The organism is Mesorhizobium sp. M1D.F.Ca.ET.231.01.1.1, assembly GCF_003999155.2.
Lineage (GTDB): Bacteria > Pseudomonadota > Alphaproteobacteria > Rhizobiales > Rhizobiaceae > Mesorhizobium.
Map to the genome: position 1 here is coordinate 419700 of NZ_RZOZ02000005.1, position 56424 is coordinate 476123.

The 56424-nt window shown below is 63.2% G+C and carries 48 protein-coding genes, 1 tRNA gene, 1 pseudogene and 1 riboswitch (1 of these 51 cut by a window edge); of the genes and pseudogenes, 28 read left to right on the forward strand and 22 right to left on the reverse strand.

The genetic code is table 11. The annotated features are described in order from the left end of the window. The 7 genes in view from cobT to cbiE are tightly spaced (at most 24 nt apart) and all read right to left on the reverse strand, a layout consistent with a single transcriptional unit that may run on beyond the window. A protein-coding gene (gene cobT / locus EN874_RS16975; protein ID WP_127425758.1) for a nicotinate-nucleotide--dimethylbenzimidazole phosphoribosyltransferase crosses the window boundary here: on the reverse strand, positions 1–13 show its 5' end (the start). It extends 1013 nt beyond the left edge of the window; the window shows 13 of its 1026 coding nt (coding positions 1–13); it begins with the start codon at positions 11–13; the stop codon falls past the left edge of the window. 24 nt (positions 14–37) lie between these two features. Beyond that, entirely contained in the window at positions 38–805 is a 768-nt protein-coding gene (locus EN874_RS16980) for an adenosylcobinamide-GDP ribazoletransferase (protein ID WP_127425759.1), read from the reverse strand. After that, on the reverse strand, positions 802–2118 hold the full coding sequence (locus tag EN874_RS16985; RefSeq protein ID WP_127425760.1) for a cobyrinate a,c-diamide synthase: 1317 nt from the start codon (positions 2116–2118) through the stop codon (positions 802–804). The genes EN874_RS16980 and EN874_RS16985 overlap by 4 nt, the downstream gene beginning before the upstream one ends. Beyond that, positions 2115–2930: a uroporphyrinogen-III C-methyltransferase gene (gene cobA / locus EN874_RS16990; protein WP_127425761.1), complete on the reverse strand. Its 816-nt coding sequence runs from the start codon at positions 2928–2930 to the stop codon at positions 2115–2117. Before cobA ends, EN874_RS16985 begins: the two co-directional genes overlap by 4 nt. Then, positions 2927–3691 (reverse strand): precorrin-4 C(11)-methyltransferase, encoded by a 765-nt coding sequence (gene cobM, locus EN874_RS16995; RefSeq protein ID WP_127425762.1) that lies wholly within the window; start codon positions 3689–3691, stop codon positions 2927–2929. Before cobM ends, cobA begins: the two co-directional genes overlap by 4 nt. After that, complete coding sequence (locus EN874_RS17000) at positions 3688–4074, reverse strand: cobalamin biosynthesis protein (protein ID WP_127425763.1); 387 nt, start codon at positions 4072–4074, stop codon at positions 3688–3690. Before EN874_RS17000 ends, cobM begins: the two co-directional genes overlap by 4 nt. Then, positions 4071–5312 carry a precorrin-6y C5,15-methyltransferase (decarboxylating) subunit CbiE gene (cbiE, locus tag EN874_RS17005; protein WP_127425764.1) on the reverse strand — a complete coding sequence of 414 codons (1242 nt, stop codon included), beginning with the start codon at positions 5310–5312 and terminating at the stop codon, positions 4071–4073. Before cbiE ends, EN874_RS17000 begins: the two co-directional genes overlap by 4 nt. A gap of 1 nt (position 5313) precedes the next feature. Here cbiE and EN874_RS17010 point away from each other — a divergent pair, with 1 nt between their 5' ends. Beyond that, a complete protein-coding gene (locus tag EN874_RS17010; protein ID WP_127425765.1) occupies positions 5314–6081 on the forward strand; it encodes a cobalt-precorrin-6A reductase in 768 nt (255 codons plus the stop codon). Here the strand turns inward: EN874_RS17010 and EN874_RS17015 are convergent. The 8 genes from EN874_RS17015 to EN874_RS17050 form a co-directional block, all read right to left on the reverse strand. Next, positions 6045–6809 carry a precorrin-3B C(17)-methyltransferase gene (locus tag EN874_RS17015; RefSeq protein WP_127425766.1) on the reverse strand — a complete coding sequence of 255 codons (765 nt, stop codon included), beginning with the start codon at positions 6807–6809 and terminating at the stop codon, positions 6045–6047. The genes EN874_RS17010 and EN874_RS17015 overlap by 37 nt on opposite strands. Next, positions 6806–7564: a precorrin-2 C(20)-methyltransferase gene (locus EN874_RS17020; RefSeq protein ID WP_127425767.1), complete on the reverse strand. Its 759-nt coding sequence runs from the start codon at positions 7562–7564 to the stop codon at positions 6806–6808. Before EN874_RS17020 ends, EN874_RS17015 begins: the two co-directional genes overlap by 4 nt. Next, positions 7561–8193: a precorrin-8X methylmutase gene (locus tag EN874_RS17025; protein ID WP_127425768.1), complete on the reverse strand. Its 633-nt coding sequence runs from the start codon at positions 8191–8193 to the stop codon at positions 7561–7563. Before EN874_RS17025 ends, EN874_RS17020 begins: the two co-directional genes overlap by 4 nt. After that, a complete protein-coding gene (cobG, locus tag EN874_RS17030) occupies positions 8194–9687 on the reverse strand; it encodes a precorrin-3B synthase (RefSeq protein ID WP_127425769.1) in 1494 nt (497 codons plus the stop codon). Beyond that, a complete protein-coding gene (gene cobN / locus EN874_RS17035; RefSeq protein ID WP_127425770.1) occupies positions 9684–13082 on the reverse strand; it encodes a cobaltochelatase subunit CobN in 3399 nt (1132 codons plus the stop codon). Before cobN ends, cobG begins: the two co-directional genes overlap by 4 nt. A 29-nt stretch (positions 13083–13111) precedes the next feature. Then, positions 13112–14149, reverse strand: a complete 1038-nt coding sequence (gene cobW, locus EN874_RS17040; RefSeq protein WP_127425771.1) for a cobalamin biosynthesis protein CobW — start codon at positions 14147–14149, stop codon at positions 13112–13114. 2 nt (positions 14150–14151) lie between these two features. Next, on the reverse strand, positions 14152–14547 hold the full coding sequence (locus EN874_RS17045) for a DUF1636 family protein (RefSeq protein WP_245513595.1): 396 nt from the start codon (positions 14545–14547) through the stop codon (positions 14152–14154). Between the two features lie 72 nt (positions 14548–14619). Then, positions 14620–14826: riboswitch (cobalamin riboswitch) on the reverse strand. A gap of 29 nt (positions 14827–14855) precedes the next feature. Beyond that, positions 14856–16055 carry a winged helix-turn-helix domain-containing protein gene (locus EN874_RS17050; RefSeq protein WP_127425773.1) on the reverse strand — a complete coding sequence of 400 codons (1200 nt, stop codon included), beginning with the start codon at positions 16053–16055 and terminating at the stop codon, positions 14856–14858. A gap of 336 nt (positions 16056–16391) precedes the next feature. Here EN874_RS17050 and EN874_RS17055 point away from each other — a divergent pair, with 336 nt between their 5' ends. The 25 genes from EN874_RS17055 to EN874_RS17180 all read left to right on the forward strand — a co-directional run bounded on the left by EN874_RS17055 (position 16392) and on the right by EN874_RS17180 (position 42125). Next, positions 16392–16757 carry an NADH-quinone oxidoreductase subunit A gene (locus EN874_RS17055; RefSeq protein WP_126088598.1) on the forward strand — a complete coding sequence of 122 codons (366 nt, stop codon included), beginning with the start codon at positions 16392–16394 and terminating at the stop codon, positions 16755–16757. Further along, positions 16748–17329 (forward strand): NADH-quinone oxidoreductase subunit B, encoded by a 582-nt coding sequence (locus tag EN874_RS17060; RefSeq protein WP_013531090.1) that lies wholly within the window; start codon positions 16748–16750, stop codon positions 17327–17329. Before EN874_RS17055 ends, EN874_RS17060 begins: the two co-directional genes overlap by 10 nt. Before the next feature lie 4 nt (positions 17330–17333). Next, positions 17334–17936, forward strand: a complete 603-nt coding sequence (locus tag EN874_RS17065; RefSeq protein WP_127425774.1) for an NADH-quinone oxidoreductase subunit C — start codon at positions 17334–17336, stop codon at positions 17934–17936. Positions 17937–17957: 21 nt separating this feature from the next. Further along, positions 17958–18341: a four helix bundle protein gene (locus EN874_RS17070; RefSeq protein ID WP_127425775.1), complete on the forward strand. Its 384-nt coding sequence runs from the start codon at positions 17958–17960 to the stop codon at positions 18339–18341. Positions 18342–18389: 48 nt separating this feature from the next. Further along, on the forward strand, positions 18390–19580 hold the full coding sequence (locus EN874_RS17075) for an NADH-quinone oxidoreductase subunit D (protein ID WP_127425776.1): 1191 nt from the start codon (positions 18390–18392) through the stop codon (positions 19578–19580). Then, complete coding sequence (locus EN874_RS17080; RefSeq protein ID WP_127425777.1) at positions 19581–20882, forward strand: NADH-quinone oxidoreductase subunit E; 1302 nt, start codon at positions 19581–19583, stop codon at positions 20880–20882. A gap of 10 nt (positions 20883–20892) precedes the next feature. After that, positions 20893–22197 (forward strand): NADH-quinone oxidoreductase subunit NuoF, encoded by a 1305-nt coding sequence (nuoF, locus tag EN874_RS17085; protein WP_126088602.1) that lies wholly within the window; start codon positions 20893–20895, stop codon positions 22195–22197. 75 nt (positions 22198–22272) lie between these two features. After that, entirely contained in the window at positions 22273–22953 is a 681-nt protein-coding gene (locus tag EN874_RS17090) for an NADH-ubiquinone dehydrogenase (protein ID WP_127425778.1), read from the forward strand. A 77-nt stretch (positions 22954–23030) separates the two neighbouring features. Further along, positions 23031–25112, forward strand: a complete 2082-nt coding sequence (gene nuoG / locus EN874_RS17095) for an NADH-quinone oxidoreductase subunit NuoG (RefSeq protein WP_127425779.1) — start codon at positions 23031–23033, stop codon at positions 25110–25112. Positions 25113–25114: 2 nt separating this feature from the next. Further along, positions 25115–26158, forward strand: a complete 1044-nt coding sequence (gene nuoH / locus EN874_RS17100; protein ID WP_127425780.1) for an NADH-quinone oxidoreductase subunit NuoH — start codon at positions 25115–25117, stop codon at positions 26156–26158. Continuing rightward, positions 26158–26415, forward strand: coding sequence for a hypothetical protein (locus EN874_RS17105; protein ID WP_127425781.1), 258 nt, complete (start codon positions 26158–26160; stop codon positions 26413–26415). Before nuoH ends, EN874_RS17105 begins: the two co-directional genes overlap by 1 nt. After that, positions 26403–26894 (forward strand): NADH-quinone oxidoreductase subunit NuoI, encoded by a 492-nt coding sequence (nuoI, locus tag EN874_RS17110; RefSeq protein ID WP_127425782.1) that lies wholly within the window; start codon positions 26403–26405, stop codon positions 26892–26894. Before EN874_RS17105 ends, nuoI begins: the two co-directional genes overlap by 13 nt. A gap of 236 nt (positions 26895–27130) precedes the next feature. Beyond that, positions 27131–27751: an NADH-quinone oxidoreductase subunit J gene (locus tag EN874_RS17115; protein ID WP_127425783.1), complete on the forward strand. Its 621-nt coding sequence runs from the start codon at positions 27131–27133 to the stop codon at positions 27749–27751. A gap of 1 nt (position 27752) precedes the next feature. After that, positions 27753–28061, forward strand: coding sequence for an NADH-quinone oxidoreductase subunit NuoK (nuoK, locus tag EN874_RS17120; protein WP_066998791.1), 309 nt, complete (start codon positions 27753–27755; stop codon positions 28059–28061). A gap of 11 nt (positions 28062–28072) precedes the next feature. After that, complete coding sequence (gene nuoL / locus EN874_RS17125; protein ID WP_127425784.1) at positions 28073–30046, forward strand: NADH-quinone oxidoreductase subunit L; 1974 nt, start codon at positions 28073–28075, stop codon at positions 30044–30046. Then, the gene (locus EN874_RS17130; RefSeq protein ID WP_127425785.1) at positions 30046–31551 is read left to right on the forward strand and encodes an NADH-quinone oxidoreductase subunit M; all 1506 of its coding nucleotides are present in this window, start codon (positions 30046–30048) and stop codon (positions 31549–31551) included. The genes nuoL and EN874_RS17130 overlap by 1 nt, the downstream gene beginning before the upstream one ends. 13 nt (positions 31552–31564) lie before the next feature. Further along, the gene (gene nuoN / locus EN874_RS17135; protein WP_127425786.1) at positions 31565–33001 is read left to right on the forward strand and encodes an NADH-quinone oxidoreductase subunit NuoN; all 1437 of its coding nucleotides are present in this window, start codon (positions 31565–31567) and stop codon (positions 32999–33001) included. Between the two features lie 4 nt (positions 33002–33005). After that, positions 33006–33827 (forward strand): biotin--[acetyl-CoA-carboxylase] ligase, encoded by an 822-nt coding sequence (locus EN874_RS17140; protein WP_127425787.1) that lies wholly within the window; start codon positions 33006–33008, stop codon positions 33825–33827. Between the two features lie 96 nt (positions 33828–33923). Next, positions 33924–35594, forward strand: a complete 1671-nt coding sequence (locus EN874_RS17145; RefSeq protein WP_127425788.1) for a ribonuclease J — start codon at positions 33924–33926, stop codon at positions 35592–35594. 118 nt (positions 35595–35712) lie between these two features. After that, on the forward strand, positions 35713–36117 hold the full coding sequence (gene mce, locus EN874_RS17150; RefSeq protein WP_127425789.1) for a methylmalonyl-CoA epimerase: 405 nt from the start codon (positions 35713–35715) through the stop codon (positions 36115–36117). Beyond that, entirely contained in the window at positions 36114–36398 is a 285-nt protein-coding gene (locus EN874_RS17155) for a DUF1467 family protein (protein ID WP_127425790.1), read from the forward strand. The genes mce and EN874_RS17155 overlap by 4 nt, the downstream gene beginning before the upstream one ends. A 576-nt stretch (positions 36399–36974) precedes the next feature. Beyond that, positions 36975–38300, forward strand: coding sequence for a proline--tRNA ligase (gene proS / locus EN874_RS17160; protein WP_127425791.1), 1326 nt, complete (start codon positions 36975–36977; stop codon positions 38298–38300). Then, positions 38300–39583, forward strand: a complete 1284-nt coding sequence (locus EN874_RS17165; protein ID WP_127425792.1) for a lipoprotein-releasing ABC transporter permease subunit — start codon at positions 38300–38302, stop codon at positions 39581–39583. The genes proS and EN874_RS17165 overlap by 1 nt, the downstream gene beginning before the upstream one ends. Continuing rightward, complete coding sequence (locus tag EN874_RS17170) at positions 39580–40263, forward strand: ABC transporter ATP-binding protein (RefSeq protein ID WP_189394123.1); 684 nt, start codon at positions 39580–39582, stop codon at positions 40261–40263. The genes EN874_RS17165 and EN874_RS17170 overlap by 4 nt, the downstream gene beginning before the upstream one ends. A 611-nt stretch (positions 40264–40874) precedes the next feature. Then, the gene (locus tag EN874_RS17180; RefSeq protein ID WP_127425795.1) at positions 40875–42125 is read left to right on the forward strand and encodes a site-2 protease family protein; all 1251 of its coding nucleotides are present in this window, start codon (positions 40875–40877) and stop codon (positions 42123–42125) included. Between the two features lie 210 nt (positions 42126–42335). Here the strand turns inward: EN874_RS17180 and lipB are convergent, their stop codons facing one another. Beyond that, on the reverse strand, positions 42336–43079 hold the full coding sequence (gene lipB, locus EN874_RS17185) for a lipoyl(octanoyl) transferase LipB (RefSeq protein ID WP_127425796.1): 744 nt from the start codon (positions 43077–43079) through the stop codon (positions 42336–42338). Between the two features lie 234 nt (positions 43080–43313). Here lipB and EN874_RS17190 point away from each other — a divergent pair. Then, a tRNA-Leu gene (locus EN874_RS17190) sits at positions 43314–43398 on the forward strand. A gap of 25 nt (positions 43399–43423) precedes the next feature. Here EN874_RS17190 and EN874_RS17195 read toward each other — a convergent pair. The 5 genes from EN874_RS17195 to EN874_RS17215 form a co-directional block, all read right to left on the reverse strand. Then, positions 43424–44485, reverse strand: a complete 1062-nt coding sequence (locus EN874_RS17195) for a tyrosine-type recombinase/integrase (protein WP_127425797.1) — start codon at positions 44483–44485, stop codon at positions 43424–43426. Between the two features lie 961 nt (positions 44486–45446). Further along, positions 45447–45686 carry a hypothetical protein gene (locus tag EN874_RS17200; protein ID WP_127425798.1) on the reverse strand — a complete coding sequence of 80 codons (240 nt, stop codon included), beginning with the start codon at positions 45684–45686 and terminating at the stop codon, positions 45447–45449. Between the two features lie 639 nt (positions 45687–46325). Next, entirely contained in the window at positions 46326–46520 is a 195-nt protein-coding gene (locus EN874_RS17205; RefSeq protein ID WP_127425799.1) for a hypothetical protein, read from the reverse strand. A gap of 6434 nt (positions 46521–52954) precedes the next feature. After that, complete coding sequence (gene xth / locus EN874_RS17210; protein ID WP_127425828.1) at positions 52955–53743, reverse strand: exodeoxyribonuclease III; 789 nt, start codon at positions 53741–53743, stop codon at positions 52955–52957. A gap of 60 nt (positions 53744–53803) precedes the next feature. Then, complete coding sequence (locus EN874_RS17215) at positions 53804–54010, reverse strand: hypothetical protein (protein WP_127425800.1); 207 nt, start codon at positions 54008–54010, stop codon at positions 53804–53806. A 1413-nt stretch (positions 54011–55423) separates the two neighbouring features. On the opposite strand from EN874_RS17215, the gene EN874_RS17225 reads away from it, so the two are divergent. Continuing rightward, a complete protein-coding gene (locus EN874_RS17225; protein WP_127425801.1) occupies positions 55424–55606 on the forward strand; it encodes a hypothetical protein in 183 nt (60 codons plus the stop codon). Positions 55607–56286: 680 nt separating this feature from the next. On the opposite strand, the pseudogene EN874_RS17230 reads toward EN874_RS17225, so the two are convergent. Next, positions 56287–56424, reverse strand: a pseudogene (locus EN874_RS17230) (IS481 family transposase); the annotation flags it as partial.

The window sequence follows — 56424 nt, forward strand, 5'->3', positions numbered from 1 at the left end:
ATTGGGGGGACATGGGGGCAAGGTCTCCGAAAGAGAATCAGGAAAGGCAAACGGAAGCGGCAAGCAGCACCGCGATCTCGCCGAGCTGCTGCAGCGCGCCGATCGTGTCGCCGGTCTGACCGCCGATCTGGCTGAGGCAAAGCGAGCGGAACGCGGCGAATAAGAGGCCGAGCAGGATGAGCGCGGCAATGGCGCCGCCAAGGCCGAGCGCCAGCAGCGCCACCGCGCCGAGCGCTGCCCCGAAGACGGCTGTCTCGAAGGCTACGGTGCCGGCATTCGCCGACAGGCCGTCGGCGCGAGCCGGCGGCAGCAGATGCATGAAGGCGCCGATCAGGCCGCGCGAGGCGGCATGTGCCGCCAAAAGCGCCAGGAAGACATGACCTGGGCCGGCCAGTTCCGACAACGCGCTCCAGCGGATGAGCAGCGAGACGCCGAGCGCCGCCGCGCCATAGGCGCCGATGCGGCTGTCGCGCATGATCTCCAGTTTCCTTTCGCGGGTCCGGCCGCCGCCGAAGCCATCGGCGATGTCGGAGAGGCCGTCCTCGTGCAGGCAGCCGGTGGCGAGCATCGTCGCGGCAAGTGCGAGCGCCGAGGCCGGACTGCCGGCAAGCCCCAGGGCGACGGCAATGGCATAGACAAGCGCGCCGATGACGGCGACGGCGAGACCGGCGAAGGGCGCGGCCCAGATGGCGTCGGCAAGGCCGCGGCCGCCGAAATCGCTCGACGGCAGCCTCAGCCTCGTGAAGAAGACAAGGCTCAGGCCGATATCGTCCAGCAACTGGCGAGGCTCGGAAAGGCCGCTCATCCGCCCCTCGCAATGGCGTGGAAGAAGGTGCCGCTGACATGGCCGCGCCGGTAGCCCGAGGCGCCCAATGGATTGCCCTGGCCGTCGGCGAGGTCGGCCAGCGGCTCGTCATTGCCGGTGGCGGTCATTTGCGCATAGTGGAACTCGTGGCCGCGGATCAGCGTGCCTTCGACGCCGAGCGGGCAGGCGGAGCGCAGCCGCGCCTCGCGGTAACCGAGATTCATCTTGCGCCTGGCGAAGCTGGTGGAATGGCCGAGCAGGCCAAGCATTTCGTGGCTCTCGCCATCCGCGTCTTCCAGTGCCTCTCCCAGCACCATGAAGCCGCCGCACTCGCCATGCACCGGCTTGGTTGCGGCGAAGCGAGCCATTCCCTCGCGGAAGTTCATCGCTGCCGCGAGCCTGGCGGCATGCAATTCAGGATAGCCGCCGGACAACCAGCAGACGTCGCAGTCTTCGGCCGGCGCCTCATCGGCAAGCGGCGAGAACGGGGCGATCTCGGCGCCGGCCTTGCGCCAGTGCGTGACGACATGCGGGTAGAGGAAGGTGAAGGCTGCGTCCTCGGCCAGCGCGATGCGCTGTCCGGGCGGCTGCAACGCGTCGCCAAAGTCGCCAGTCACAGGTTCCAGCGGCGTCGTCAGCTTCAGGATTGCGTCGATGTCGAGCGACTTCTCGACCATGTCGGCCAGCCGGTCGAGATGCGCCATCAGGTTTTCATATTCGCCAGCCTGGACAAGGCCAAGATGCCGCTCCGGCAGGTTGAGCGTGGGATCGCGCATGATGGCGCCGACCACCGGCAGGCCGATCGCCTCGATGGCGTCGCCCGACAATCGCCGGTGGCGCTCGCTGCCGAGGCGATTGAGCACGACACCAGCCATGCGCACGTCCGGATCGTAGGTGGCAAAACCCTTGGCGACGGCGGCCGCCGTGGTCGACTGTCCCGAAACGTCGAGCACCAAGAGCGCCGGCAGGCCGTAGAGCCGGGCAAGATCGGCTGCGGAGCCCGATCGTCCCTCCGGCGCGGGAATGCCGTCGAACAGGCCCATCGCGCTTTCCAGGATGACGTATTCGGCGTCGTCCGCCGCCTGCGCGGCCAGTGCGTTGAGCAGGGAAGGCGACATCGCCCAACTGTCGAGGTTGACGCCGGACAGGCCCGTGGCGGCCGCGTGGAAGCCGGGGTCGATATAGTCCGGTCCGGATTTCGCTCCGCGCACCTTCAACCCGCGCCGGGCAAGCGCGCGCAGCAGACCGATGGTGACGCTGGTCTTGCCCGAGCCGGAGCGCGGCGCGCCGATGATGATCGCCCGCGCCGTCACGTGCCGCCCGCCAGTGCCGCCCGCATGGCGACGATGCCGCCGACAACGATCAGCGCCGGCGAGGCGAGCCCGGCGGCCGTGGCCTCGTCGGCGATTGTCGCGAGCGTGGCGACGACGATGCGCTCCTGCGGCGTGGTCGCGGCGACGATCACGGCCGCCGGCGTCGACGGCGCCAGGCCGCCGCTGAGCAGCTTTGCCGCTATCACCGGCAGGTTGGCCATGCCCATATAGACGACAACCGGCTGGCCGGTGCGGGCGACCGCAGCCCAGTCGAGATCATCATCGGTGCCCGCGGCATGGCCGGTGGCGAGGATGACCGCCTTGTTGATGCCGCGCATGGTGGCGGGGATGCCGGTGGCGGCCAAGGCGCTCAGACCGGAGGTGAGGCCGGAGAGAACGCGGAACGGAACGTTTTCGTGCGCAAGCGCCAAGGCTTCTTCGCCGCCCCGGCCGAAGATATACGGGTCGCCGCCTTTGAGCCGCACGACACGGCGGCCCTCGCGCGCCAGCCGCACAAGCAGAGCGTTGATGTCGTCCTGCTTCATCGACGGCTGTCCGCCACGCTTTCCGGCATAGAAAAGCTCGGCGCCGTCGGCGACCGCCACGACATCCGGCGAAACCAGCGCGTCATAGACCAGCGCATCGCACTGCCCGAGCGCCGCCAGCACCTCCAGTGTCAGGCAGCCGGGATCGCCCGGGCCGGCGCCGGCCAGCCAGACATGACCGGGCTCGAGCGTGCGCGGCTTGAAGTTCAGCCGCGCCAGCGCCTGATCCACCGTGGCCTGTCCGTTTCTGTTGGCGATGCCGTTCACAATCCGTCCCGTCCGCGAAAACGCCGCTGGTAATGGGCGTCATAGAGTGAGCTTTCGCCGAAATCCTGCGCGGCCAAGACGCTGCCGACGAAGATGATCGCCGTGCGCTCCATCGGGTTTTCCGCAAGCTGCGCTTCGATGGTGCCCAGGGTGCCGGTCAGGATGCGCTCGTCCGGCCAGGAGGCGCGGAAGACGACCGCTACAGGGCATTCGGCGCCGTAGAGGGGCGTCAACTCGGCAACGACGCGGTCGATGGCATGGATGGCAAGGTGAACGGCAAGCGTGGCGCCGGTGCGGCCGAAGCCGGCCAGCGTTTCGCCCGGCGGCATCTTCGAGGCGCGACCGGAGACGCGGGTCAGCACCAGGCTTTGAGCGAGCTCGGGGATGGTGAGCTCGCGGCGAAGCGCTGCCGCTGCCGCCGCGAAGGACGGCACGCCCGGCGTCAGCGTGTAGGGGATGTCGTGTTTCTCCAGGCGCCTGATCTGCTCTGCCACCGCGCTCCAGACCGAAAGGTCGCCGGAATGCAGCCGCGCGACGTCCTGGCCGGCCTTGTGGGCGGCGACATATTCCGCCTCGATCTCGTCGAGCGACATCGGCGCCGTGTCGATGAGCTTGGTTCCCGGCGCGCAATGTTCGAGCAGTTCCGGCGCGACGATCGAGCCGGCATAGAGACAGACTGGGCAAGATGCGAGCAGGCGGCTGCCGCGCAAGGTGATGAGGTCGGCCGCGCCCGGGCCGGCGCCGATGAAATGGACGGTCATTCGGCACCTCCGCCAAGCGCTATGGCGCAGGTCACCGGGCCGAGCACCGTGCGCGGCCCGAGCAGTTTTGCGTCCTTGCCTGCCGCGGCCAGGGCCGACGCTTCCGAAACCGACGGTATGCCGGCATGCGCTTGCGACAATTCGGACAGGCTGATCGTGCCGGAGGCGGCGACCTGCAGCGCGTCGTCGGTGACGACGATCACCGGCAGCGCAAGATCACGACCTGCGAGGAAGATCGCTTCCTCGTCGCGCTTGATTTCGCCGGTCGCCAGCGCCGAAAGCGCGGTCATCGCCAGCCCATGCGCTTCGAGCGCGGTTTCGATCGCGGCGCGCACATCGCGCGGTGTCACGCCTTTCCGGCTGCCGATGCCCGCGATCATCATGGCTTTACCCAGCTCCACTGAATGACGGGCATCGCCGGACGCCAGGCCTGCATGGACCCGACCGGGGCCGCGCGCGAAAGAGCGATGCGGGTAAGGTCGCCGCCGCGCCGGTTGCACTGGTCGAGCAGCAGCGCCTCCATCTCCAGCGTCACCGCGTTGGCGACCAGCCGGCCGCCGGGACGCAGCGCCGTGATCGCCTTGTCCAGCACGCCGGCGTCGCTGCCGCCGCCGCCGATGAAGATCGCGTCCGGCGTCTCCAGCTTGGCCAGAGCCTTCGGCGCCGAGCCTTCGATCACGGCAAGGCCAGGCACGCCGCAATGCGCAGCGTTGCGGTGGATGCGGGCGGCGCGCTCGCTGTCGGCTTCGATGGCAATCGCCCGCATCGACGGGTGGGCCAGCATCCACTCGATGCCGATCGAGCCGGAACCGGCGCCGACGTCCCACAGCAATTCGCCGCGTCTCGGCGCCAGCGCCGAGAGCGTGATGGCGCGGATCTCGCGCTTGGTGATCTGGCCGTCATGCTCGAACAGATGGTCGGCAAGGCCGACGGTCAAAGGCAGGACGCGCGCATCCGGTGTCTGCTCAATTTCCAGCGCCAGCACGTTGAGCGGGTTGATGTCTTTGAGATCGAAGCTGTCGGCGCGGGCGGCGCGGCGCGTTTCGTCGGGACCGCCGAGCGCCTCGAGGATGGTCAATCGCGAAGGGCCGAAGCAGAGTTCGTCGAGCAGTCCGGCGATGGCGGCCGGGGCGTCACCGTCGGATGTCAGCGCCAGGATGCGCGTGCCGGGATGCAGCAACGGCCGGATCAGGTCGACCGAATGGCCGTGCAGCGAAATGGTTTCGATCTCCTGCAAGGCCCAGCCCAGCCGGGATGCGGCCAGCGAGAGCGACGACGGCGCCGGCAGGACGATCATCTCATCGGCCTTGACCTTGCGCGCCAGCGTGACGCCGACACCGTGGAAGAACGGGTCGCCGGAGGCTAGCACGCAGACATTCTTGTCTTTCAGCGCCAGCACGTCATGCATCTCGGCGTCGAACGGCGTCGGCCATTGCTGGATTTCGCCTTTGACCAAGGACGCGACCAGCGCGAGGTGCCGCTTGCCGCCGAAGACGACTTCGGCGTCGCCGATCCGGCGCTTGGCCTCGTCGCCGAGACCCGCTACACCGTCCTCGCCGATGCCGACGATAGTCAGCCATTTTTGGCTGAGCGTGGCGCCGCGCGGACCCTTAGCAGGCATGATGACCCACCGTATTTTCATCCTCGGCGGCACAACGGAAGCCCGGCAACTGGCGGCAAAGCTGGCGCGTCGCGAGGATTTTTCCGTAACGCTGTCGCTGGCCGGCCGCACCGAAAGTCCGGTCGCGCAAGGCGTGCCCGTTCGCACCGGCGGCTTCGGCGGCGCGGAAGGATTGGAGACCTACCTCCGCCAAGAACGCATCCATCTGCTGATCGACGCCACGCATCCTTACGCGGCGCGCATCTCGGCCAACGCCGCCGAAGCGGCAAGGCAATCCGGCGTGCCGATCCTTGCGCTGCGGCGTCCCGGCTGGGAGCCTGTCGCGGGTGATCGCTGGACGATGGTCGACAATGTCCCGCAAGCGGCGAGGGCCCTCGGCACGCCACCGCGTCGCGTTTTCCTCGCGATCGGCCGGCAGGAGACAGGTGCTTTCGAAGTCGCCCCGCAGCACCGTTATCTGATCCGCAGTGTCGATCCGGTCGAGCCGAGGCTTGCGGTGCCCGATGCGCTCTACTTGTTGGCGCGCGGACCATTCCCCGAAGCTGACGAACGGGTGCTGCTCGAAAAATACGGCATCGATGCCGTCGTCTCGAAGGACAGCGGCGGCGAGGCGACCTATGGCAAGATAGCAGCGGCGCGGTCGCTCGGCATCGAGGTGATCATGGTTCGCCGGCCGCCGCTGCCGGACGTTCCCTCGGCTGAAACCGTCGATCAGCTGGCGGCTAGAGTCGATCATCTTTTCGAGCCCGTTGCCGATCGCGGCGTGTAGACCAGCGCGGGCCGCTCGCCGCGCTTGATGATCCGGGTCTCGGGCGAGCCGATGATGATGCAGGTCGCCATGTCGGCTTTTTCCGCATCGGCATCCGCTAGAAGGTAGACCTCGATCCGCTCGTCCGGCCGGCCGGCGGCACGGCCGAAGATCACCGGCGTGGTGCCGGGCAGGATCGCCTTGAGGCATTCGAAGGCGCGGGCGAGCTGCCACGGGCGGGCGTTGCTGATTGGGTTGTAGAGCGCGATGACGAAGCCGGCGCCGGCAGCCGCCAGCAACCGCAGCTCGATCAGCTCCCACGGCTTCAGATTGTCGGAGAGCGAGATGGCGCAAAAGTCATGACCGAGCGGCGCGCCGATGCGGGCGGCGACCGCGAGCATGGCCGTCACGCCTGGAACGACCGAAATATCGATGGCGCGCCATTCGGCCGGACCGGCTTCGATCGCCTCGCAGACGGCCGCCGCCATGGCGAAAACGCCGGGATCGCCCCCGGACACGACCGCGACGTTATGGCCCTCGGCTGCCTTGGCCAGCGCCTCGTTCGAGCGGGCAAGCTCCTCGCGGTTGTCGGAGGCGATGCGGGTCTGATCGTCCCTCAGCTCGAGCCGGTCGAGATAGGGCTTATAACCATAGAAGAAGAAAGCCTCGGCCACGGCGCGGCTCGCCTGCGGCGTGACCTGATCGGCATTGCCGGGGCCGAGACCAATGACGGTGAGGCGGCCGCTCATGGCTTTGCTCCGGAGGCTCCGGGACGGGCCGACCAGCCGGCGACCAGCACGATGGCGAAATAGGGCGCCTTGTCGTCCTGCTTTTCGGCGAGCCGCATCGAGACGCTGCCCGGCATGGTGCCGCGCTCGACATAGACCGCCTTGGCCAGCTTGCCGGTCGCTTCCAGCGCGCGGCGGATCTTCGGCAGGTTGCGGCCGACCTTCATGATGACCGCGGCATCGGTGTCGGCCAGCCGCCGCGTCAGTTCGAACTCGCTCATCGTGCCGGGCAGCACGGTGAGCACGTCGTCGCCCTGGACGATCGGCAGGCCGGTCGCCGACCAGCAGCCGGACATGGCGCTGATGCCGGGAATGACCTCGGTCGGGAAACGGTGCGCGAGGCGCACATGCAGGTGCATGTAGGAGCCGTAGAACAGCGGGTCGCCTTCCGACAGCACCGCCACCATCCTGCCGGCGCTGAGGTGCTCGGCAACCTGCTCGGCCGACCGTTCGTAGAAATCGGCGATCTGCGAGCGGTAGTCGTCGTGGTCCTTGTCGATCTCGGTCGTCACCGGATAGAGCAGCGGCAGCTCGATCATGTCCGGCCGGAAGCGGGCCTCGACGATGGCGCGCGCGTTGCTGTTGTTGCCGCGCTTGGCAAAATAGGCGATGACGTCGGCCTCGGCCAGCGCGCGCGCCGCCTTCAGCGTCAACAGTTCCGGATCGCCGGGACCGGTGCCGACTCCGACAAGACGGCCTTTTACAATCGCGTTCACAGCCCGGGCCTCGCCAATGAATTGAGCGCGGCCGCCGTCATGGCGCTGCCGCCCAGCCTGCCGCGCACGATGGCGTAGGGCACGCCGTAGGAATTCTCGGCCAGCGCATCCTTGGATTCGGCAGCACCCACGAAGCCGACCGGCATGCCGATAATCGCCGCCGGCTTCGGCGCGCCGTCGCGCAATTTTTCGAGCAGATAGAAGAGCGCGGTCGGCGCGTTGCCGATAGCGACGACCGAGCCGGCCATGCGTTCGCCCCAGAGGTCGATCGCAGCGGCGGAACGCGTGTTCCCGATTTCCTTGGCGATTTCGGCGGTGCGCGGATCGCGCAGCGTGCAGATCACTTCATTGCCGGCCGCCAGGCGCGCGCGGGTGACGCCATGAGCGACCATTTCGGCATCGCAGAAGATCGGCGCGCCGGCGGCAAGGGCCGAGCGCGCCGTTAAGACGAAATCGCTGGAGAAGACAAAATGGCTGGCGGCTTCGACCTGGCCGCAGGCATGGATCATGCGGATCGCGACATCGGCCTCGGCCTCGGAGAAGCGCGACAGGTCCGCCTCGGCGCGGATGATGGCGAAAGAGCGCTCGTAGATCGCCATCCCGTCATGGATATAGTCGTAGGCGGCCATTCACTGGTTCCGTCGATAGAGTTCGGCGATGCCGGCCGCGCCAAGCCTTGTGAGGCAAGCGGCCGCGGTTTCGCCCTGAAGTCTTTGCGCGCGCACCGCGGCAAGGATGCAGCCGATGCCGCGTGCGGCGTCATAGCCCGGCCTGTATCCGGCAGGAAGGGCCTTTGCCGTCCCGTCCACGACAAGTCCGGCTCCGTTTTCGTCGCCGACCAGGGTCAGCATGGAGGGACGTGGATGTGCGCAGCCCTTGGCGCAGCCGGAAATGTGCAGGGTGAGCGAGGGGTCGAGTAGACCAGCGCTTTCCTTTGCGATCGTCTCGGCGATGGCGCGGGTGGCGATGCGGCCGGAAGCGCAGGCAGGTGTGCCGGGGCAGGCGGCGATGCGGGTGCGTGGGTCGGCGGAGGAGGTGACGAAGCCGAGAGTAGTGGCGGAAGCTTGCAGAGAGGCGCAGGCGGCCGGACTGAGGCCGAGGAACAGCAGGGCGCGGCCGGGGGCGAGACGGATTTCGGTGGTGCCGAGCTGCAGGGCTTGCCCCACGAGTTCGATGAGAGGCTGCGCCGGCATGCTGCCGAAGGGTAGGCCGATGCCGAGGGCGTTGCTTTTGCTTAGGGCGACGAGGCTAATCGGCGAGCGAGGGTGCTCTACGGCGCCCCCCTCTGTCCTGCCGGACATCTCCCCCACTAGGGGGGAGATTGACCCGTCGCCGGCGGTTTCGCCAATCGCAGACGTCGAAACATGCAGGTTGGCTCGAGAAGGGGAGCCAGCGGCGAGGCTGCTAATCTCCCCCCTTGTGGGGGAGATGTCCGGCAGGACAGAGGGGGGCGCGAAGGAACGCCAGCTTGCGAGAGAGGCTAACTGTCTCGCTGTTAAATCCCTGGCATGGGCCCCGCGGCCCTTCTCTGCGACCATCCTGAGCGTTGCCACGGTAATGTCTCGCGCGGCATCCGCATCGACCGTTGCGAGAAGCTTTGCAGTTCGGCCATCGCCGGCAACCGATACGCTCCAACGAACATCCTCGCCGGCCCGCACCGCCTCCAACCGCACATCCGCCGTCAACGTATCCATCGTCAACTGTCCGCGGCCATCGACGACCACCGACACTTTCGGTCCGAGCCTCGCCGTCAGCCCGGCCTCCTCAATCGCCGCCCTGATCCGCTCAGCCAGCGGGCGCGGATCGGCAACCTCCCGCGGATCGATGCCGGCCAGCGGTCCGGTTTCGACCGGCACGCCGCTCCGCACCGCTATACCCAGCGCATCCACCTCGCGCGCCAGCAGCCGAGCGCTTTCTGCAGTCAGGCCGCGGATCTGCAGGCTGCCGCGCGCGGTTACTTCCATGATGCCGTTGCCATGGCGCAAGGCCGATTCACCGAGTCCGATCAGCGACTTCGGCGCAAGTCCTCCTGCGATCGGATTGAGCCGCACCAGCAGCCCGTCGCCGGTTTGCATCGGGGCGCTCAAGGCAGGGCAGGCACCGCGCCGCGAGAAGGCATTCATGCCGCCACTCCGCTTGCCTGGGCTTCGGCGATCAAGGCGGCGAGGTCGTCGTCGATCGAATTGCGAAGCGGATGCCAGAGGCCGCGACGCCGCGCGGAGAGAAAGCGCTCGGCGATGACCTTGGCGGCGGCCGGGTTCTCGCGCAGCAGGAAGGCGCGGACGTCTGCGTCGCCAACATAGGCGTCATGCACGGCTTCGATCAGCGCGCCCGAAATGGCATGCGTGGTCTCGGCGAAGCCGACGAGGCGGTCGACCGTTTCGGCGAATTCCGAGGCGCCGCGCGGGCCGTGGCGCATCTGGCCGGCGATGAAGCGCGGGTTGACCGCGCGGGCACGCACGACGCGGGCCACCGCTTCGCCGACAGAACGCGGCTTCGGCTTCTTCGGATCGGTCGTGTCGAGCACGATGAGGTCGGCATTCCGGCCGAGCGCGGCAAGAGCCGCCGAAAACCCGCCGATGAAGGCGACATCGGCCGAGCCTTCGAGGATGTCGCGGCCCGGGTCATCGCCGGTGTGGACGAGCAGGTCGGCCTCGGCGATGCGGCCCTCGAAGGCACCGGGCGCGGAGACCGCTTCGCCGTCGGCGCCGCCATAGGCGTGCGAGGTGGCATCGAGATAGGCGCGGCCGATCTCCTCGCGCACGCCCCATTCGCCGCGCGACAGCAGATCCTCGACGCCGGCGCCGTAGGTGCCGGGCGAGGTGCCGAAAATGCGGGGGCCGACCTTGCCCTGGATGCGGGTCGCGGCGGCGAGGGGATTTTCTGTTTCGTCCTCGTCGCGGCTGGCAACCGCATTGGCGGCTGCATCAATCAAAGCGATCTGGGTCGGGAACATGTCGCGGAACAGGCCGGAGATCCGCCAGGTGACGTCGACGCGCGGGCGGCCAAGCGCGGCCGGCGGCAGCACCTCGATGCCGGTGACGCGACCCGTCGCGGCATCCCATTGCGGCCGGCAGCCCATCAGTGCCAACCCTTGCGCAATCTCCTCTCCGCCGGTGCGCAAGGAGGCTGAACCCCAGAGGTCGATGACCAGCGAGCGCGGCCAGTCGCCATGGCTTTGCATATAGCTGCGCACGACTTCTTCCGCCGCCGCCTGGCCGAGATCACAGGCGGTCGGCGTCGGCATGGTGCGGGGGTCGGAGGTGAAGAGGTTGCGGCCGGTGGGCAGCACGTCGGAACGGCCGCGCGCCGGCGCGCCGGCTGGGCCTGCCTTGACGTGGCGACCGTCGAGTGCCGCCAGCAGTGCAGCCCTTTCCGCTTCGGCGCTTTGCCGGCGCGACGGATCGACCTCGCCATCGGGCGAGCGGCCATAGATATGCAGTCCGTCCTTGACGGCGAAATCCTTGAGGTCGCAAAGCCAGGCGTCGATGCGGCGCAGCGCCTCGTCCGGCGCATCGGTGCCGGCAACGCCGGCCTCGGCCGCCAAGCCGGACTTCTGCGCGGTCTCGACAATGAGTCTCGCCAGCCGGTCGCGGCGGCGGCGGTCCAGGCCGTCGGCCTGGGCGTATTCGTCGACAAGCCGTTCCAGCTTCTGTTGGTTCTCATCAAGGCCGGCGCCGGTCAATGGCGGCGGCAGATGGCCGAGCGTGACGGCCGAGATGCGGCGCTTGGCCTGCGCGGCTTCGCCGGGGTTGGAGACGATGAAAGGATAGATGACCGGCAGCGAGCCGGTGACGATCTCGGGGAAGCAGTTGTCCGAAAGGGCCACCGTCTTGCCCGGCAGCCATTCGAGCGTGCCGTGGGCACCGACATGGACGATGGCGTGGACGCCGAGCGATTTTTGCAGCCAAAGGCCGAAGGCGATCAGTTCGTGGCGCGGGGGAAGGATGGGGTCGTGGTAGTCGGCGCGGCGGTCGGCGGAGCGGCCGCGATCGGGGGCGAGCACCACGGTGACGTTGCCGAAGGTCGCGGCGCGGAAGGGGAAGCGCTTTTCGTGGGCTGCTGGCGAAAGTTGGCGTTCTGTCGCGCCCACCTCGCGCAAGTGTATCCCTTCTGTCTCTCCCCATGCCGCCTCCAGCGTATCGCGCGCTGTTGCAGGCAGTTCGGCCGAAAAGGCTAGGTAGTCCTCCAAAGAAAGGCTGTGTCCACACACCTCCAACGCATCCAGCAAGGCGCGCGGCGATTGCGGAATCGCCTCAACCGCATAGCCCTGTTCCTTCAGGTCATGCAGCATGGCGAGCACGCTCGACGGCACGTCGAGACCGACAGCGTAACCAGTCCGCCCTGGCGCGCTCGGATAGTCCGGGATCAGGATCGCCAGCCTGCGGTTGGCTCGCTCGGTCCGCTGCAGGCGGATGAAGCCCGCGATGCGCTTGGCGACCTGCGCCACGCGATCCGCCTCTGGGCGATTGGCGAAGGCGCGGAAGGCGAGCGCCGGATCGGTCTCGACCTCGCCCTTGAAGGAGATCGCGCCGGCGAGGATGCGGCCGTCGAGCTCGGGCAACACGACGTGCATGGCAAGGTCGGCCGGCGCCAGGCCGCGCTGGTTCTTCTCCCAGACGTCGCGCCGCGTCGTGGCGACGATGACCTGGAACACCGGTACGCCGGCGCGGTCGAACAGCGTTTGCGCGCCCGGCTCGGCGCCGGAGGCGAAGGCGGTGGCGGTGACGATGGCGGCGGGGTTTAAGGATGCGAGGGCGGTTTCGACGAAGGCCAGGGATGCCGGGTCCTTGAGGCTGGAGACGAAGATCGGCACTGGGGTGAGACCTTGCGCCCACAAGGCGTCGACGAGTGCGTCGATTGGCGCCACGTCGGCCGCCAGCAGCATTGAACGGTAGAAGAGGATGGGAATGATGGGGGAGCCGATATCGCCAGCGCTGAACGAAGCTGGCTTTGCGACAACTCCTCGTCCCGGTTGGTAATATCCCGCCTTCGGCACGCCCACCGGCTCGGCCAACTCGGCCTCAGATCCCGCCAGCCGCGCCAGTCTCCTCACCAGCGCCGCCATATTGGCCGGGCCGCCTTCGCGGAAATAGCCGAGCAGGGCGTCGAGCTCGGCGCGCGGCAATGTCGAGCCTTCGATCAGGCGCGGGTCCTCGTCATGGCTTTCGCCCGGCAGCAGCGCCAGCTTGATGCCGCGTTCGCGCGCGACCGCTGCCAGCTGGTCGCAGCCATAGCGCCACCAGTCGTAACCGCCGAGGATGCGGACCAGGACGACCTTGGCATGGTGGGCGACGCTGTCGATCCAGAGGTCGACCGACATCGGATGGCGCAGATCGCGAAGTGCCGCGAGCCGCATCGACGGCAAGCGGTCAGCGTCCGCCTTCCAGGCGGCTGCCAGTCCGGCAAGATCGCTGTCGGTGAAGGACAGCGCCACGACATCCGCAGGCGTCTGCCTGAGGTCGATAGGCTCGGCGAGATCGTCGAGCGAAGCGGATGTCGTGGTGAGGATATGCATTGCTTCGTGTTGGGCTTTTCGTGTTGGCCTCAGCCGGCGAGGATACGCTCGATCGCCGGGCGGTTCAGCCCCTTGAGGCCGATGACAACGAGGCGCGAGCGGCGGTCGTCCTCGGCCGTCCAGGCGCGGTCGTAATAGTGGTTGACGCGCGGGCCGACGGCCTGCAGCAGCAGCCGCATCGGCTTGCCGCCGACCTCGACGAAGCCTTTGACGCGCAGCACGTTTTCCTGCTCGGCGGCAAGGGCGACGCGCTTGGCCAACTCGTCCGGATGCGAGATCGACGGGATATCGATGACGAAGGAGTCAAAATCGTCGTGCTCGTGGTCGAGCTCGTCGTCGTGGTGGGTCTTGCGGTTCTCGATGTCCTCCTCGACGGCGAGGCCGAGGCCGAGCAGCACCGACGGGTCGACCTTGCCCTGCGCCGTCGGCACGACCTTGACGGCGCGCGCCACATGTTCACCGATGACGGCATTGGCACGCTCCGATCCCGCCGCGTCCATCAAATCGCTCTTCGACAGGATGATCAGGTCGGCGCAAGCGATCTGATCCTCGAACACTTCTTCCACCGGATCGTCATGGTCGAGGGAATCGTCTGCGGCGCGCTGCGCCTGAAGGGCATCCATGTCGGACGCGACGCGGCCATCGGCCAGCGCCGGACCGTCGACCACGGCAATGACGCCGTCGACCGTCACGCGGCTCTTCACGCTCGGCCATTGGAAGGCCTGGACGAGCGGCTTCGGCAGCGCGAGGCCCGAGGTTTCGATCAGGATGTGATCGACCTTCGGCGTGCGCGACAGGATCTGGTCGAGCGCCGGCACGAAATCGTCGGCGACGGTACAGCAGATGCAGCCATTGGCGAGCTCGACGATGTTCTCCTCAGGGCAGGTGTCGACGCCGCAGGCTTTCAGGATCTCACCGTCGATGCCGACATCGCCGAACTCGTTGACGATGATCGCCAGCCGCTTGCCCTTGGCGTTTTCAATGAGGTTGCGGATCAGCGTCGTCTTGCCGGCGCCGAGGAAGCCGGTGACGACGGTGCAGGGCACGCGGGAAACGGAGGCGTTCATGGTCAGTCCTTCAGGAGGTCGAGGGGAGGGATGCGGGCGACGAGGCCGCGCTTGAGGGAGTCTGGCCGGCCGCGCCAGGGGATGAGGCCGTCGGTCGATGTGGCGAAGAGTTTTGCGCCGGCGACCAGGTCGGCGCCGCTGGTCGTCTCGAGGTCGCCGAAGACGTAGCTCCAGCAGCCGTCGCGCAGAAGGGCCGCGCTCAGGCGGCGCTTGCAATTGCCGAGGCATTCGACCGTGCGAATACGGATGTTCTCGTCCGCTGCGGCGCGGCGCGTGTCCTCGGCCAGCAGCGCACCGGCGCGCGGATGCGCGTCCGAACAAGTCTCGTCGCGGCAGGAGGAGCAGACGATGACGGTCACGCCGGCGAGCGTGTCGCCGGGCTCGGACGGAACGTCCACGATATTAGCCGGAAAACTGCCGTTGCGATCCAAAACCAGGCTCCTTGCCCGGAAAACCCGCCGGGCGATCGGATTCTTAAAGTCTCAGACGGCAGGTCTCCTGGCTCGCGGGTCATCGCCTTGACGCCGCCTTCCCGGGAACTTCCCAGTGGCTTTCGGCTGAGGCTCGTCGCTCACAGTTGCGGGGACAGCCGCGGATTTGGAATTTTTCAACCCCGCACCGCATTCCCTCTTGGCTCCTCCCTTTGCCGGGAGAAGACCGTCTGCCGCGGATTTAGGCTTAGAGCTACGCGGCTGTCAACGCGCGGCTACGACACCTGGATGTCGGCCAGCGCCGGGCCGAGATCGCCAGCTGGCGTCACTTCGATGGCTTCCAGGCCGAGCCATGCCTGCATCTGCTTCAATTCATCGAAGAGCTGGGCGGCCGTCTCCGGCGGCGCGCCGGCCTCGGCATAGGCCGCATGGACGCGCAGCACGCTGGCCGGACGGTCGGCTCGGAGATCGACACGGGCGACGATGCGGTCGCCGAGCAGGAACGGCAGCACGTAGTAGCCGTACTGGCGCTTCTCGGGCGGCGTGTAGATCTCGATGCGGTAGCGGAAGTCGAAGAGCTTTTCCGTCCGCGTGCGCTCGAAAACGACGGGGTCGAACGGCGCCAGCAAGGCACGGGCCTCGATCCGGCGCGGAATGCGCGCGTCCTTGTGGAGGTAAACGGTCTTGTCCCAGCCCTCGACCCCTACCGGCAGCAGTTCGCCCGCCTCGACCAGTTCCGCGATGCGGTCTTTCGTATCGCCCGGCGCCAGGCGGAAATAGTCGCGCAGGTCGCCATAGGTGGCGATGCCGTGGGCGCGGGCAGAAATGCGCAGCAATTCGCGATGCGCGTCCTCGATCGACGGCACCGGCAGGTCGAGCACGCCCTGCGGCAGCACGCGTTCCGGCAGGTCGTAATAACGTTCGAAGCCGCGCCGGTAGGCGGTGGTGATGCGTCCTGCCCAGAACAGCCATTCGAAGGCGTGCTTGGCCTCGCTCCAGCCCCACCAGCCGCCATTGCCCTTATGGCCCTCGATATCGGATGCGGCGATCGGCCCGCGCTCGGCGACTTGCCCGTAAATCTCGTCGATCATCTCCTTGCGCTCGCGGCCCCATTTGGCGAGGCCGAGATACATTTCCTCGCCGCGTTCGGCGCGCTGCATGCGCCAGCGCATCAGCGGGTAGGTCTCGACCGGCAGGAAGGAGGCCTCATGCGCCCAATATTCAAAGACAGCGCGCCTGCGGGTGAGGGCGGCATTGTCGAGCAGCGAAAGCGGGTAGGGGCCGAGGCGCGAATAGAGCGGCATGTAGTGGGCGCGCACGACCGCGCTGACGGAATCGATCTGCAGCAGCCCGGTGCGGGAGAGCACGCGGGCGAGGTGCCTTCGGTTGGGCTCGCCGCCCGGGCGAGGGTCAAGGAAGCCCTGCGCGCCAAGCGCGATGCGCCTGGCCGTGCGAAGAGAGATTTTGTCCTTCATCAAGGTCACTTTGCCTCGATCCGTTTACCTGACGTCCAGCCGACGATTCCAGCCATGCTAGCAGGCAAATGGCGGGAGATATGTCAGGAGAGAAAAGTGGAGTAAAAAGCGAAGGAAATCAAACAGGAGCGGATCGGACCAGTTTCTTCCGATATGGCGTCCAGGGCCGGATTTTGAACAAGGTTTGACTTGCTTCGCCGAAACCGCTGCGCTAACCCTCGCCGCGTCGCAGCATAGGGCTCCTAAAACGGTTCAGCGGGTTAAACTGTCACGCTTCCGCATTAGAGTCCGTTGCTGTAATCAAAGTGAACTGGCCCGCCAAAGGAAAGTCGCCGCATGGCCGCACTCCTGAGTTCGTACCTGCCCATCGTCCTCTTCATCGCCGTGGCGATGGTCGTCGGCCTGGCGCTGATCATCGCGCCGTTCCTGGTGGCCTACCGCAATCCCGACCCGGAAAAGCTTTCCGCCTATGAATGCGGGTTCAACTCGTTCGACGACGCCCGCATGAAGTTCGACATCCGCTTCTACCTGGTGTCGATCCTGTTCATCATCTTCGATCTCGAGGTCGCCTTCCTGTTCCCGTGGGCGGTCTCCTTCTCCAAGCTCGGCATGCTCGGCTTCTGGTCGATGATGGTGTTCCTGGCGGTGCTGACCATCGGCTTTGCCTATGAATGGAAAAAAGGAGCGCTGGAATGGGATTGAACGACAGTTCAGGCACCCTCGTCGCGCCGAAGCCCAAGGGTATCATCGACCCCAACACCGGTAGGCCGGTGGGGGAGGACGATCCCTTCTTCCTCGAAATCAACAATGAGTTGGCCGACAAGGGTTTCCTTGTCACCTCGACCGAAGCGCTGATCACCTGGGCGCGCAGCGGCTCGCTGATGTTCATGACCTTCGGCCTCGCCTGCTGCGCGGTCGAGATGATACACACGTCGATGCCGCGCTACGACTCGGAGCGGTTCGGCGTCGCGCCGCGCGCGTCTCCGCGCCAGTCCGACATCATGATCGTCGCCGGCACGCTGACCAACAAGATGGCGCCGGCGCTGCGCAAGGTCTACGACCAGATGCCGGAGCCGCGCTACGTCATCTCGATGGGCTCCTGCGCCAATGGCGGCGGTTACTACCACTATTCCTATTCGGTGGTGCGCGGCTGCGACCGCATCGTGCCGGTCGACATCTATGTGCCCGGCTGCCCGCCGAGCGCGGAAGCGCTGCTCTACGGCATTCTCCTTCTGCAGAAGAAGATCCGCCGCACCGGCACGATCGAACGGTGAGCCGATGACCCAGGCGTTGAACGAACTCTCCACCTATCTCGGCGAGAAGCTGTCCGGCCGCATTGGCGAAGCCGTGCTTGCCTATGGCGAGCTGAGCGTTTCCGTCGAGCCGGGCAACCTGATCGAAGTAGCGACCTTCCTGCGCGACGACCCGCGCTGCCAGTTCATCTCGATCATCGACGTCTGCGGCGCCGACTATCCGTCGCGGGCCAGGCGCTTCGACGTGGTCTACCACTTGCTGTCGCCGAAGCAGAACGTCCGCATCCGGCTCAAGGTGCAGGCCGACGAGGAGACGCTGGTTCCCTCGCTGACCGCCGTCTATCCCGGCGCCGACTGGTTCGAGCGCGAGACCTACGACCTTTATGGCGTGCTGTTCTCCGATCATCCGGATCTGCGCCGCATCCTCACCGACTACGGCTTTGACGGCCATCCGCTGCGCAAGGATTTCCCGCTGACCGGCTTCGTCGAGGTGCGCTACGACGACGAAGCGAAGCGCGTGATCTACGAGCCGGTCGAGCTCAAGCAGGAATTCCGGAACTTCGACTTTTTGAGCCCATGGGAAGGGACGGAATACGTCCTGCCGGGGGATGAGAAGGCGAAACAGTGAATGGTGAATAGTGAATGGTGAATGGACGAGACGCCGGAAAAGATACGCGACTATCGCGATCTCATCGTCTGGCAGGAGGCGATGGATATCGCCGAGTCCATTTATGCTTTAACGCGCGGATTTCCGCGCGAGGAACTGTTTGGATTGGCGGCTCAGATGCGGCGATGTGCAGCTTCTATACCGGCGAACATTGCGGAAGGGTTCGGCCGCGCTCAGCGGCGACCGTTCATTCAATTCCTTCGTATCGCGCAAGGCTCTTTGAAGGAATTGGAAACACACACAATGCTCTGTGGGCGCGTAGGACTGTTGTCCAAGGAGCAGGCCGCAAGTTTGGAACCAAGTTATACCAGGCTGGGCAAAAGGCTAGTTTCGTTCGTTCGGTCGCTCGAGGGAGAGCGCGAATGACCATTCACCATTCACCACTCACCATTCACCACTCGCCAAGGGCGACCCATGGCTGAAACCTCCGTCCGCAATTTTAACATTAACTTTGGACCTCAACATCCTGCAGCGCACGGTGTTTTGAGGTTGGTTCTTGAACTCGACGGCGAGGTCGTGGACCGCGTCGATCCGCATATCGGGCTCTTGCATCGCGGCACCGAGAAGCTGATTGAGGCCAAGACCTATCTGCAGGCCGTGCCTTATCTCGACCGGCTCGACTATTGCGCGCCGATGAACCAGGAGCATGCCTTCGCTTTGGCCGCCGAGCGGCTGCTCGGCATCGAGGTGCCGAAGCGCGGCCAGCTGATCCGCGTGCTCTATTCCGAGATGGGCCGCATCATGTCGCACATCCTCAATGTGACGACGCAGGCGATGGACGTCGGCGCGCTGACGCCGCCGCTGTGGGGCTTCGTCGAGCGCGAAAAGCTGATGGTGTTCTACGAGCGCGCCTCCGGCTCGCGCATGCATGCGGCCTATTTCCGGCCCGGCGGCGTGCACCAGGATCTGCCGCAGAAGCTGATCGAGGACATCGGCAAGTGGATCGACCCGTTCCTGAAGTCGATCGACGATCTCGACGCGCTGCTCACGCCCAACCGCATCTTCAAGCAGCGCAATGTCGATATCGGCACGGTGTCGCTGGCCGACGCCTGGGCCTGGGGCTTTTCGGGCGTGATGGTGCGCGGCTCGGGCGCCGCCTGGGACCTGCGCAAGGCGCAGCCCTATGAATGCTATTCCGAGATGGATTTCGACATCCCGATCGGCAAGAACGGCGACTGCTACGACCGTTATCTCGTACGCATGGAAGAGATGCGCCAGTCGGCGAAGATCATGCGTCAGTGCGTCGACCTGCTGCTCGGCAAGGAAAGCGCCGGCCCGGTGTCGAACCTCGACGGCAAGGTGGTGCCGCCGAAGCGCCAGGCGATGAAGCGCTCGATGGAGGCGCTGATCCATCACTTCAAGCTCTACACCGAGGGCTATCGCGTGCCGGCCGGCGAGGTCTATGCGGCGGTCGAGGCGCCCAAGGGCGAATTCGGCGTCTACCTCGTCTCCGACGGCACCAACAAGCCTTATCGCTGCAAGCTGCGCGCGCCAGGCTTCGCGCATCTGCAGGCCATGGATTTCCTGTGTCGCGGCCACATGCTGGCCGACGTCACCGCCGTGCTTGGCTCCCTCGACATCGTGTTTGGTGAGGTCGATCGCTAAATGTCAGTCCGCCGTCTCGCAGATGCCAGCGTCCAGCCAGCCTCCTTCGCCTTCAACAAGGCGAATGCGGCGGCGGCCCAGCAGTGGATCGCCAAATATCCGAAGGGTCGCGAGCAGTCGGCCATCATCCCGCTGCTGATGATCGCACAGGAGCAGGAAGGCTGGGTCACCAAGGCGGCGATCGAGACGATCTCCGACATGCTCGGCATGCCGCGCATCCGCGGCCTCGAGGTCGCGACCTTCTACACGCAATACCAGCTCAATCCGGTCGGCACCCGCGCCCATATCCAAGTCTGCGGCACCACGCCCTGCATGCTGCGCGGCTCGGAAGCGCTGATGGATGTCTGCCGCTCGAAGATCCACCACGACCAGTTCCACACCAATGAAAAAGGCACGCTGTCATGGGAGGAGGTCGAATGCCTCGGCGCCTGCGTCAACGCGCCGATGGTGATGATCTTCAAGGACACTTTTGAGGACCTGACACCGGAGCGCCTGGCCGAGATCATCGATCTCTACGAGGCCGGCAAGGGCGCCACGGTGAAGCCCGGCCCGCAGAACGGCCGCACCGGCTCGGAGCCGGCGACGGGGCTGACGACGCTGAAGAGCGAGAAGGCGATCCTGAAATCCACCCGCGAGAAGGAAGCCAAGGCAGCCGCGAAGGCAGCCAAGCAAGCCGCTGCGGCAGCGCCGGCTGCTGCATCGGCCGCCGTCGTCTCGCAGGCGCCTGCCGCGCCCTCGGCTCCGGTCGGGCCATCGAAGTCCGGCAAGCCGAAAACCGACGCACCCGAAACCAGCCCGGCGCTGACGACGCCGTCGCCGGTCAAGGTTTCGCCGGCCACCGAGAAGGCGGCCAGCGTCAGGGCGCCGCGTCACTCCGCCGCCAACGCCAACCAGGCTTCTCCGGAAGTCGAAGGGGTTTCGAAGTCGCGCAGCGGGCCGATAACCAAGGCCGAGCCGGCCTCCGCCTTCAAGTCGCCCGAAACCAAGCAGCCAGCCACCAAGACGGCCAAGCCGTCGCTCGAGGACAAGAACCGTCCGGCCGGCATCGAGCGTCCGGCGACGGTCGACGATCTGAAGCTGATCTCCGGCGTCGGCCCGAAGATCGAAGGCACCTTGCATTCGCTCGGCATCTACACTTTCGCCCAGGTTGCCGCGTGGAAGAAGGCGGAGCGCGAATGGGTCGACGGCTATCTCAATTTCCGCGGCCGCATCGAACGCGACGACTGGGTGAAGCAGGCCAAGGCGCTCGCCAAGGGCGGCGTCGCCGAATACATCCGCGTCTTCGGCAAGAAGCCGGTCTGAGGGACGAGAAATGCTTCAGGACAAAGACCGCATCTTCACCAACATCTACGGCCTGTTCGACAAGTCGCTGGCCGGAGCGCAGGCGCGGGGCATCTGGGACGATACGCCGGGCCTGATTGCCAAGGGGCGCGACTGGATCGTCAACGAGATGAAGGCGAGCGGCCTGCGCGGCCGCGGCGGCGCCGGCTTCCCGACCGGGCTCAAATGGTCGTTCATGCCCAAGCAGAGCGACGGGCGCCCCAGCTACCTGGTCATCAATGCCGACGAATCCGAGCCCGGCACCTGCAAGGACCGCGACATCCTGCGCAACGACCCGCACACGCTGGTCGAGGGCGCGCTGGTCGCCGGCTTCGCCATGGGCGCGATCGCCGCCTACATCTATGTGCGCGGCGAGTTCATCCGCGAGCGCGAGGCGCTGCAGCGCGCGATCGACGAGGCCTATGCGGCGAAGCTGATCGGCAAGAACAACACGTCCGGCTACGACTTCGACGTCTACATGCACCATGGCGCCGGGGCCTATATATGCGGCGAGGAGACGGCGCTGCTCGAAAGCCTCGAAGGCAAGAAGGGCCAGCCGCGGCTGAAGCCGCCGTTCCCGGCCAATGTCGGCCTCTACGGCTGCCCGACGACGGTCAACAACGTCGAATCTATCGCCGTTGCGCCGACCATCCTGCGCCGGGGCGCTGCCTGGTTCTCGTCCTTCGGCCGGCCGAACAATGCCGGCACCAAGCTGTTCTGCGTCTCCGGCCACGTCAACAATCCGTGCACCTTCGAAGAGGCGATGTCGATCCCGTTCCGCGAGCTGATCGAGACCCATTGCGGCGGCATCCGCGGCGGCTGGGACAATCTGCTGGCGGTCATTCCGGGCGGCGCCTCGGTGCCGCTGGTGCCGGCCGAGCAGATCATCGACGCGCCGATGGATTTCGACGCGCTGCGCGACCTGAAGTCCGGCCTCGGCACGGCGGCTGTCATCGTCATGGACAAGTCGACCGATATCGTGAAGGCGATCGCCAGGCTCTCCTACTTCTACAAGCATGAGAGCTGCGGCCAGTGCACGCCGTGCCGCGAAGGCACCGGCTGGATGTGGCGGGTGATGGAGCGCCTGGTGCGCGGCGAGGCGCAGAAGCGCGAAATCGACATGCTGCTAGATGTGACCAAGCAGGTCGAGGGCCACACGATCTGCGCGCTGGGCGACGCGGCGGCCTGGCCGATCCAAGGCCTGATGCGGCACTTCCGCGGCGAGGTCGAACGCCGCATCGATGAGTTTTCGCGCAACGCGCATCGGGTCGAGCCGGTGATGGTGGCGGCGGAATAATATTTGAGAAGACGGGCAATTGCCCGGGATGGAACAGCAGGGGCGGGCGTACGAAGAAACGACCAGGAGATGTCTATGGCGACATATTCGATAGCCTACCCGCTGATGCCCTATTTGGACGAACTCGAGAAGATGAACCAGGACCTGACCAAGATGATGCCGAGGGAGATGGCCAGCGCCGTCAACCTCATGGCGCATCCCGTCGCGGGCGCGGCGGCGATGTCGGCGCTCGGCATGGGTCTTGCCAATCACGCGCTTGGTGTCTGGATGGGCGCGCTCTCGGGCGCCATCGAAGCCTCGCAGCGCATGTTCCAGCCGTTTCTTGACGATCTCGAGGCGCGGACCGAAGCCGCAAGCAATTCGTCCAAGGCGCGCAAGGCGGCCGAGACGATTATCGCAGAGGCGCAGACCTTCGCCAGGGATGTCACCGACATCGCGGCGAACGCCACCGAGAAGGCGCTCGACGCCACAGGCGCCGACACGGTTGCCGGGACGGCAACGACTGGGCTGATGCCGGAGGATTTCAGGCAGCCCAAGGCGATCGACAGGCCGGCGACGCCTTCGGACCTGAAGGCGATCTCGGGCATCGGGCCGAAGCTGGAGAAAGTGCTGAACGGACTCGGCATCTGGACCTATGGCCAGATCGCCGCCTGGACGTCGCAAGAGATCGCCTGGGTCGAGGATTACCTGTCGCTCGCCGGCCGCATCGGCCGCGACGACTGGGCCGCCCAAGCGGCGGCGCTGGCCGCGAAATAGTGAGATGAAATGCCGGGTGCGGCGCCAGTCGCGCCCGGAAAGAGAGATTGCGGGAAATCCGCGAGGGTTTGAGGCGAATGGCAAAGCTTAAGGTCGACGGGAAAGAGATCACGGTACCCGACCATTACACGCTGCTGCAGGCGGCCGAGGACGCCGGCGCGGAAGTGCCGCGCTTCTGCTTCCACGAGCGGCTGTCCATCGCCGGCAACTGCCGCATGTGCCTGATCGAGGTGAAGGGCGGCCCGCCCAAGCCGCAGGCTTCCTGCGCCATGGGCGTGCGCGACCTGCGACCGGGCCCGAACGGCGAGCCGCCGGAGATCTTCACCAACACGCCGATGGTCAAGAAGGCCCGTGAAGGCGTGATGGAGTTCCTGCTGATCAACCATCCGCTCGATTGCCCGATCTGCGACCAGGGCGGCGAGTGCGACCTGCAGGACCAGGCGATGGCCTTCGGCGTCGATTCCTCGCGCTATCACGAGAACAAGCGCGCGGTCGAAGACAAGTATATCGGCCCGCTGGTGAAGACGGTGATGAACCGCTGCATCCATTGCACGCGCTGCGTCCGCTTCACCACCGAGGTTGCCGGTATTTCCGAGCTCGGCCTGATCGGCCGCGGCGAAGACGCCGAGATCACAACCTATCTCGAACAGGCGATGACCTCGGAGCTGCAGGGCAATGTCATCGACCTTTGCCCGGTCGGCGCGCTGACCTCCAAGCCGTTCGCCTTCCAGGCAAGGCCGTGGGAGCTGACCAAGACGGAATCGATCGACGTCATGGATGCCGTCGGCTCGGCGATCCGCGTCGATTCGAGAGGCCGCGAAGTGATGCGCATCCTGCCGCGCGTCAATGAAGCGGTGAACGAGGAGTGGATCTCCGACAAGACCCGCTTCATCTGGGACGGCCTGCGCACGCAGCGCCTCGATCGCCCCTATGTGCGCAAGAACGGCAAGCTCGTTCCGGCCAGCTGGGCGGAAGCCTTCGCCGCGATCAAGGACGAGGTGGGCAAGACCGCGCCCGAGCGTATCGGCGCCATTGCCGGCGACCTCGCCGCGGTCGAGGAAATCTACGCGCTCAAGCTTCTGATGGCAGCGCTCGGCTCGAAGAACATCGACTGCCGCCAGGATGGCGCCGCGCTCGATCCGTCGCTCGGGCGCGCCAGCTACATCTTCAATCCGACCATCGAAGGCATCGAGCAGGCCGACGCGGTGCTGATCATCGGCGCCAATCCGCGCTTCGAGGCCTCGGTGCTCAACGCCCGCATCCGCAAGCGCTGGCGCGTCGGCAACCTGCCGGTCGGCGTCATCGGCGAGATCGGCGACACGCGTTATGACTATGAGCTCATCGGCGCCGGTCCGGAATCGCTGAAGGATCTGGCTGAGGGCAACGGCAAATTCTTCGAGGTGCTGAAGAAGGCGACGCATCCGCTGATCATCGTCGGCCAGGGCGCGCTGGCGCGCGCCGACGGGGCGGCGGTGCTCGGCCAGGCGGCCAGGCTCGCGGCAGCGGTCGATGCCGTGACGGCCGACTGGAACGGCTTTGCGGTGCTCCACAATGCCGCAGCGAGAGTCGGCGGCCTCGATGTCGGCTTCGTGCCGGGCGAGGGCGGCAAGAATGTCGCCGGCATGCTTGGCGAGACGGATCTCCTGTTCCTGCTCGGCGCCGACGAGATCGACATGGCCAGGACCGGCGGCGCCTTCGTCGTCTATATCGGCACGCATGGCGATGCCGGCGCGCACCGCGCCAACGTCATCCTGCCTGCCGCGGCCTACACCGAAAAGTCCGGTACCTATGTCAACACCGAGGGTCGCGTGCAGCAGACCAACCGCGCCGGGTTCGCGCCAGGCGAGGCGCGTGAGGACTGGGCGATCCTGCGGGCGCTTTCGGATGTGCTCGGCAAGAAGCTGCCGTTCGACAGCCTGGCGCAGCTGCGCGCCAAGCTCTATGGCGAATATCCGCATCTCGCCCGCATCGACCAGGTCCTGGCCGGCAGCGCGGACGATGTCGCCAGGGCGGCGAAGCTCGGCGGGCGGCTGAACAAGGGCGCCTTCACCTCGCCGGTGAAGGACTTCTATCTGACCAACCCGATCGCGCGGGCCTCGGCCGTGATGGCTGAATGCTCGGCGCTGGCCAAAAGCGGCTTCAAGCAGGCGGCGGAATAAGCATGGACACCTTCTTCTCCTTCTACGTGCTGCCGGCGCTGCTGATCCTTCTGAAGTCGGTCGTGCTGATCGTCGTGCTGCTGATCGGCGTTGCTTACCTGCTCTATGCCGACCGCAAGATCTGGGCAGCCGTGCAACTGCGCCGCGGCCCGAACGTCGTCGGCCCCTGGGGCACGCTGCAGGCTTTCGCCGACCTTTTGAAATTCGTCTTCAAGGAGCCGGTGATCCCGTCCGGCGCCAACAAGGGCGTCTTCCTGCTGGCGCCGCTGGTGTCGGCGGTGCTGGCGATTTCGGCCTGGGCCGTCATTCCGGTGAATGAGGGCTGGGCCATCGCCAACATCAATGTCGGCATCCTCTATGTCTTCGCCATCTCCTCGCTCGAGGTCTATGGCGTGATCATGGGCGGCTGGGCATCGAACTCGAAATATCCGTTCCTCGGCGCATTGCGCTCGGCCGCGCAGATGGTGTCCTACGAAGTCTCGATTGGCTTCGTCATCGTCACGGTGCTGCTTTGCGTCGGCTCGCTCAACCTCTCCGACATAGTCACGTCGCAGCAGGACGGCCTGGGCACCAAGCTCGGCCTGCCCAACACCTTCCTCGACTGGCATTGGCTGTCCCTGCTGCCAATGTTCGTGGTGTTCTTCATCTCGGCGCTGGCGGAGACGAACCGTCCGCCATTCGACCTGGTCGAAGCGGAGTCCGAACTCGTCGCCGGCCACATGGTCGAGTATTCCTCGACGCCATTCCTGCTGTTCTTCCTGGGCGAATATGTCGCCGTCGTGCTGATGTGCGCTTTAGCCACCATCCTGTTCCTCGGCGGCTGGCTGCCGCCGTTCGACTTCGCGCCCTTCACCTGGGTGCCCGGGGTGATCTGGTTCGTGCTCAAGATCTGCCTGATGTTCTTCATGTTCTCGATGGTGAAGGCCTTCGTGCCGCGCTACCGCTACGACCAGCTGATGCGGCTGGGCTGGAAGGTCTTCCTGCCGATCTCGCTGTTCATGGTCGTCGCCACCGCGGCCTTCCTCAAGATCACGGGGTTTGCGTGATGGGCGATTTGACAGTTTTGGCGCTAGGCGGCGCCTTTGGGGTTGTGGTGGGGTGGCTTGCGTCACGCACTTTTTCCCCATTGGCCCGATACCAGAATAGGCAAACTAATTTGTTTGGCGTTCCCCTTTCTGTTGGGGAAAAGCAAATGCACGAGCATTTCCACAAGGGCTATTTTGTAGCGTTACCGCTCATATTGGGCGTCATGTTCGCGGTCATTGCATTGGCAATGTTTGGGGGTGGCGAATGGGTGCGCTAACTCAAGCCGCAAAGGCGCTGCTGCTGAAGGATTTCGTCAGCGCCTTCTTCCTGTCGATGCGCCAGTTCGTGGCGCCGAAGGAGACGATCAACTATCCGCACGAGAAGGGGCCGATCAGCCCGCGCTTCCGTGGCGAGCATGCGCTGCGCCGCTACCCCAATGGCGAAGAGCGCTGCATCGCCTGCAAGCTCTGCGAAGCGATCTGCCCGGCGCAGGCGATCACCATCGAGGCCGGCCCGCGCCGCAACGACGGCACGCGCCGCACCGTGCGCTACGACATCGACATGGTGAAATGCATCTATTGCGGCTTCTGCCAGGAAGCCTGCCCGGTCGACGCCATTGTCGAGGGGCCGAATTTCGAATTCGCGACCGAGACGCGCGAGGAGCTTTACTACAACAAGGAAAAGCTGCTCGCGAATGGCGATCGCTGGGAGCGGGAACTGGCGCGCAACATCGCGCTGGACGCGCCCTATCGCTGACATTTGACGCATGGACGGGGCGAGGGACCTCGTCCAGAGGATGATCCCGAAAAGTTGCAGACTTTTCGGACAAGAGCATCCTCCGGAATGAAAGAGTGTCGCATGTTTCTTTCGATCGGGTCTTTCAACCCGATCGGAACATGCGATAGAAAACGCAACTTTTGCCAGCCGGAGGCGGCGGCGGACATCGAGCAAGGCGCCGAGTGCCGTGTTCGGACAGGAACCCGGGGGAACCCATGCTGAGTGGACTAGAGGCGGCCTTTTTCTACCTCTTCGCCTTTATCGCCGTGGCGTCGGCCTTCATGGTCATTTCGTCGCGCAACCCCGTGCATTCCGTGCTGTTTCTGATCCTCACCTTCTTCAACGCCGCCGGTCTCTTCATGCTGACCGGCGCCGAGTTCCTGGCGATGATCCTGCTCGTCGTCTATGTCGGCGCGGTGATGGTGCTGTTCCTGTTCGTCGTCATGATGCTCGACGTCGACTTCGCCGAAATGAAGCAGGGCGCGTTGCAATACGCGCCGATCGGCGCGCTGGTCGGGCTGATCCTGGCGGCGGAACTGGTCGTCGTGCTCGGCGGCTACAGCTTCGCGCCGCAGCTTGCCCCGACGGTGGCCAAGCAGACGCCGGACCTGGCCACGCGCTCCAACACGGCCGCGCTCGGCGACATCCTCTACACGGACTACCTCTATTACTTCCAGATCGCCGGCCTCGTGCTCCTGGTCGCCATGATCGGCGCCATCGTCTTGACGCTGCGCCACAAGGAAGGCGTCAAGCGGCAGTCTATCGCCGCCCAGGTCGGCCGCACGCCGGCGACGGGCATGGAAATCCGCAAGGTCAAGTCGGGCGAGGGTATCTGAGATGGTCGTCGGCATCGCGCATTACCTGACCGTATCGGCGATCCTGTTCACGCTCGGCGTGTTCGGCATCTTTTTGAACCGCCGCAACATCATCGTCATCCTGATGTCGATCGAATTGATCCTGCTCGCGGTCAACATCAACTTCGTCGCCTTCTCGGCGGCGCTGCATGACCTCGTCGGACAGGTGTTCGCCCTGTTCGTGCTGACGGTCGCCGCCGCCGAGGCCGCGATCGGACTTGCCATTCTTGTCGTCTTCTTCCGCAACCGCGGCTCGATCGCGGTCGAAGACGTGAACCAGATGAAGGGTTGACGGGAACAACCATGTACCAGGCCATCGTCTTCCTTCCGCTGCTCGGCTTCCTGATTGTCGGCCTGTTCGGCAATTCGCTCGGCGCAAAGGCATCCGAATACATCACCTCCGGCTTCCTGGTGATCTCGGGAGTGCTGTCGTGGATCGCCTTCTTCACCGTCGGCTTCGGCCACGGCGAGGTGTTTACCGTGCCGGTCCTGCGCTGGATCCAGGCCGGCGGGCTCGATGCCGCCTGGGCGCTGAGGATCGACACGCTCACGGTCGTGATGCTGGTCGTCGTCAACACCGTGTCGGCGCTGGTCCATATCTATTCGATCGGCTACATGCACCACGATCCGGACCGGCCGCGCTTCTTCGCCTATCTGTCGCTGTTCACCTTCGCGATGTTGATGCTGGTGACGGCGGACAATTTGGTGCAGATGTTCTTCGGCTGGGAAGGCGTCGGCCTCGCCTCCTACCTGCTGATCGGCTTCTGGTACAAGAAGCCGTCGGCGAACGCCGCCGCCATCAAGGCCTTCATAGTCAACCGCGTCGGCGACTTCGGCTTCGCGCTCGGCATCTTCGGCGTCTTCGTGCTCTTCGGCTCGGTCAATCTCGGCACCGTCTTTGCCAACGCCGCGTCCTTCCTTCCGGCCGAAGGCGCGCCGGAGGGCGCCGCCGTACTCACCTTCCTCGGCCATGCGCTCGACAAGCACACGGCGCTGACGGTGGTCTGCCTGCTGCTCTTCATGGGCGCCATGGGCAAGTCGGCGCAGGTGCCGCTGCACACCTGGCTGCCCGACGCCATGGAAGGCCCGACGCCCGTCTCGGCACTGATCCATGCCGCCACCATGGTGACGGCCGGCGTGTTCATGCTGGCGAGGCTTTCGCCGCTGTTCGAGCTGTCGCATTCGGCGCTCACCGTCGTAGTCTTCATCGGCGCCTTCACCGCCTTCTTCGCGGCGACCGTCGGTCTGGTCCAGAACGACATCAAACGCGTCATCGCCTATTCGACCTGCTCACAGCTCGGTTACATGTTCGTGGCGCTCGGCGTCGGCGCCTATGGCGCGGCGATCTTCCACCTGTTCACGCACGCCTTCTTCAAGGCGCTGCTCTTCCTCGGCTCGGGCTCGGTCATCCACGCCGTCTCCGACGAGCAGGACATGCGCAAGATGGGCGGCTTGAGGACGCTTATCCCCAAGACCTACTGGATGATGGTGATCGGCACGCTGGCGCTGACCGGCGTCGGCATCCCGGCGACGGTGATCGGCACCGCCGGCTTCTTCTCCAAGGACGCCATCATCGAAGCATCCTTCGCCAGCCACAATGCGGTCGCGGGCTTCGCCTTCATCCTGCTGGTGATCGCCGCCTGCTTCACCAGCTTCTATTCCTGGCGGCTGATCTTCATGACCTTCCACGGCGAGCCGCGCGCCAGCCACGAGGTCATGCATCACGTGCATGAATCGCCGCCGGTGATGCTGGTGCCGCTCTATGTGCTGGCCGCCGGCGCTTTGTTTGCCGGCATCGCCTTCCACGGCGCTTTCATCGGCGAAGGCTATGGCGAGTTCTGGAAGGCATCGCTGTTCACGCTGCCGGAGAACCACATCCTGCACGAGATCCACGAATTGCCGCTGTGGGTGGAACTGGCGCCGTTCATCGCCATGGTCATCGGCTTCGCGGTTGCCTGGAAGTTCTACATCCGCTCGCCGGAGCTGCCGCGCAGCGTCGCTGCCAACCATCGCCTGCTTTACGGCTTCCTGCTCAACAAGTGGTACTTCGACGAGCTCTACGACTTCCTGTTCGTGCGCCCGGCGAAGCGCCTTGGCCGGTTCCTGTGGAAGACCGGTGACGGCGCCATCATCGACGGGCTCGGCCCCGACGGCATCTCGGCGCGCGTCGTCGACGTCACCAACCGGGTCGTCAAGCTGCAGACCGGTTATCTCTACCACTATGCCTTCGCCATGCTGATCGGCGTGGCCGCTCTCGTCACCTGGATGATGCTCTGATGACCGACTGGCCAATCCTCACGCTGGTCACCTTCCTGCCGCTGGTTGGTGTTCTGCTCATTCTGCCGATCAGCGACGACAGCGAAAACGCGCGCCGCAACATCCGCTCGATCGCCTTCATCACGACGGCGTTCACCTTCGTGGTGTCGCTGTTCATCTGGAAGGGCTTCGACAATTCGCAGGCCGGCTTCCAGTTCGTCGAGAAGCACGCCTGGCTGGATTCAGGTATCTCCTACCATATGGGCGTCGACGGCATCTCGATGCTGTTCGTGATCTTGACCACCTTCCTGATGCCGCTCAGCATTCTCGCCTCATGGGAGGCGATCGAGAAGCGGGTCAAGGCCTATATGATCGCCTTCCTAATCCTCGAGACGCTGATGATCGGCGTGTTCTGCGCGCTCGACATCGTGCTCTTCTATGTGTTCTTCGAGGGCGGCCTGATCCCGATGTTCATCATCATCGGCGTCTGGGGCGGCAAGCGGCGCGTCTATGCATCGTTCAAGTTCTTCCTCTATACGCTCGCCGGCTCGGTGCTGATGCTGCTCGCCATCATGGCGATGTTCTTCCAGTCGGGCACGACCGACATCACGACGCTCCTCACGCACAACTTCCCGGCCAACATGCAGACCTGGCTGTGGCTCGCCTTCTTCGCCTCCTTCGCGGTGAAGATGCCGATGTGGCCGGTGCACACCTGGCTGCCGGACGCGCATGTCGAGGCGCCGACTGCCGGCTCGGTCATCCTGGCCGCCATCCTCCTGAAGATGGGTGGATACGGCTTCCTGCGCTTCTCGCTGCCGATGTTTCCGCTGGCGTCGGAGACGTTCGCGCCGCTGATCTTCACGCTCTCCGTCGTCGCCATCATCTACACCTCGCTGGTGGCGCTGATGCAGGAGGACATGAAGAAGCTGATCGCCTATTCGTCGGTCGCCCATATGGGTTTCGTCACCATGGGCATCTTCGCGATGAACCAGGAAGGCGTGCAGGGCGCGATGTTCCAGATGCTCAGCCACGGCCTTGTTTCCGGCGCGCTGTTCCTGTGCGTCGGCGTCATCTACGACCGCATGCACACGCGCGAGATCGACGCCTATGGCGGCCTGGTCAATAACATGCCGAAATACGCCACCGTGTTCATGATCTTCACCATGGCCAATGTCGGCCTGCCGGGCACCAGCGGCTTCGTCGGCGAGTTCCTGACCATGCTCGGCGTTTTCCGGGTCAACACCTGGGTGGCCTTCTTCGCCGCCACCGGCGTGATCCTGTCGGCCGCTTACGCGCTCTGGCTCTACCGCCGCGTGATCTTCGGCGCACTGACGAAGGAAAGTCTGAAGAACCTGCTCGACCTGTCGCCGCGCGAGAAGGCGATCATCTACCCGCTGGTCGTGCTGGTCATCTTCTTCGGCGTCTACCCGGCGCCGGTGTTCGACGCCACGATGCAGTCGGTCAAGGCGCTCGTCACCAACGTCACCGCATCCATCAATTCCGCGCAGACCGCGGCGGCGAACTGACTGGGGATAAACCATGACGCCGGACCTTCTCTCGAGCCTTTCGCTCTCGACGCCGGAGCTGATCCTCGCCATCGGCGCGCTGGCGCTTCTGATGGTGGGCGCCTATTCGCGCTCCAACAACACGATGACGGTGACCGGCCTAGCGGTCGCGGTGCTTGTGATCGCCGGCCTGTGGCTGGCTTCCTCGGGCGGCGAGGGGGCTGCCTACGGCAGCGCCTTCGTCCAGGATTCCTTCGGCCGCTTCATGAAGATGCTGGCGCTGATCGGCTCGGCCGTGACGCTCGTCATGTCGATGCGCTTCGCCAGGCAGGAGCATTTCGATAAGTTCGAATATCCGGTGCTGATCGTGCTCTGCACGCTCGGCATGATGCTGATGATCTCGGCCAACGGCATGATCGGGCTCTATCTCGGCCTCGAGCTGCAGTCTCTGGCGATCTATGTGCTGGCGGCGATCAACCGCGACAATCTCCGCTCGACCGAGGCCGGCCTCAAGTATTTCGTGCTCGGCGCGCTGTCGTCCGGCATGCTGCTCTACGGCATCAGCCTGGTCTACGGCTACACCGGCAATACCGGCTTCCACGAAATCGCGACGGCACTCGGCAGCGGCGAGCGCCAGCTCGGCCTCGTTTTCGGCCTGGTCTTCGTGCTTGCCGGCCTCGCCTTCAAGATCTCCGCCGTGCCGTTCCACATGTGGACGCCGGACGTCTATGAAGGCGCGCCGACGCCGATCACCGCCTTCCTGGCCGCGGCGCCGAAGATGGCGGCGATGGCGCTGATCGTGCGCGTCACCATGGGCGCCTTCAAGCCGATCGCCGCCGACTGGCAGCAGATCGTCGTCTTCATCTCGATCGCCTCGATGGCGCTCGGCGCCTTTGCCGCCATCGGCCAGACCAACATCAAGCGCCTGATGGCCTATTCCTCGATCGGCCACATGGGCTACGCACTGGTCGGCCTTGCCGCCAACAGCCAGGCCGGGGTGCGCGGCGTCGCCATCTACATGCTGATCTATCTGGTGATGACGCTCGGCACCTTCGCCTTCATCCTTGCCATGCGGCGCAAGGAGGGCAATGTCGAGCAAATCGGCGATCTCTCCGGCCTGGCTTCGACCAATCCGATGATGGCCACCATCCTCACCATCCTGATGTTCTCGCTGGCCGGCATCCCGCCGCTCGCGGGCTTCTGGGGGAAGTGGTACGTGTTCCTGGCCGCCATCAACGCGCATCTCTACGCGCTGGCGATTATCGGCGTGCTGGCTTCGGTGGTGGGCGCCTATTATTACCTGCGCATCATCAAGATCATGTGGTTCGACGAGCCTGTCGGCGGCTTCGTGCCGATGGCCAGCGAACTGCGGCTCGTTCTCGGCGTCAGCGGCGCCTTCGTGCTGTTCTACGTGCTGATCGGCGGACCGATCGGCAGCTACGCCGAAGCCGCCGCAAAGACCTTCTTCTGACGGGATGGCATTTCGGCTGGCTCCAACCGCGGCGTCGGAGGGGTTCCGGATCGAGGCCCATGACAGCGTCGGCTCGACCAATGCGCTGGCGCTCGAGCATGCGCGGACCGGCGATCCCGGCAAGCTCTGGGTGGTCTCGAAGAAGCAGGAAAGCGGGCGAGGGCGGCGCGGCCGCGCCTGGGCGACGCCCGAGGGCAACCTGGCGGCGACGCTGCTCCTGGTTCCCGGCGGCGAGCTCAGGCTTGCCGCAACGCTCGGCTTCGTCGCCGGGCTTGCGCTTGCGGATGCGCTCGACGCCGTCGTCCCGCAAGGCCGGATCGCCGTTGCCCTGGACGGCGTCAGCGAAGGACGCAATCGCTTCGAATTGAAATGGCCGAACGACGTGCTGGCCTCCGGCGCCAAGCTCGCCGGCATCCTGCTGGAGTCGGCCATGCTCGATGGCGGCCGCTTTGCCGTCGCCGTCGGCATCGGTGTCAATGTCGTGGCTTACCCGCAGGATCTGCCTTATCCGGCGACTTCGCTCAAGGCGCTGGGTGCCAATTGCGATGCCGAGACGCTGTTCCTGGCGCTCTCCGACGCATGGAGCGAAAATGCCCGATTGTGGGACGACGGGCGCGGGCTTGCCGCCATCAGGAAACGCTGGCTGGCCCGGGCGGCCGGGCTCGGCGGTGAGGTTGCTGTCAAAATTGACGGCAATGTGGTGCGCGGCGTCTTCGAGACCATTGACGAGGACTGCCGTTTCGTGATCCGCGACGATGATGGATCCGTTCTGACGATCGCGGCCGGCGACGTGCATTTCGGCGCGGTCGCGTCAGCGCGGGTATAGTTTTGTTTTTGCGCAATTCCGGACGGAAAACCGTGACACACTCTTCCTGGAATTGCGCTGGTGGCTTGGCCTGAGCGGCCAGGAAGGAAAGAATGCATGGCGAATAAAGATAACGCCGAGCTCGTCTTCGCGCCGCTTGGCGGCGTCGGCGAGATCGGCATGAACTTCGCCCTCTATGGCTACGGACCGGCCGACGCGCGCGATTGGATTATCGTCGATGTCGGCGTAACCTTTCCCGACACCGCGCATCCGGGCGTCGATCTCATCCTGCCCGATACGCGCTTCATCGAGGAGAACCTCGACGGCTTGCGCGGCATCGTCATCACCCATGCGCATGAGGACCACTATGGCGCGCTGCTCGACATCTGGCCGAAGCTCAAAGCGCCTGTCTGGATGACGCCGTTCACCGCCGGCCTGCTCGAGGCCAAGCGGCAGGGCGAGCAGAACGCGCCGAAGATTCCGGCATCGATCTACCGGGCCGGCGAGAAGTTCACCGTCGGGCCGTTCGAGATCGAGGCCATTCCGGTGGCGCACTCGATCCCCGAGCCGATGTCGCTGGCGATCACCTCGCCGGCCGGCACCGTCATCCATACCGGCGACTGGAAGATCGATCCGGCGCCGACGATCGGGCCCATGACAGACGAGGCGCGCTTCCGCGCCTATGGTGACAAGGGCGTGCTGGCGCTGATCTGCGATTCCACCAATGCATTAAGGGAAGGCGAGTCGCCGTCGGAAGTGGCGGTGGGCGAGGGCCTGAAGGGCGTCATCGAGAAGGCCAAGGGCCGCGTCGCGGTAACCACCTTCTCCTCCAATGTCGGGCGCATCGTGTCGATCGCCAGGGCGGCGCGCGACGCCGGCCGGCAATGCCTGGTGCTCGGCCGCTCGCTGAAGCGCGTCATCGATGTCGCGGGCGAGCTCGGCTATATGGACGGCCTGCCGGAATTCATCGCCGAGGAGGATTACGGCTTCATCCCGCGCGAGAACCTGGTGATCATCTGCACCGGCAGCCAGGGCGAGCCGCTGGCGGCACTGGCGAAGCTGTCGCGCGACGAGATGAAGTCGGTGGCGCTCACGGCCGGCGACACGGTGGTGTTTTCCTCACGCACCATTCCCGGCAACGAGAAGGCAATCCTCGAGATCAAGAACCGGCTGATCGATCTGGGCATGAAGATCATCGAGGACGGCGACGCGCTGGTCCATGTTTCCGGCCATCCGCGCCGCAGCGAATTGCGCAAGATGTATGAATGGGTGCGGCCGCAGATCGGCGTGCCGGTGCATGGCGAGGCGGCGCATCTGGTGGCGCAGGGCTCGCTGATGTCGATGTCGGGCATCGGCCAGGTGGCGCAGGTGCGCGACGGCGATATGCTCAGGCTCTGGCCAGGCCCGGCCACGATCATCGACCAGGTGCCGTTCGGCCGCCTCTACAAGGACGGATACTTGATCGGGACCGACCAAGCGATGGGCATACGCGACCGGCGCAAGCTGTCCTATGCCGGCCATGTCGCGGTCAATGTCGTGCTCGACGACAAATACGAGCTGGCCGGCGACCCTGATCTGGTCGCCATCGGCGTCGCCGAGGCGGACGCCAGCGGCGAGACGCTGGAAGACCTGATGCTCGATGCGGCAATCGGCGCGGTGGACTCGATCCCTCGCCAGCGCCGAAAAGACCTCGACCTGGTGCAGGAGGCCGTGCGTCGAGCCGTGCGCGGCGCCGCCAACGAAGCCTGGGGCAAGAAGCCGCTGGTGACTGTATTCGTCACGCGGTGACGAATAAGGGAATAGGGGGGTAGGGGAGTAGGGAAGAACGAGCAATTGGTTTCTTCAGTCTTGTTTTTCCCTACTCCCTTACGGCCTACTCCCTTACTCCCCTAAAGCGGAGCTTTGCATGCTCGGACGCCTGAACCATGTCGCGCTAGCCGTGCCGGACCTGGCCGCGGCGAGCGCGGCCTATCGCGAAATGCTGGGGGCCCGGCTGGGCGAGCCGCAGGCACTGCCGGAGCACGGAGTGACGGTGGTGTTCGTCGATGTCGGCAACACCAAGATCGAGCTGCTGGAGCCGCTGGGCGATGCTTCGCCGATCGCCGCATTCCTCGAGAGGAATCCCTCGGGCGGCATGCATCACGTCTGTTACGAGGTCGACGACATCCTGGCCGCGCGCGATCATCTCAAGGCGAGCGGTGCGCGCGTGCTCGGCGACGGCAACCCGAAGATCGGCGCGCATGGCAAGCCGGTGCTGTTCCTGCACCCCAAGGACTTCTTCGGCACGCTGGTGGAACTGGAGCAGGCATGAACTGGGTTTCGTTTGTAGCGCTGTTCTTCGTCACATGGTGGCTGGTGCTGTTCGCAGTGCTGCCGTTCAGCCTGCGCACCCAGGACGAGGATAAGGACGTGACGCTGGGCACCGTTTCGAGCGCGCCCAAGGGACCGCACATGCTGCGCGCGGCGATCCGCACGACGATCGTGACCGCGATCGTGATAGGCATTTTCTACGGCCTGACGAGGGGGCTCGGCCTTGGCTTCGATGACATTCCGCACATCGTGCCGGACTTTAGTCATACTACCGGCCACTAAAGTCCTACACAGTCTCCGCAAGTATTGAGCCGCCGGCGCGCGCTTTGGTTGAAATCGGAAGCCGGCTTCCGATTTTCGCGGCTAATGATAGGTAATGCTGTTTGGCAGTCTGTCGTGCTAAGCAGATGATTGCACAAAAAAAATGCAAGGCACGAGGCCTTGCAATTTAAACGCGTCCGATCCGTTTCCGGTGTCCGGCGGCAGCGAGTTACCGCGCCTAGATCGCATCCTCCCAAGACTTTGACCGCGTAGGAGAGCAGATTTTTCTCCGCCCTCTCGGTTATCGGCGCACACTAGACCAAGGCAGGCGACAATGTCACGAAGAATTTTGCCTCTAAATGGGCAATATCGTGCTGCACTGCACAATAGTGGGGCAAGGCTTGCTTGTGAATCGATCAAATAGCCGGAAGGGGCACTTTGGCGGCCAAACACGCCTTTTTGATCATGCGCAGAACACCCCAACACTTTGGCGCGCTCGGGTTTCCATTCTGTCATGAAATGGCTATGAAGCCCGGGCAAGCAGCCTCGTGCGCGCCGATTCCACGCGCCGCAATTTTTTCATTCACGGACCAGTCCATGCGTTTGTCGCGCTACTTCCTGCCCATTCTCAAAGAAAACCCCCGCGAGGCGGAAATCGTCTCGCATCGGCTGATGCTGCGCGCCGGCATGATCCGCCAGCAGGGGCAGGGCAGCTTCTCCTGGCTGCCGCTCGGCAAGCGGGTGCTGGACAAGGTCTGCCAGATCATCCGTGAGGAGCAGAACCGGGCAGGGGCGCTGGAAATCCTCATGCCGACCATCCAGTCGGCGGACCTGTGGCGCGAGAGCGGCCGTTACAACGACTACGGCAAGGAGATGCTGCGCATCAAGGACCGGCAGGACCGCGACATGCTCTACGGTCCGACCAACGAGGAAATGGTCACCGAGATCTTCCGCGCCTACGTCAAGTCCTACAAGGACCTGCCGCTCAATCTCTACCACATTCAGTGGAAGTTCCGCGACGAGGTGCGTCCCCGGTTCGGCGTCATGCGCAGCCGGGAATTCCTGATGAAGGACGCTTACTCCTTCGATCTCGATTTCGAAGGCGCCAGAGCCGCATACAACCGCATGTTCGTCTCCTATCTCAGGACGTTCACGCGCATGGGCCTGCAGGCCATTCCGATGCGCGCCGACACCGGCCCCATCGGCGGCGACCTCAGCCACGAGTTCATCATCCTGGCTGACACCGGCGAGAGCCAGGTGTTCTGCGACCGCGCCTATCTGTCGCTCGACGTGCCTGGCGCGGACACGAACTTTGCCGACGATACCGAGATCGGCGGCATCGTGAAGAAATGGACCACGCCTTACGCCGCCACCGACGAGATGCATGACGAAACGGCCTGGGAGAAGGTCTCCGAAGGCGACAGGCTTTCGGCGCGCGGCATCGAGGTCGGCCACATCTTCCACTTCGGCGAGAAGTATTCGAAGCCGATGAATGCCAAGGTCACCGGGCCCGATGGCAAGGACCATTACGCTTCGGGCGGCTCGTACGGCATCGGCCCGTCGCGGCTTGTCGCGGCGATCATCGAGGCGAGCCACGACGAGAACGGCATCATCTGGCCGGAAGCGGTGGCGCCGTTCGACATCGGCCTGATCAATATGAAGGCAGGCGATGGCGAATGCGACCGCGTCTGCGATGAGCTCTACGCGGCGCTGACCTCGGCCGGCAAGGACGTGCTTTATGACGACACCGACCAGCGGCCGGGCGGCAAGTTCGCGACCGCCGACCTGATCGGCCTGCCCTGGCAGGTGATCGTCGGCCCGCGCGGCGTAGCCGCCGGCGAGGTCGAGATCAAGAACCGCCGCAGCGGCGAGCGCGAGACGCTGCCGATCGCCGAAGCCAAGAAACGCCTGGGTATCGCCTGATGAACGAGGCGGCTGCAGCTCGATCGCCGGCAGGCGCCTTTTCAGGCTTCGAGCGCATGGTGGCGTGGCGCTATCTGCGTTCGCGCCGCAAGGAGACGGTGATCTCAGTCATCGCCTCGATCTCCTTCCTCGGCATCATGCTGGGCGTCGCGACGCTGATCGTCGTGATGGCGGTGATGAACGGTTTTCGTGCCGAGCTGCTCACCCGCATCCTCGGCGTCAACGGCCATCTGATCGTGCAGCCGCTGGATTCGCCGCTGGAGGACTATGCGCAGGTGGCGAGCCGCATCAACGGCGTTTCCGGCGTCAAATACGCCATCCCGCTGATCGACGGGCAGGTGCTGGCGCAAGGCAATGTCGGCGGCGGCACCGGAGCGCTGGTGCGCGGCATTCGCGCGGAAGACCTCAACAAGATCTCGATCGTGTCCGGCAACGTCAAGCAGGGCACGCTCGACGGCTTCGACACCGGCGAGGGCGTGGCGATCGGCAAGCGCATGGCCGAGAATCTCGGGCTTGTGCTCGGCGACACCATCACGCTGATTTCGCCCGAAGGCGACGTCACGCCGCTCGGCACCACGCCGCGCATGAAAGGCTACAAGGTGGCGGCGATCTTCGAGGTCGGCATGTCGGAGTATGACAGCTCGATCGTCTACATGCCCTTCTCCGAGGCGCAGCTCTATTTCAACATGGACGGGCGGGCGCAGACCATCGAGATCTATGTCGACAATCCCGACAATGTCGATGCGCTGAAGCCGCCGGTCGAGCAGGCGGCGCAGCGGCCGATCGACCTCGTCGACTGGCGCCAGCGCAACGAGACCTTCTTTTCGGCGCTGCAGGTCGAGCGCAACGTGATGTTCATGATCCTGACGCTGATCGTGCTGGTGGCGGCACTCAACATCATCTCCGGCCTTGTCATGCTGGTGAAGGACAAGGGCCACGACATCGCCATCCTGCGCACCATGGGCGCCTCGCGCGGGGCGATCCTGCGCATCTTCCTGATGACCGGGGCCGCGATCGGCGTGACGGGCACGATCGCCGGCGTGCTGCTCGGCGTCGTCATCTGCCTCAACATCGAATCGATCCGCCAGTTCTTCTCCTGGATGACGGGCAGGATATTGTTCAATCCCGAGCTCTATTTCCTCAGCCAGCTGCCGGCGAAAATGGACCCGCGCGAGACCACCTATGTCGTCATCATGGCGCTCAGCCTGTCCTTCCTCGCCACGGTGTTTCCGGCATGGCGGGCGGCACGGCTCGATCCGGTCGAAGCCTTGAGGTACGAGTGATGGCCGAAGCCATTATCGAGCTGAAGGGCGTCGAGCGGCACTATGTCCAGGGGCCGCGCAAGCTCACCATTCTGAACGGCGCCGACTTCTCGCTGCGGCGCGGCGAGATGGTGGCGCTGGTGGCGCCTTCGGGCACCGGCAAGTCGACCTTGCTGCATACGGCGGGATTGCTCGAGCGGCCTGACGCGGGGGACGTGATCCTCGGCGGCCGCGCCTGCGGCCGGCTCTCCGACGACGAACGCACCGCGATCCGCCGCAACGATGTCGGCTTCGTCTACCAGTTCCATCATCTGCTGCCTGAGTTCTCGGCGCTCGAGAACATCATGATGCCGCAGCTGATCAAGGGGCTCGGCCGCAAGGAGGCGTCCGAGCGGGCGGCGCAACTGCTCGATTACATGCAGATCGGCAAGCGCGCCCAGCACCGGCCGTCCGAGCTCTCGGGCGGCGAACAGCAGCGCGTGGCCATCGCGCGTGCCGTCGCCAATGCGCCGCTGGTGCTCCTGGCCGACGAGCCAACCGGCAATCTCGATCCGGCGACCGCCTCATATGTGTTCGACGCGCTCGAGGCGCTGGTGCGGCAGTCGGGACTGGCGGCGCTGATCGCCACCCACAATCACGAGCTGGCCTCGCGCATGGACCGGCGGGTGACGTTGGCCGAGGGCAAGGTGGTGCCGCTGTAGGGCAGGCCGATATTCGGATGAGGCCGGCCGGGGAATGGCAGCTTCCTGCGCTTCCGGTACTCACTTACTATAAGTACGCTCCGTTCCGGCCTTCGCCGGCCGAAGCCTTACAAATGTCTCCGCTCTATGAAGGCTACGGCCGGCATAGGCCGGTTCTCGGAATCCGCCAATCTCAACTCGGCCTGATCCGAATCTCGACCTGCCTTCGGCCCAGTTCTGCGACCCCAAAAAGAGCCCAACCTTCTCGTCAATCTTTCCTTAACCTTACCCAAACGGATCGCTCGAATTCGCTCGGCGTGCCGCTTAGCGATCGTTGACATTCGAACAAAATTAGAACAAATTACGAACATATGAAAAACAGGAGAGAGTTATGGCCGATCTGGTTCAGGATATCGTCTCGCTGGTTTGCATGAGCACCTTTCTCATTTCCATGGCGATCTGGATTGGCGCCATGTGATCAGGCGGTCCGCCGCGGACGGGCAAGAGCCCGCCCGTTGTTCGGGCGGGCAAAAAAAGGCCCGCCCGGGGATGGGCAAGAGCCCACCTCTTGTTAAGTCTTTCTTGGCAGCGCGGCCGCTAGGCTGCTCCTTAAAAACGGGGAGCCAAAGGCAGTGTCGGTCATCGCCACGGTCACTCTCGTGGCCGGAAATCTCGGACTGATCTTTTTGCTGATGACCGTGCCGCTCGGGCGGCGCACGGTGACCGTCAGTCGTGTGATAGAGGCCGATCGGAAACGCCTCTGGCAGGCGCTTTGGCCGTTCGGCGCAGATGCCGGCTGGTCGGGCGAGATCCTCTCCGCCGAACCCTTGGACGGCGAGGGGACGGCGCTGATCAAACTGTCCTGGGAAGGGCGGGATGGCCGGCCGATCGAACGCAAGGCGCGCTTCGACGATGTGGCGGAAGGCAGCCGCTTCTCGATGCGCGTCATCGAGGATACGGCGCTCGATCCCTCGTTCTGGGCCGACTACCGCGAAACCACCGAACTCGTGCTCGAAGGCGGTGCGACGCGGGTCACGCTGACGCAGACCGACCGTTGTCGCGGCGTCGCCTTCCTGATCTTCCGTTACTTCGCCATGCGCCGCGAACTCGCCAAGCTCAAGGTCTGGGCGAGAACCGGCAAGTATCGCAAGGGCGGCTGGTTCGAGCATCCGGTTAGCCAGATCGGCTTCGCCGTGCTTTCGGCCTTCATCCTGTGGCCGTTCTTCGGTCTCAATCCCGGCGGGCTGGCGCTGGCCGCGATCCTGACCTCTGTGGTAGCACTGCACGAGCTTGGCCATATGGCAGCGTTCCGCCTGATGGGGCATCGGCGGGCGCGCATGATCTTCATCCCGCTGCTCGGCGGCATCGCCATAGGCGGCAGGCCCTATGACAGCCGCTTCGAGGTCGCCTTCGTGGCGCTGATGGGGGCCGGCTTCTCCGCCTTCCTGGTGCCTCTGCTGATCGCCGCCAGCGGCGTTGCCGGCAGCGAAGGGCACCGCTTGGCGGCGTTGCTGCTGGCAACACTTGCCGGCTGTGCGTCGCTGTTCAACATCGCCAATTTGGTGCCGGTGTGGAAGTTCGACGGCGGCCAGGTGCTGCGCCAGATCTGCCCGGGCCCGGTCGTTCTCGCGCTGGCGTCCTTCCTGCTGCTGACCGCCCTCTTGGCGCTCGGTTGGCGTGCCGGCTTCCCGCCCAGCTTCCTGCTTGTCGCCGGCGCGGTGTTCTCGATCCTCAGCCTGATCACCGTCGGAAGCGGCGTGAAGCCGCGCCACGAGTTGAAGCCGATCCATGCCTTCGACCGCCTGGCCATGGCCGGCGCGCTGCTCGCGGTCTTTGCCATCCATGGCTATGGCGTGCTCTGGGCCTCCGCACAGCTGATGTAGGGTGTGCTGAGAGTCAAATGATGCCGGCCTGCAACCCCTGGGTTCCTGCGCTTCCGGCCTTCGCCGGCCGGAGCACTCATGAGGGCCTAGCAGCTAAACTAAGGCTACGGCCGGCGTAGGCCGGTTATCGGAACCCACCTTGTTTGGTCGCTTCGCGCCCGTCTTCGACTCCGACTCGGCCTGACCTGAATCTCACCACACCCTTGGGGGTCAACCTGCCTTACGCGCCGGTTGAGCGTTCGGAGCTGCCGCAGGCCCGAACACATCCTCGAAGGCGGATTTCAGCGCAAGGTCGAGGTCGGCCATGGTCACCGGCAGGCCGAGGTCGACAAGGCTGGTGACGCCATGGTCTTGTACGCCGCAGGGCACGATGCCGCTGAAATGGGAAAGCTCCGGCTCGACATTGATGGCGATGCCGTGAAAGCTCACCCAACGCCTGAGCCTGATGCCTATTGCCGCGATCTTGTCCTCGGCGGGTGAGCCGTCCGGCAGGGCAGGGCGGTCCGGCCGCACCACCCAGACGCCGACCCGGTCCTCGCGCCGCTCGCCGCGCACGTTGAAGGCGGCAAGGGTGCCGATGATCCATTCTTCCAGCGCGGCAACGAAGGCGCGGACATCCTCGCGCCGACGCTTGAGGTCCAGCATCACATAGGCCACGCGCTGTCCCGGACCGTGATAGGTGTATTCGCCGCCGCGGCCCGCGGCAAAGACGGGAAAACGATCGGGCTCGATCAGGTCCTCGATGCGCGCGCTGGTGCCGGCGGTGTAGAGCGGCGGATGCTCGACCAGCCAAACCATCTCGCTGACGGCGCCTGTGCGGATCGCCTCGGCGCGCGCTTCCATGAAGGCAAGGGCATCCGGATAGGAAGTGAGGCCGGGCTCGATCACCCATTCGACCGGCGCCGAACCGGGAAGGGGCAGGAACGACGTGGCGATCTGGCTGCGTTCTGTCATGGACTGTTCGTTTACCGACTGTGTACGCCGGTCCCAAACCCTGTTGCAGCTTGGGGCGGCATTGCGCCTGCGCTTATATGGCGGCAATCGGCCAAAACGTCCAGTTCCGGTGGCGTGCCGGCGGCCCGTGAAGGGTTGTGCAAGTCAGCGACGAATATTCCGCACGGCGCACTTGTTTCGTCGGAAACGATTTGCTACAGGCCCCGAGCCGGACGGTTCCGGCTCCTACCACGTGCGGTCGTGGCGGAATTGGTAGACGCGCAGCGTTGAGGTCGCTGTGGGGCAACCCGTGGAAGTTCGAGTCTTCTCGACCGCACCATATGATTTTCTGGCCATTGAAATCATTACGAATTTTCCTCATTTCCCCGCACCGGACCGGGTAGGTGCGGGCGTTGGGCGTTCTCAATCTTTTCCGAAGCGGCCATAGCCAGGCGTTTTCGATCGGCCGTTTTCGTATACAGCGAGGCCATAGTTCCACCGGTCCAACCGAACAAAGCTTCGAGCTCTCGCATCGTTGCGCCGGCCTCGGCCGCTCGGGTAGCGCCAATTTTACGCACGCCATGAGCTGATTTTTTCACGCCGGCTTCATTGCAGGCGACACGGAACATGTTGCCGAAGCTTTCCTTGGTGAGCGGCTTGCCGTTCTCCCCGACGATGAAAGCCAGGTCTCCGGTTGGGCCTTGAGCCAGGGTGGCGGCCAGTTCCGGCAGGATCCGGATATGGACCTCGGTCCCGGTCTTCTCGGTCCGCAAGGTGGCGACGCCATTGCGCACGTGCTGCTTGCCGATCGTGACGGCATCACCGCGGCGGAGACCCGTGTAGAGCAGGACGTGGAGCCATACTCGCTCCTTGGTTCCAGCCGGCCACTTCTCCTCGTAGGCGATCACGTCGTCCTCGGTCCAGGCAGCGAAACCTTCGCCCTTGGGTCGAAGAGGGTTCTTTACCCCGGCGGTCGGATCGACCGAGACGAGCTCGGCCTCCAGTGCCCAGCGGAACAGCCCTCGCATGGCGTCCAGGAAGTTTCTAGCCTGTGCAGGCGTCGACGCCCGGTCTTCCCGGCCGTCGACGATCTTCTTGCGGGTGACGGCCTTGTAGGGCACATCACCGGCTTTATCGATGATGCCCTTGAAGATGTTGTCGCGCTGCTTCTTGGTGGCCTCGGAGAGGCCCCTGTAGGCGCTGCCGTCACGGTAGCGATCGATGAGCCACTTGAGGCTCCCGACACCTACCACGGCCTTCTTGGGCGGCGGTGAGCCAGCCAAGGCGGCCTGATATTCGATCTCGAACTCAGGCGAGCCAAGCAGCGGCAGACGAGTCCGCGGGCCTTTGCCCTTCCTGAAATAAAACACGAGCGTGCCGTGGCGGCTTCGTTCGCGTGTCACGAAGGGAGGCAGCTTGCGGGGCATGTGCTCGCTCAAAGACGGAAATCTTTTGGTTCGTCAGGAGTCACGGCCGACTTAGGGGCGTGGCACTTGGGAATCAGGCGGTAGGTCGTATTTCCGACCTGGACCTCAACGATGGCTTTCTCTGCTTCGGCTGCCCGGATCAAAGTCTGGGCTTGCCGCTGGGAGATGGCGAGGGAACGTGTCATCTTCGTTCATCCAAATGGTCGGCCCGGCTGCGGAGGCTTTGACGACCTCCGCGCTAGGTCGATTGGTAAGTTGCAGCTCGGTGGCTGCCTGGAGGGTTTGGTCGCCGTTGCTGGTGCGCAGCTTGACGATGGCTTGGTATAGGAATCGTAGACAGGAATTATTTCGGGAGCAAGGAATTATTACTGTCGAAATCCACATTATACTGTGCGGAATGAGTTAAATCATGCAGAGGATTATCGAAGATAATGGGTTTGAAAATCGAGATAATAGGTGAAGCGGTTACTGTGTATGCCAGGCGGATCGTTCGGCCTGAGTGCATGGTCCGGACTCGATGCCGAGGCCGTGTCGTTACCCTTTAGGCTCTTCTGAGTTTGCATCGGCTGGCGCCGCCGACTCCAGACAGGCGCGGTATTGCTTCATGAACTCCACGGAGAACAGTTCTCCGTGGAGTCGTCGCAAAGGCTGATTGCCGCGTTCTCGCCATTGAAAACGACTTGCCAATCGGCAGGCCGAGATCCAGAACTGCTTTCACTATCCGGGTGACCTCGTCATGGGTGATGCGTGCAGCTCGGCGGCTCATGGCTTTGGCCGAAACTCGGAAGATGCGAGCTTGGTGGTTTGCGCATAGGTCGTAGCGACCATTAAGTGGGCTGTCGCTGAAGATGCCGGCCCTATGCCCGAGAGCCTAGCCGTTTCCGCCTATCGAGAGGGGGCACAGAGGTCCGGCTCCTTCGCATTTTCGATTCCAGCGCTACTGCGTCGCCGAAAGGTTCCTTCAAACCTCTTGGTGGTCGCAAGCGAAGTGGACGAGGCCGGACGGATCGTCGCCGAGCAGTGTGATGATCGCCTCGAGCTCCGCCACGCGTTCCCTGGCAGCATTCAGCTCCTGGAGGCAATGCAGGCGAGCATGATCGTGGAGGGCCTCGCGAGCCCGAGCGATGTCGGGGAACTCCCCGATCATGACCGGATCGGTCTCGTCGTAGGCAGGGGTCATACTGGTTTGGATGTCTCTCATGGAGTCCTCTGTAGATACCTTTTCATTTTGTCTCTGTTGGGCTTGGCGCATACTGCAGGCTTATGCGGACATCGCCCTTGAGTTTCTGAACCAAGGTGCTCTTTGCTCGTGTTTGAGTCTGATCCTGCGTGTCAGTCGGAGCTCTCTTGGCTTCTGAAGCTGTATTTATGACAGGTTTGGCAAGCAAGGTTTTATTGCGTTCGCGTTCCACATTTTATTGTTGGTGTATTATTCGGATTATCTGGAAGATTATCTGAGTTAATCGATTCGAAAATCGAGATAATACGTGGAGCAGTTGCTGTGTGTGTCAGGCGGATCGTTTGGCCTCAGGGCTTGGTTAATCTCGCCTGGCTCGGTGCATCTCGTCGATCCCTGGCTGATCACAATGCCGAGGCGCGGCCGTTAGACTTGCCAAGGCTTGTTCAGGTGTTCGCTTAAAGGCGGGCGAGGTAAGGGTCCTCGCCCGCCTTCACTTCCAGCTCACGCTTCGGCGTAGCGCTGTGGAAGATATATGCCGGCTCCATCGGACTTGAATGGAGGAGTGACGCGGTTGCCGGGTAGAGCTGCCAGCTTGGTAACGACGCAATTGGCGCCAGCTATCGGCGTGAAGTTAGTGGCGACGATCCCACCTTTGCAGACCTAGTCACAGGCATCTTCTGACTTTGCATCATCTGGCGCCACCCACGCCAAGCAAGCGTGGCACTGGGCCAGGAACTGTTCGGACATGGGCTCGCCATGGATCCGTGTTACGGGCTGGCCACGGCGCTTGAAATAGTAGCGGAGCGTCCCGTCCTTGTTGGGGCGGGTTACCAGGTATTCGAACTTGATCAGCATGGAGGATCTCACAGTTTGGATTGGTATTCAGCGGCACCAAGTTCTTCTTGTTGCCACGTGGTTGGGACGCATCTCCCGCTTTTTGCGGGGACGATGATGGATGCCTTCAAGAGCAGGCAGGTAGGTTTCGGACGAAGGCTGTCGTGAAGGTAGCTGGCCACAGGGTTCAGCGGGATGCCGATGGCAAGCCGGTTCGAAACCGGGCTGCCTATGGCTCAAGTTGGGGTGTCCACCTCACGCGAACCAAAAGCTCGGTTAGGTGTAATGAGACCGCCGAGACCAGGGAGAAGAGGCATGGTTGCACGGATACCTAGCCAACCGACAATGGCATGACCGTAAGGGTCGATCAGATGCCTTCGATCATCGGGGCTAAGTACCCGTGCCGCCACGTGGTCGCAGCTCGTTACCTTTTAGGCTCCCTTTCGCCGACTTCGTCGGAAAAAGTCGCAACATCATTTAGAAAGTTGGATGGAGTTCAACTTTTTCCATGACGCCTGAGGGCTGCTGACCACAGTCCATCGTGTGAGCAGAAAAGGGCGAACAAGGAGGTTGTACCTCCTTCCGGATCTTAGCCTTCGGCGTTGGCTAAGGATGCGATGCGTTCACTTCTACAGATGCAAAAGAGGCATCGCAGTGCTGTTACGAAGCCTGGTCCGTATCCGTTGATACCCTACCGGTCGGTGACGTGGCGCAAGGTTGCGCCGCAGACTGCAGGCCCGCTTTCGAGAGCTGCTGAAGTCTCGGATCGAGATCCTGATACGGTACAAGACTCGTCGGGTGCTGGCTTGACCGTTGTCCGGTCGGGGAACCGACCGTCCACTTCCTTGGCGATTCATAGGGTCGAAGGGTGGACACACTGATGAGTTTCGGGAACTTTCGACGCCCTCGTTGTCGACCACCAAGTGTTCGGGCGGTTGCCTGCTGAAAAGCAGGTACCACAATGCGATCCGCGGCCTGCTGGCGCTGGAACCAGGTTCAATGAATTGAGAACTTTCGAGGATTCTCACGGCGTAGACTCCGATGCGTTAGGTGATTGTTGCTGATTTTGCTCTGCGCTTGGGCGATCCCAAGCCAAAAAAAGCAATGGAATTCAACTCCTCGTCAGGCCGGAGCCTTCCCGGCGTGAGCATCGTGTCGTTATCGAGCGCGTCGGAAGAAAGCCCTCGACCAAGATTGCAACAGGACACTGGTCGTTTCGCAGAGGAAGCGTGCAGGAAAAGTCATTTTGGCCCAACTTTTAGAGAGAGGGCAGGGCAGATCCGATAGGCTTTAGGTTGGGTTTAGGTGGGTGGATATTCCGGCTGGCTTACAGGTCGGCTGGGAATTGAAAGTATCCAACCGAAAGTGTCGGGAGGAGCCTGGCCAAGTTGGGTCGAAGTTCTTCTCAACCTGCTTGGCACGAACCAAGCGAACCGAGCGAACCAAGGAAGCAAGGAACCAAGGAACCAAGGAACCAAGGAACCAAGGACACCGGGGTCAATGATCGATGGATGGAACCAGGAGCTGAATTGCCATTCTCGGGCCGGGTGCGAGGTATAGCGTCGAGAAACCCAGAACCTCAAATTCCGGCCGAGCAACCGGTTGATGTCCCGGAAGGATTATCTACAAAATCCCTCTGAATATTATCTCGATAATGCTCCCCAGCTTCGCCTCCGCGTTACCCGTCGCTCGCTGCGCTCGCTAGGGACGCGGCGCGAAGCTGGCTCGCATTCGTCTCCCCTGTCGGTGTTATCTCGCGTATTATGTGTGATATTAAAGAGTGGATTATTAAAGTAACGATCGGAGGACTATAAGGGTTATGATCGGAGGATTATTAAGGTAACTAATCGAAGAGTTATAGAGGTTATAATCGAAGGATTATCGAGGTTATGATCGGAGAGTTATAAAGGATATGATATGATGATTATGAAGATTATGATCGGCGGAATATTATAATAATCTAATTGATTGGTAACGGACCGGAACGGATTTTTGATTTTGAAAGCGGAAAGGCGGGGCGGTGGAAGGACTGAGGATTTTTTAGCGGCGTGTCAATGATCTGACAATCCGATTTCTTTCGTCCCACAATGAAATGTGGATTTGTAGCTCAAGATGATTGAGCGAAGGATCGTTCCTTGCTCCCGGGTTGTTTTGGGTTGCCGCAGAGTTTTGAGCTTTGTGGCTCGTCGCGGATATGCATCCAGGTCATTGGTCCATGATCTCAAAAAGGCCACCGTAGGGCACCTCTCGGAGGAGTGCCCGTCCGGTGAGCATGATCTTCCAGCGTCTGAGGCTTGGATCGCTCCTACAGTACCTGTGAGGCCTGACAACCGGCCTTTGCGGCTTGGACATGATCGCGAGTTGGTGGCACTGCTTGGCTGTTTGGTCGAGCTGGCAGAATCCGGCGTATGAGCTGCGGTGGTTCTGGTTGCTGGTTCAAGCGCTTTGCCGAGCCAGATGGAGCGGGCTCAGATGACTTGAGATAGGCCGCTCGAAGGAATGGCTCACGTCTCCGCCACAAGGGGCTGTAAGGCGTCAAAGGCACGGCAGCAATGACCGAGCGACTCGTAGCTAGTTTGCATGACATTGATGCCCGGGCTTGAGAGTCTAGTTGGATGAGTACCTCGTCTCGAGCCAGGGAGGTTGGATCTCCCGAGACTATGCGGCATTGGTAGGTTCTTGTTCGTCTGCCCAGCCGATCGCCAGGCGTACATGGTCCACAAAGATCGATATGTCGGGGCCGGACGATCCCGATCAATCCTGGCGCCTTCAATGGCGGTCAAGCGCTCTGACGTTAGACTATCCAAGCAATTAAAGCCTATCGAGGGAACTATCTACCTACACCGTGTGTCCCGAAAGCGGCGGCAAGGATTGCCGCCGCTGTGTGTTGGCTTGTCTCGATGGTTCGTAGTCTCGTCGAGCTCCGAGATTGTAGCCATGATCATGGCCTCCATTGGTTCACGGTCATCTTGACCTCAAGACGCCCGAAGGCGCGAAGCGCCGGAACCATGGGAATGAACCGAACCTTGGAACCAGGAACAAGAGGGGGAGGGTTTGTTGGTGTGACCAGAGACACCCGGGGGGGGTAGTTCGAACCAGGTGTGTGGTCCCCTGGTGTGATATGGCGTCGGACCTAGCTATCGCAAATCTCGTACTGCGATCTATGCGGGGGAAGTCTCCCCCTTATGGAGCCATGGAAAGAAAACCTCCACACCGCAGTCCCATGCAAACCGGTGGGCTGACAGCCCCGGGCAAATCCTGGGTGGCACGCTCGCTTGGCTGACAGAGCGGAGCTCTGTCAGCCAAGGACCTATTCTCGACATGTTCGATATCAAGCGTTTTCAACGAGCACGCAGTGAACTGTGGTCTCGAGCCGAGAGGCGGGCGACTTGGACTCACGTGAGTGGGCAGGATGATGCCCGCTCTCGTCGAATCGTCTGTCGATGCCTGAGTGCTTTCACATCGAGCCCTCGATCCAGTTTCGTCCAGAGAAGCCTCTCCCTCCCGAGCCAGTGGATAAGGGGAGAAGCGAGCCAGGTGTCCCGGGAGCATCCCGAGGAGCGCAACGAGCGAAGCGAGTGAGCACCGGAGGGAAATGCGGTGAGGAGCACCTGGCGAGCATATACGAAGATAATGAGCCAGAGAAAATGATATAATAATTATCTAGATAATCCCCTTTAAAAAATATTGCAGGGATTTTCTGTTAATGGTTTTGAAAACCATGATAATGATTATCTTGGAAATGGTTTCCCCACCTTCTTCTATTTATAATATATTGCTATATTATAAATACTTCTTCTTCTTCTCCTTTCTTCTTATATATAAGAAGAGAGAAGCTGGAGCCCTCGGCGGGGTGTCCTACAGGACATAAGTCCTGTAACCTGCAGAAGGGGGTGCTGGCAAGCCCCTTCGACAAGAAAAATACTCAGCGCTCCTAGAGCTCGGTGGAATGTGGACTTCTGCCAGGATCCTCAGCCACCTCGAATTGGTAATCCTGGGATGACGTGGTGAGCACGGTGATTTCCATCGTGGCTTCAGTTCGATCGGGCAGGACAGTGTCCGTGATGGACGAGCTCAGCTGGCTCTGGGGTTTTCTTCCGAATGCAAATCGGCGTCGGTAAAGCGATGTGTCCCTGCCGCCGGGTGCTCTTACTTGAGCCGGGTTCGTCTCAGCGATGCATGCCCTGAGCGCTCAAGGGTGGAAGAGACTTTGCACCCAAGCGGCGTTCGACAAGGGGCCGCTAGCCAAGGGAACGAGCCCGCTGCAGTCCACACGGCAGGGACGTAGCGTACCGGGTGTTCTCAGGTCTGCAGCCATCGATGCAGTTCGTTCGAAAGCGCCTCCCTTCTCGAGCCGACGGGATCGGCTCCCCATGGTTCGACCCTGCGTAGAGACCCAGGATGAGTTCCGCAAGTACGTTGCAGAGAGCAGCTACCCTTTGGCCATCCGCCGAGCCGTCGGTGAGCGGCAAGATGTGTCACATGTCGCGGGAGCCAGGGGATGGACGCCAATCGAGCCGCCCCATTTCCAGATAATATTATCTTCATAATGCGGGGAAAGACTTCCCCTCCCTGAGCCATGGGGAAGAGGAGAAGCGAGCCAGGTGATCCCGGGAGCATTCCGAGGAGCGCAGCGCAGCGAGCACCGCAGGAAAATGCGGTGAGGGGAATCCTGGCGAGCATTATCAAGATAATGGAACCAAGGAAATGCACGAGATAATCCGTATAATGATTATCTGAATAATGTTTCTGAAAAATATAGCAGGGATTTTCCGCTAATGGTTTTCTAATTGCCTGGTAAACATTATCTTGTTAATGCTCTTTGATAATGAATGGGGTTCCCCATTCCCCAGGCGAAAGATCCTTTCAGGATCTGAGCATACCTTCGCCCGTCCGTCTCTCTCTATAGAATCTCTCCGAATTGGAGAGGGGTGAGAAAAGAGGCAGATGTAGGCTTGCGGCGTTTCGGAACAGAGCAAAGCTCTGTAACTTGCGGAAAGGGGGGTTGGCAAGACCCCCGCTTAAACTTTCAGGGGTGCCTTCAGTGAAATGTGGGGCGCCCCCAGGATTTTTCTTCGACGTCGATCTCGCACCAGCCGAGTTGTCGGTCGCTGGCTAGGGGGGCACCGCGTCGACTTCGAGCTCGGTCGGGTTGCCGTCCTTGTCCATCATCATGGCCACGGAAGGGTCAAGAGCTCGCCGGCTCCGAGCGAGACAGTTCTGAGGCTGCGATGCTTTGGGCCCCAAAGCTGGAGGACCCTCTCTTGGTTCGGACCCAGTTCCGATATGCAGAAGGGCCGGATTATCTCAAAAATCAGGAACGAAAATCAGAAATAATGGGCACGGTAAATAGCGATGGTTGAGCGTTCGAGGCTTGGGGGCCGTGCCAGCCAGGCCGACACTCGGTAGGCGCAAGTTGTGTCACGCCGTGGGAGGTGGACGAGCTGGCTCGGGGATTTTCCTTCCGAATGCAAGCCGGCCCCCGTTAGGCGATATGTCCAGCAGCCTGGTTGCTCTTACGTCGAGCCGCTTTCCAGCGATGGCAGTGTAGACGAAAGCCATTTAAGCAGGCCATGCCCTGGGCGCTCGAGGCTAGGAGAGGCTTGTCACCAAGCAGTGGCGTTCGCCTCGTGGTCACCACCCTTGGCGACGAGCTCGCCGCATCTACAAAGCAGGGCGACGTGGTGTAAGCAACTGAGTGCCCTCACGTCGATCATGTCCAGTAGGCTCCTGTGGAACCAATGGAACGAACTCCTCATGCCTGAGACTCAGGAGTCCATACTGCCAGGTGAGCCGGAAGCATCCGGAGTGTAGTGCGGCGGAGCGGAGAGGATGATGCGGCGAGCATCCTGACTCGCATTATCAGGATAATGAGCCAGTGATTATCCCGATAATGCCCTTGATAATGAATGGGCTCCCAAGCCCGGTCAGGCCAAAGATCCCCTCAGGATCTGAGCATATCTTCGGCCATTCGTGTCTCACTCACTCACCTACCCACCGCACTCACTCACGAACTCACGCATCGCCCGCTTGCGCATTGCCCGCCCATCACGTCACTCACTCAATCTCTAGAGCCTCTCCGAGGTGGAGAGGCGGGCGATTAAAAAATGAAGATGAAGGCCGAGGCGCTTTGCCGAAAGGGGGGCAGCGCCCTCTAACTCGGGGAGGAGGCGCGGTCTCACCGAAAGTTCAAGTTCAGCCGCTGGATCTCACCCGCGAAGACTGAGCAATCGGGGACGAGGCCGATCCAGGGAGCGGCCCAAAGGTTGCTCCGACGTCAGTGCGGATCATTGCGCGTCGCGTCGAGCAGGCGACATCGTCTCGGTCAGAAATCGCCGCTCCAGGGTCGGCTGATCGAATTCTTTTGGGCCGGCGTGTGTCGTTGGATCAGACGGGGGCTGCCTACGCCTTTGCAGCGGCGGATCGCGGCAGTCTGCGGCTTTCGACCAAGAACCCTATTCGCTCTTCCCGGGCCAAATCAATTCGATCCATCCCGGCGCGTGATCGCTTGGCTTTTCCCAACCGCGTACCGCAACATCGACGCCGGCGCCGCGCAGCCTGTTTGAAAGGGCGGGACTGATCAGAAGATGATCCATCCGCAGACCGGAGCTCCGGTCGTAACCGCCCCGGTAGGAAAAGTTCCAGTAGGTGTAGACGCCCTTCTCGGGGTGGAGGTGCCGAACCGCATCCGTCCACCCCATCTCCAGCATGTCGGCGTAGGCCTGACGGCTCTGCGGGAAATACACCGCATCGCCCAGCCAGCGTGCCGGCACCGCAGCATCGATTGGCGTGGGCACCACGTTGTAGTCGCCGCAGAGGACCGTCTCTTCTTTGAGCAATGTCTGTGCATGGCTGATCAATCGCTGAAACCAGCCGAGCTTGTAATCGAATCTTGGGCCGGGCGCCGGATTGCCGTTGGGGAGGTAGACGCAGCCGATCACCAGTCCGCGGACCTCGGCCTCGATGTAGCGACTGTGCGTATCGTCAGGGTCGCCGGGCAGGCCACGCCTGCGCTCCAGCGGCTTTGTCCCGCGCGCCAGAATTGCTACCCCGTTGTAAGACTTCTGGCCGTGCCAGATGGCGCCGTAACCAGCCTCCTTGATAGCATCGGCAGGAAACTTATCATCGGATGTCTTGAGCTCCTGCAGGCAGACAATGTCGTACCGGGTTTCGCCGAGCCATCTGAGGAGAACCGGCAATCGTCCGTTGACGCCGTTTACGTTGAAGGTCGCGATTGTGGTCATGGCGGTCATCTTAGTCGATGATCTTTCCGAGCTGTCCCCGGCGATTCCTGGCTTTGCTGCCTAGCTGTTCTCCTTGTACGTTTTGGCGGCCTCCTCAATCTTGCGCCAATCGTTTCCGTAGCGCCGCACAAGCTCCCGCGCCTGCGCCGGCGATATGTTTTGCGTTTCCACGATATGGTTCACTTCAGCCTCCTCGCCCTTCAGCGGACGCGAACGAGGCTTCTTGGGCCGGCCCGTCCCCGGTTCCTTTGCGGCTTGTCTGGGCATGAATCGATCCTCTCTGGATTCGGATTAACCGTCGAGCGCATGGAAAGTTTCTCCAAGCTTCGCTCGTTGCGCAGTTTCGTCTGTCTGTATTCCTTGCCGCTGTGTGGCGTGAATCCAAACGGCTTCCGCAGCGTTCTTTGCTGGCAGTGCTGCCAATAGCAAACCCATGGAAAAATCTGACGCCCTTGCCGCACCGCAGGCACCCGATGGTGCCGAAGTGCACTTCCCGTATGATCGAAGCACGGTTGAGCGGTTTCGGCGTGCATTCCCGCGCGCCAGGTGGAGCGACGAGCGCGGGAGCTGGTTCGTCCCGGGAAAGACGGCAGCGCGGCGGGTCGAGCGCTGGCTGGCGCAAGAGGCGGCTTCGCGCACAGCCTATGACGACAGCAAGGGAAGAGACGCCGTCGCCTTCGATCCACTGTCGAGCCGGTATCTGCAAGTCGCAGACGACCTGCTCATCCGCACGCCTTATTCCAGGACCGTTGTCGAGGAGTTACGAGCTGTTCCATGGGCGAGTTGGGATGATGAATTGCGAGCCTGGAGGGTGCCTTTCCGCTCCTATGAGGAACTGCAGCGCCGTTGGCCAAAGCATCGAAAGAGCCGCCCAACGCGCCGAGCCTGAGGAGAGGAAACGGCGATCGGAAGCTAACAAGCACTCGGGCGAACACAAGGCCGCTAAACTGCGCCATGCCGAGCGCAGGCGCCGTCGCTATCCGCTTTCAGCCGAAGACCTGCCTCCGTTCGGTCGCGCTGTGGCGACGCAGCAATACGGCATCGTCGTCTTCACCGGGATTTCAGGTGAGCTCGCTGATGACCCGGAATTGTCAGCGTTCTACCCCCAACTGACGGACACGGCCGTCGATCATGTATGGGCTAGATGGCGGCCAGCGACCTTGACTGAACTGGTCAAGACATGGCCGGCGCGGCGCCCTGCCGGATCGACCGAACGATCGAGAGGGTGGTGGCAGCCGACACTGGACGAACTCAGGATCGCACGCCGAACGGCGAGAAGCTTGGAGCGAAGAAGGCAAAGGATTGCGTCGTTCTAGCCCTTTTGGCTGGGAATCCACGCCGAACGGCGAAGTATGTCGTACGGGAATCCATGGGATCCGTCGTGCGACCTAGGCTTCGCATCCTGTGACTTTAGATCAGCTCGAGCGCGGCGTTCGGTTCCGCCTCCTGGTCGCACGTAGACTCTATGCTGGCAAGGCGCTCGATGAGCTAGGCGCCGCCCCGCAGTCTGGAATGGGATAGTTTGGCCGCTGAGATCATCACCGTCTTCGCGAACGGCACTGGGCACAATCGAGGAAATCAAGAAGGCGTTGATCAAGGGAACCCACGCCGTAAATCGCTTTCCTAAATGTGCGGAACCAATCCGCTCGACCGAAGTTCCCGACCATTGGGGAAAATCCTATGGCAGAGAGCAAGCAAGAGCGCGGCGAACGCGTACAGGCAGAGAAGCAATTTCGTGTGCGGTTCCTAGTGCGCGAAACGAGCATCACGGAGGCGCAGGCGCGCGACCTTGTCGAGATGATTGGCATTGATGCGAACTCGCTCCTTCGCGAGGCGCGTCTTCTGGCGAGGAAGCAGACCTAGTCCTCTGCATAGAGAATTGACGGTTTGGACAGGACGTAGGGTTGGCATGCTACGCTAGTCGGCAACGAAGACTTGCAGATGTTTGTTCCACCCATGACAACGCGGTGTAGAACGGAAGTCTCGATACACTCGGCTGGGTGAGCCTGCGCAGTTCACAAAGCGGCCTGATGACGACGAAGCGGTTCAAACAAAAAAGCCCGCCGGCCAGCCGCCGACGGGCGAGGATAAAGCTGAAGTACCTGGGTTGCGCATCGCCGGAGGACAACGTGCACAAGCAGGCACAGATGTAACAGATGGGCATCCGTTCCCGCCCTCGCACGCCAGTCCTATGCAACGAGGTGCCAAACTCTTAGGTCCCGCGGACGAAACATATAACAGGCTATCGCATTGGATGCTGACCGGCGAGCAATGAGTCCGTTCATCGTCGGTTGGTGATGCCCGCCATATCCTGCGATGTGACGGGCATCCACCAAAAGAACAGGGCCGGGTCGGACGAGGGACCTCGATATTCCGCGAGTTCTTGTGTGAGCGTCTGGTATGCCGAGCTGACATCGGAACCAAATTTGCTTTTTGGGCCCGGTTGCACAGGTCCCGGCGCTTAGCCTCTAAGAGATGCTTCAATCCCGAGCCGGCACGCTTGGACGAAGGATTTTGCTTCCCCTGGACTGACGGAATAGCCGCTAGGTGTTTAGTCCCGGCATTTGATGGATTGGATCGAGCCTGAAGCGTTCAGGGTCCTTTGTCCAGCATTTGCAGATGTATTCGTAGGGGGTTAGCCCCGTCAGTGTCTTAAGCCGGCGCCCGAAGTTGTAAGCGTC

Bases quoted from the DNA above. Each gene is read 5' to 3' on its own strand.
- EN874_RS16980 (WP_127425759.1), bottom strand. From the start codon at position 805: ATGAGCGGCCTTTCCGAGCCTCGCCAGTTGCTGGACGATATCGGCCTG.
- cobM (WP_127425762.1), bottom strand. From the start codon at position 3,691: ATGACCGTCCATTTCATCGGCGCCGGCCCGGGCGCGGCCGACCTCATC.
- EN874_RS17000 (WP_127425763.1), bottom strand. From the start codon at position 4,074: ATGATGATCGCGGGCATCGGCAGCCGGAAAGGCGTGACACCGCGCGAT.
- cbiE (WP_127425764.1), bottom strand. From the start codon at position 5,312: ATGCCTGCTAAGGGTCCGCGCGGCGCCACGCTCAGCCAAAAATGGCTG.
- EN874_RS17010 (WP_127425765.1), top strand. From the start codon at position 5,314: ATGACCCACCGTATTTTCATCCTCGGCGGCACAACGGAAGCCCGGCAA.
- EN874_RS17015 (WP_127425766.1), bottom strand. From the start codon at position 6,809: ATGAGCGGCCGCCTCACCGTCATTGGTCTCGGCCCCGGCAATGCCGAT.
- EN874_RS17025 (WP_127425768.1), bottom strand. From the start codon at position 8,193: ATGGCCGCCTACGACTATATCCATGACGGGATGGCGATCTACGAGCGC.
- cobG (WP_127425769.1), bottom strand. From the start codon at position 9,687: ATGAATGCCTTCTCGCGGCGCGGTGCCTGCCCTGCCTTGAGCGCCCCG.
- cobN (WP_127425770.1), bottom strand. From the start codon at position 13,082: ATGCATATCCTCACCACGACATCCGCTTCGCTCGACGATCTCGCCGAG.
- cobW (WP_127425771.1), bottom strand. From the start codon at position 14,149: ATGAACGCCTCCGTTTCCCGCGTGCCCTGCACCGTCGTCACCGGCTTC.
- EN874_RS17050 (WP_127425773.1), bottom strand. From the start codon at position 16,055: ATGAAGGACAAAATCTCTCTTCGCACGGCCAGGCGCATCGCGCTTGGC.
- EN874_RS17055 (WP_126088598.1), top strand. From the start codon at position 16,392: ATGGCCGCACTCCTGAGTTCGTACCTGCCCATCGTCCTCTTCATCGCC.
- EN874_RS17060 (WP_013531090.1), top strand. From the start codon at position 16,748: ATGGGATTGAACGACAGTTCAGGCACCCTCGTCGCGCCGAAGCCCAAG.
- EN874_RS17065 (WP_127425774.1), top strand. From the start codon at position 17,334: ATGACCCAGGCGTTGAACGAACTCTCCACCTATCTCGGCGAGAAGCTG.
- EN874_RS17070 (WP_127425775.1), top strand. From the start codon at position 17,958: ATGGACGAGACGCCGGAAAAGATACGCGACTATCGCGATCTCATCGTC.
- EN874_RS17075 (WP_127425776.1), top strand. From the start codon at position 18,390: ATGGCTGAAACCTCCGTCCGCAATTTTAACATTAACTTTGGACCTCAA.
- EN874_RS17080 (WP_127425777.1), top strand. From the start codon at position 19,581: ATGTCAGTCCGCCGTCTCGCAGATGCCAGCGTCCAGCCAGCCTCCTTC.
- nuoF (WP_126088602.1), top strand. From the start codon at position 20,893: ATGCTTCAGGACAAAGACCGCATCTTCACCAACATCTACGGCCTGTTC.
- EN874_RS17090 (WP_127425778.1), top strand. From the start codon at position 22,273: ATGGCGACATATTCGATAGCCTACCCGCTGATGCCCTATTTGGACGAA.
- nuoG (WP_127425779.1), top strand. From the start codon at position 23,031: ATGGCAAAGCTTAAGGTCGACGGGAAAGAGATCACGGTACCCGACCAT.
- nuoH (WP_127425780.1), top strand. From the start codon at position 25,115: ATGGACACCTTCTTCTCCTTCTACGTGCTGCCGGCGCTGCTGATCCTT.
- EN874_RS17105 (WP_127425781.1), top strand. From the start codon at position 26,158: ATGGGCGATTTGACAGTTTTGGCGCTAGGCGGCGCCTTTGGGGTTGTG.
- nuoI (WP_127425782.1), top strand. From the start codon at position 26,403: ATGGGTGCGCTAACTCAAGCCGCAAAGGCGCTGCTGCTGAAGGATTTC.
- EN874_RS17115 (WP_127425783.1), top strand. From the start codon at position 27,131: ATGCTGAGTGGACTAGAGGCGGCCTTTTTCTACCTCTTCGCCTTTATC.
- nuoK (WP_066998791.1), top strand. From the start codon at position 27,753: ATGGTCGTCGGCATCGCGCATTACCTGACCGTATCGGCGATCCTGTTC.
- nuoL (WP_127425784.1), top strand. From the start codon at position 28,073: ATGTACCAGGCCATCGTCTTCCTTCCGCTGCTCGGCTTCCTGATTGTC.
- EN874_RS17130 (WP_127425785.1), top strand. From the start codon at position 30,046: ATGACCGACTGGCCAATCCTCACGCTGGTCACCTTCCTGCCGCTGGTT.
- nuoN (WP_127425786.1), top strand. From the start codon at position 31,565: ATGACGCCGGACCTTCTCTCGAGCCTTTCGCTCTCGACGCCGGAGCTG.
- EN874_RS17140 (WP_127425787.1), top strand. From the start codon at position 33,006: ATGGCATTTCGGCTGGCTCCAACCGCGGCGTCGGAGGGGTTCCGGATC.
- EN874_RS17145 (WP_127425788.1), top strand. From the start codon at position 33,924: ATGGCGAATAAAGATAACGCCGAGCTCGTCTTCGCGCCGCTTGGCGGC.
- mce (WP_127425789.1), top strand. From the start codon at position 35,713: ATGCTCGGACGCCTGAACCATGTCGCGCTAGCCGTGCCGGACCTGGCC.
- EN874_RS17155 (WP_127425790.1), top strand. From the start codon at position 36,114: ATGAACTGGGTTTCGTTTGTAGCGCTGTTCTTCGTCACATGGTGGCTG.
- proS (WP_127425791.1), top strand. From the start codon at position 36,975: ATGCGTTTGTCGCGCTACTTCCTGCCCATTCTCAAAGAAAACCCCCGC.
- EN874_RS17165 (WP_127425792.1), top strand. From the start codon at position 38,300: ATGAACGAGGCGGCTGCAGCTCGATCGCCGGCAGGCGCCTTTTCAGGC.
- lipB (WP_127425796.1), bottom strand. From the start codon at position 43,079: ATGACAGAACGCAGCCAGATCGCCACGTCGTTCCTGCCCCTTCCCGGT.
- EN874_RS17195 (WP_127425797.1), bottom strand. From the start codon at position 44,485: ATGCCCCGCAAGCTGCCTCCCTTCGTGACACGCGAACGAAGCCGCCAC.
- EN874_RS17200 (WP_127425798.1), bottom strand. From the start codon at position 45,686: ATGAGAGACATCCAAACCAGTATGACCCCTGCCTACGACGAGACCGAT.
- EN874_RS17205 (WP_127425799.1), bottom strand. From the start codon at position 46,520: ATGCTGATCAAGTTCGAATACCTGGTAACCCGCCCCAACAAGGACGGG.
- xth (WP_127425828.1), bottom strand. From the start codon at position 53,743: ATGACCACAATCGCGACCTTCAACGTAAACGGCGTCAACGGACGATTG.
- EN874_RS17215 (WP_127425800.1), bottom strand. From the start codon at position 54,010: ATGCCCAGACAAGCCGCAAAGGAACCGGGGACGGGCCGGCCCAAGAAG.
- EN874_RS17225 (WP_127425801.1), top strand. From the start codon at position 55,424: ATGGCAGAGAGCAAGCAAGAGCGCGGCGAACGCGTACAGGCAGAGAAG.